The following is a 57,671-nucleotide window of genomic DNA, read 5'->3' as shown; positions in this document are numbered from 1 at the left end:
CAACCTACGTTTAACACCAATCAGCTTAGGGCTTACAGCTAAAGGCTTATCGCTTATTTTAATCATCAATTGAGCGTAGTAGGGCGTTGATGCCTACTTTTTCGCGTGTTTGTTGATCAACTTTTTTAACGATAATTGCAGCGTATAGGCTGTGAGTGCCATCTTTTGATGGTAATGCACCTGGCACAACTACAGCGCCTGCTGGTACGCGGCCGTAGTGAATTTCGCCGGTTTCACGGTCGTAAATACGAGTGCTTTGGCTAATGTAAACGCCCATTGAAATAACAGCGCCTTCCTCTACTACTACGCCTTCAACAATTTCAGAGCGTGCGCCAATAAAGCAGTTGTCTTCAATGATGGTAGGGTTAGCTTGTAGTGGCTCTAAAACGCCGCCTATGCCCACGCCGCCCGATAAGTGTACGTTCTTACCAATTTGTGCACACGAGCCAACAGTTGCCCATGTATCAACCATAGTGCCTTCATCAACGTAGGCGCCAATGTTCACATACGATGGCATAAGTACGACGTTTTTACCTACAAAGCTGCCTTTACGTGCTACAGCATTTGGTACTACGCGCATGCCACCTTGCTGAAACTGCTCCGGTGTGTAGTCGCTAAATTTAAGCGGTACTTTATCGTAAAACTGGTTTACGCCGTCGTTCATTGGTTGGTTATCGCGAATACGGAACGATAATAAAACGGCTTTTTTAAGCCATTGGTGTACGACCCATTCGCCTGATATTTTTTCAGCAACGCGTGCAGCGCCGCTATCAAGAAGCTCTAGTGCGTCAATAATCGCTTGTTTTACATCGCTAGATACACTGCTTGGGCTAATGCTATCGCGGTTATCCCAGGCGTTTTCTATCATGGTTTTTAAATCTGACATGGTGTGTCCTTATTCTGTTTCGGCGTTGAATTTTTTACGTAATGCCTGATGAATTTTGGCTTGCTCTTCATCAGTCAGCGCTTGGTATTCGTTATTTGATACGACAAAGAAATCCTCTGCACGTTCACCTACCGTTGTAATACGGGCTGCGTGAATGTGTAATAAATGCGCTTGGAAAACTTCGGCAATTTTAGTAAGTAAACCGGGTATATCAACAGCTTGAATTTCTATTAGGCTGCGATCTTTACGTGCATGAGGGCGCAGCACTATTTTAGGTTTAATATTAAAGTCTTTAAATCGTTGTGAACGATTCTTTTTAAAGCGTATTTTTTTACGTGGTTCGCTAAGTGCTTGCTCAAGCCCACGTTTAATTGACTGAGCACGGCTACTTGCAATAGGGTCGCCGCTCACTTCAAGTATTACAAAGTTAAATAGGGCGTAGCCATCTTTGGTAGTAAGCACTTGAGCGTGTTGTATTTGCGCCTTTTTAGAACCAATTACGCTAACTAAGCGAGCGAATAACGGCCCAGAATATGGGCTATAAGCAAACACTTGCGTGCCACCATGCATTGCTTTATCAGAAACAATAACACTTGGTAGGCTTAAGTCTGCGCATTTTAATAGGTGCTCGGTTTGCCATGATATTTGCTGCTCGCTAAAGGCAGTAAAGTAATTGGCTTTAAAGCGGCTCCAAATTAAATCAATTTGGTTTTCTAGGTAGCCCAAATTAAGTAAGCGCTGTTTAGCTTGGTGTTTTTTATCGCGTATTTGGTCGCGTTGATCCATTGGGTTTTCAAGCCCTAGGCGTAATGCGCGCTGAGTATGCAAGTATAACTCGCGTAGTAGAGTGTTTTTCCAATCATTCCATAAGTTGTCGTTGGTTGCGCGTATATCGGCAACGGTTAAACAATAGAGGTAATCGAGTTGGCGCTCTGTTTTTACGCGTGAGGCAAAGTCTTTAATAACACCTGGGTCATTTATGTCTTTACGCTGCGCAGTAACCGACATAAGTAAATGGTTACCAACTAGCCACGATATAAGCTTGCCATCAGATGATGGGAAGCCATGTAATTTAGAAAAAGCAATGGCATCCACTGAGCCTAGCTCTGAGTGATCGCCGCCACGCCCTTTAGCAATATCATGAAAAATACCCGCTAAATAAAGCAGCTCAGGCTTATCCATTCGGGTTACTATTTCACTACAAATAGGAAACTCACTCACTTTAGATTTATCAAAATATTGGTAAATATTATTGATTAATTTATGGGTGTGCTCATCTACTGTGTAGGCATGAAATAAGTCAAATTGCATTTGCCCAAATATATTACGCCATTGTGGTAAATACGCGGCCAACATGCCGTGTTTGTGCATGAGCGTGAATGCGCGGCCCATGCCGTTAGGGTGTTTTATTATACGCATAAATGCCTCGCGACACGCTGCGTAATCTTGTAAGTCACCTAATAGGCGCCTGCGTACTTGCCTAATGGTACGAATAGTACTTGGGTAAATATGGGTAATTTCGGGGTTGTCGGCAATATGCTCAAACAAAACAAAAAGTTGATCGCGTCTAAAAAATACCGATGGGTTTTTAACCCTAATTTGGTGCCCAACGCGTTCAAAGTCTTTGTCTAACTCAATCACTGGCGCTTCGCTGCTTTCTGGCATAATACTTTCTTCAAAGTACGATAGCAGCATTTGGTTAAGCTCGCGTACGCGGCTCATAATTCTAAATAAGCGTTTCATCATGCGCTCAACCGAGGCTTTACCATCGCTACCAAAGCCAAGTATTTCAGCTGTGTGTGGTTGATGGTCAAACAACAAACGGTTTTCTGAGCGCCCAGCGGCTAAATGCAGTGCAAAGCGAATATTCCAAAGGTTTTCTAGGCACTCCGAAAGCTCCTGAAACTCTTCATGCGTTAAGTAGCCGTGGCTAATTAGCTCTTGTAGGGTTTCGGCTCTAAAGTGCTTTTTAGCAACCCAAATAATGGTTTGTAAATCGCGAAGGCCACCGGGGTTTTCTTTTATGTTTGGCTCTAGGTTGTAAGCAGTACCGTGGCACTTTTTATGGCGTAGGTTTTGCTCTTGCACTTTGGCTACAAAAAATTCACCTGAGCGCCAAACCGGGGTTTCTATAATATGCGTTTTGAGTTTTTCAAACTCAATGTGATTACCAAAAATGAGCCTGCTTTCGAGCAAGCTGGTGGCAAAGGTAACGTCTTCACGTTTTTGCTCTATGGCTTGTTCAATGGTACGCACACTGTGGCCTATCTCTAAATTGAGATCCCATAGCATGGTAACAAACTGGCCTATTTTTTCGCATATTTGCTCGCTAGGCGGCTGCGTAACAAGCAATAAAAAGTCAATGTCGGAGTAGGGGTGTAGCTCGCCACGGCCATACCCGCCCACGGCAATAAGGGCAAGATCAGGCTCGTGAGCTAAATCGTAAACATAAAACAGTTTAATTAGCAGGCGGTCTATAAACTCAGCCCGGGCATTAATTAAATTACCAACTGGTTGCTTAGAAAATTCGTTATGTAACCACTTATAAAAATAGCTAGAACAATCGCGATAATCGCTCAGTTGCTCAGCATCGCTAAGTAACTTTTTTACTTTGTTGGGTAATGCCACGTGGGCTGGCTCCTTATTGAACCGTTAGCATTGATAAATAACCTGAACGTGAAGTAATAAGTCTATCCCAAGCGGCTATTTTTAGTGTTAACAGTGTTGAATCCACTTGCAAATAGGCTCGCTATTTGGCGCGTCAATTCGATTTGTTTTCACTGAAAATCCCCGGCTTGGGAAAAATAAATTAAATATTACATATAATTCAGTATGTTATTAAATGTATTAACCCGATTAGAGGTTAAATACTTTTATCAAGTGGCTCGGTTTTTATTAGTGTTCGATAATCCTGTCGATAGTATCATCTGATCGCAGCGTTAAAATTTCAACACCATTTTCAGTCACTAATAGGGTGTGTTCCCACTGTGCAGACAAACTACGGTCGCGTGTAACTACAGTCCACTCATCTTTTAAAAGTTTACACTGGCGCTTACCTGCGTTAACCATTGGCTCTATTGTTAAACACATACCGGCTTTAAGTGTTTCGCCAGTACCCGTTTTACCGTAGTGCATTACTTGAGGCTCTTCATGAAATTCGCTACCAATACCGTGGCCGCAGTATTCACGTACAATTGAGTAGTTAAAGCTCTCTGCGTATTTTTGAATTGCTTCACCAATATCGCCTAAACGCACACCTGGTTTTACCATTTTAATGGCAAGGTATAAGCTTTCTTGCGTTACTTGTGCAAGGCGTTTACCTTGAATGTTAGGCGTACCTACATGAAACATCTTTGAGGTGTCGCCGTGGTAACCATCTTTAATTACAGTTACATCAATGTTGACACTATCGCCATCTTTTAGCGGTTTGTCATTTGGAATACCGTGGCAAATTACATGATTTACAGAGGTACATACCGACTTAGGAAAACCGTGGTAATTTAGTGGCGCAGGGATAGCATCTTGCACATTTACAATATAATCATGACAAATTGTATTTAGCTCATCAGTAGTAACACCTGGCACTACATGTGGTTCAATCATTTCAAGTACGTCTGCCGCTAAACGCCCGGCTACACGCATTTTTTCAATTTCTTCAGGGGTCTTGATCACAGCGCTCATTGAGGCTCCAAAGTTGCGTTTTTTAACATTTATCGTCGCACAAATTTTGCACGCGACGTTGAGTATTTAATTTTAATATGGTATAAAGCGCGCCGTCTTTTTACAAATAAATTCTTAAATGATTTTTTGTATTTAAGGCAAACACAATTTTATTTTAACACACACACGTATCGTCACATACACTTGGGTGCATTTGAAGTTTAAATACTTCGGTGTTGGTGCTATGGGATATGTGGAGGCCTAACCCTAAACTACATAGAGGATTTACAAAATGGCAAACGTTTCAATGCGCGATATGCTTCAAGCTGGTGTTCACTTTGGTCACCAAGCACGTTACTGGAACCCTAAGATGAAGCCTTTCATCTTCGGCGCACGTAACCGTGTACATATCATCAACCTTGAGCAAACAGTACCAATGTTCAACGACGCACTTAAGTTTTTATCAAGTGCTGCTGCAAACAAAGGTAAAGTTCTTTTCGTTGGTACTAAGCGCGCAGCAAGCGAAGCAGTTAAAGAAGCTGCTTTACAAAGCGACCAGTTCTTCGTTAACCACCGCTGGTTAGGTGGTATGTTAACTAACTGGAAAACAGTTCGTCAGTCAATCAAGCGTCTTAAAGACCTTGAAGCTCAAAGCCAAGACGGTACTTTCGAGAAGTTAACTAAGAAAGAAGCGTTAATGCTTACTCGCGAAATGGAAAAGCTTGAAAAGAGCCTTGGCGGTATCAAAAACATGGGTGGCCTTCCAGACGCTATCTTCGTTATCGATGCTGATCACGAGCACATTGCTATCCGTGAAGCAAACAACCTAGGTATTCCAGTTGTTGCAATCGTTGATACTAACTCTAACCCAGACGGTGTTGATTACATCGTACCTGGTAACGATGATGCTATCCGTGCAATCAACCTTTACACTAGCTCTGTTGCAGCTGCTATCACTGAAGGTCGTGAGAACAACATCGTTGCTCAAGCTGAGAAAGACGACTTTGTAGAAGCTGAGTAATTAGCTGTCATCAAGTCTTCATCTTTTTAAGGTGAAGACTTGCTATTCTTGTAGAGCGGTTTACCCGCTTATCTAATACCTGATTTCAGATTTGAGGATTTACTAATGGCTGTAACTACTGCCCTAGTTAAAGAATTACGCGAGCGTACTGGCGCTGGCATGATGGATTGTAAAAAAGCGTTAACTGAGACTGATGGTGACATCGAGTTAGCGATTGAAAACATGCGTAAGAGCGGTGCTGCAAAGGCTGCTAAAAAAGCAGGTAATATTGCTGCTGAAGGTACTATCATCATCAAGCAAAACGCGGGTGTTGCAGTACTTGTAGAAGTTAACTGTCAAACTGACTTCGTAGCAAAAGATGCAAGCTTCCTAGCATTTGCTAACAAAGTTGCAGATGCTGCTATCGCTGACACTACATCTATCGAAGACTTACAAGCTAAGTTCGAAGAAGACCGTGTTGAGCTAGTAACTAAAATTGGTGAAAACATCAATGTACGTCGTCTTCAGTACATCACTGGTGAACAACTAGTTGAGTACCGTCACGGCGAGCGTATTGGTGTTGTTGTTGCAGGTGTTGCTGATGAAGAAACACTTAAGCACGTTGCAATGCACGTTGCTGCTTCAAACCCAGACTACCTAACTCCAGATGACGTACCTGCTGATGTTGTTGAAAAAGAAAAGCAAGTACAAATCGACATCGCGATGAACGAAGGCAAGCCTGCTGAAATCGCTGAGAAGATGGTTGTTGGTCGTATGAAGAAATTTACTGGTGAGGTTTCTCTTACTGGTCAAGCTTTCATCATGGAACCGAAAAAATCTGTTGGCGAAATTCTTAAAGAGAAAAACGCAACAGTTACTGGCTTTGTACGTATGGAAGTTGGTGCAGGTATCGAGAAGAAAGAAGAAGATTTTGCTGCTGAAGTTGCTGCTCAAATTGCAGCTGCAAAAGGCGAGTAAGATTAACTATTTGTGATGCATAAGGAAATTAGATGCCATTAAAGTACTATTTGCTTTTGCGTCACGCTTAGAAATTCTTTAAAATAACCGCGCTTTTATGTTTATCATAAGCGCGGTTATTTTTTACCCATAATTTAATAAAAAGTTGGCCCCAATACTATGACTATCAATCGTAAACCTATTTTTAGACGTGTTCTTCTCAAATTAAGTGGTGAAGCTTTAATGGGAGACGAAGGCTTCGGCATCGACCCAAAAGTGCTAGATCGTATGGCCCAAGAAATTAAAGAGCTGGTAGAACTCGACGTAGAAGTGGGTTTGGTTATCGGCGGTGGTAACTTTTTACGTGGCGGATCACTAGCAGAAGCTGGCATGAACCGCGTAGTTGGTGACCACATGGGTATGCTTGCAACCGTAATGAACGGCCTTGCAATGCGTGATGCACTACACCGTGCATTTGTTAATTGTCGTTTAATGTCGGCAATCCCTCTAAACGGTGTATGTGATGCATACAACTGGGCTGAGGCAATTAGCTTATTAAAATCTGGCCGCGTTGTTATTTTTGCAGCAGGTACGGGTAACCCGTTCTTCACTACCGATTCTGCTGCGTGTTTACGCGGTATTGAAATTGAAGCCGACACTGTAATTAAAGCGACTAAAGTTGATGGCGTATTTAGTGATGATCCGGTTAAAAACCCAGAAGCCACGCTTTACCGTCACTTAAGCTACAATGAAATTATTGATAAAGAACTAAAAGTAATGGATTTAGCGGCGTTTACACTCGCTCGCGATCATAATATGCCATTGAGCGTATTTAACATGAATAAATCAGGCGCCTTAAAACGCGTAATTATGGGTGAAGAAGAAGGCACACTTATCTCTTCACAAGCCTCAGATGAAGTAATCAAATAATTAGGATTAAACCGTGATTAACGATATTCAAAAAGATGCGCAAGAGCGCATGCAAAAAAGTGTAGCAGCACTAGGTAGTCAACTATCAAAAATTCGTACAGGTCGTGCTCACCCAGCAATTTTAGACGGCATTATGGTATCGTACTACGGTGCTGATACACCGCTTAACCAAGTGGCTAATGTAACGATTGAAGACTCTCGTACGCTTGCTATCGGCGTATTCGACAAGTCTTTAGCGCAAGCTGTAGAAAAAGCAATTATGGCGTCTGACTTAGGTTTAAACCCTATGTCTGCTGGTACAGTAATTCGCGTACCACTTCCTCCGCTTACAGAAGAGCGTCGTAAAGATTTAATTAAAATTGTACGTGGCGAAGTAGAAAGCGGCCGTGTGGCTGTGCGTAACATTCGTCGTGACGCTAATGGCGATGTAAAATCTTTATTAAAAGATAAAGAAATTTCTGAAGATGAAGCGCGTCAAGCAGAAGATACAATTCAAAAGCTTACAGATAAATTTATCAAAGAAATGGATGCACAACTAACAGCGAAAGAAGCTGAGTTGATGGAAATCTAAACAGCTAAATAACCTCAATGCAGGTTATGAAATATATTAGTTTTGAAACGCCGTCTAGGGTATACTAGGCGGCGTTTTTTTATGGAATACTCAATATTTATGGTTCTAGACGCTGATACAATTTCACAGCAATGTTTACCTAAACATGTTGCCATCATCATGGATGGTAACGGGCGTTGGGCGCAAGCTAGAAATAGACCTCGTGTGTTCGGGCATAAAAAAGGCGTGGACGCAGTTCGTCAATCTGTTCAGTTTTGTACTAAATTAGGGATACAATCGTTAACCTTATTTGCTTTTAGTAGTGAAAACTGGCGCCGCCCCGAGGACGAAGTAAATACGTTAATGGAGCTTTTTTTGTTTGTTTTAACAAAGGAAGTTAAAAAGCTTCATAAAAATAATGTAAAACTGACCATTATTGGAGATTTATCACGATTCTCTGAAAGTTTACGTAGCAAAGTATATGCTGCGCATGAGCTAACAGCAGATAACACTGGCTTGCATTTAAACGTGGCCGCTAATTATGGCGGTAGATGGGATATGGCAAATGCCGCTAAGCAACTTGCACTACAAGTTGCTAGCGGACGACTCAAGGCAGAGGATGTTACAGAAGAGCGCTTAGCACAGCATATGAGCATGGCAGACCAAGCGGAGCCGGATTTACTAATTCGCACGGGTGGTGATGTTCGTATTAGTAATTTTTTACTATGGCAAGCTGCTTATGCGGAACTTTACTTTACCGAAACTCTTTGGCCTGATTTTAACGAAGCAGCATTTGCTGAGGCCATTGCGTGTTACGTTGCCAGAGAGCGACGTTTTGGTTGTACGGGTGAACAAATAAAACAATTACTCGCGCATACCTAAAATAGAATAAGGGTCACTATTTTGTTAAAACAACGAATTTTAACCTCGGTTGTATTAGCGCCGTTAGCGCTAGCCTTGGTTTTTTATACTCCACTAACATTGTTTAGTTATTTTGCCGGTATTATTGTTTTACTTGGCGCGTGGGAGTGGTCTGCTTTTATGGGCCTATGCACAAAATTAAAACGTGGTGCGTTTGTGGTGTTAATTGGCGCGTTATTGGCGCTGCTAAATTTACATTGGCCGATTGAATCACTATGGCAAAACGGCCAGCTGGTCGGGGATGCAAATTACTTATTTACGCTCTCGTTTGCTTGGTGGATTGTGGCCAGTTATTTAATTTGGCGCTACCCAGCCATGGCCAAAGCATGGAACGAAGGCTTGGTAATGCGCGGCATTGCCGGGCTGCTTACTTTAATTCCACTTTGGCTTGCACTCAATACCTTACGTAGCGCGCAATATGCTGAATCTACGCACTTTGGCTCGGTACTGATTTTAGTGGTACTTGGTATTGTATGGAGTGCAGATGTAGGGGCTTATTTTACAGGCAAAAGTTTTGGTAAGCACAAGCTCATGCCAAAGGTGAGCCCAAATAAAACCATCGAAGGCCTAGCAGGCGGTGTGGTTGCATCAATTATATTTGTTTTAGCTTTTTGTCATTTTACCGGTGTGGATTTTGCTGTATGGCCTATTTATGCCGTAATGACCGCCTTTATAGCTTTGTTTTCGGCTGTCGGTGATTTACTCGAAAGCATGTTTAAACGTGAAGCCGGCCTAAAAGACAGTGGTCGCTGTTTACCCGGCCACGGCGGTATTTTAGATAGAATTGACAGCTTAACTGCAGCAGCCCCAATGTTTGTAATGTGCTATGCATGGACCTTGAGTTTATGAGCCAACAGCAGCAACTTGTTATTTTAGGCGCTACAGGTTCAATTGGGTTAAGTACATTAGATGTTATAGCGCGAAATAAAGCGCTATTTAACGTGTTTGCCCTCACTGCAGGCCACAATGCAAAAAAAATGGCTGAGCTATGTATTGAGCACGAACCGTTATATGCGGTTATGGCCACACAAAGCGCTGCAGAGCAATTATCATCGTATTTAAATAATACGCCATGCCAAACCTTAGTAATGCATTCACAGCAGGCTATGAGCGATTTATGTGCGCATCCCGATGTCGATACAGTCATGTCAGCTATTGTTGGCGCTGCCGGCTTACTGCCCACACTAAGCGCCGTTGAAGCAGGTAAAAAAGTACTGCTTGCCAATAAAGAATCGTTGGTTATGTCGGGGCAGTTGTTTATTGATAAAGTAAAACAGCATAAAGCCACGTTGTTACCTATTGATAGCGAGCATAACGCTATTTTTCAGTGCTTACCTCATTCACTTCAAAACGCAAATGCAGATCAAAATTTACAAGAGCATGGCGTAAGTAAAATATTGCTTACCGGCTCTGGTGGGCCATTTTTAACGCGCGATATAAATACCTTAAAAGAAGTAACAGTAAGTGAAGCCGTCGCTCACCCTAATTGGTCTATGGGGCAAAAAATATCGGTAGATTCAGCCACCATGATGAACAAAGGGCTTGAATTTATTGAAGCTAAATGGCTGTTTAATTGTGACACCAGCGACATTGATGTGGTGATCCACCCGCAAAGTATTATTCATTCTATGGTGCAATACCATGATGGCTCCATTTTAGCGCAAATGGGTAACCCCGATATGCGCACACCTATTGCACACGCACTCGCTTACCCAGATCGAATTAACGCCGGTGTAAAACCACTCAACTTTTCGGATATTTGTGATTTTTCGTTCACAAAACCTGATTTTGCGCGTTATCCAAATTTACAACTTGCTATTGATGCGTGCAGCGCAGGGCAAGGCGCAACCACAACGGTAAATGCAGCAAACGAAATAGCGGTTGCGGCATTTTTAAAAGGCCAAATTGGCTTTACTGACATTTATAAAATTAATGCACAAACGCTTGATGCGGCCACATTCACTAACGTACAAAGCCTAGATGAAATATTAGCGTGTGACCAACAAGCCCGCCAACGTGCAGCGGACCTAATAACAAAAGTGACTCATTAATATGTTAGATTTTTTTTGGAATCTTGGCTCGTTTATTTTAGCGCTGGGCATTTTAGTTGCTATTCATGAATATGGGCACTTTTGGGTGGCCCGTAAAATGGGTGTTAAAGTGCTGCGCTTTTCGATTGGTTTTGGTAAACCGCTTTTAAAGTGGCGCGATAAATACAATACAGAATACGTAATTGCTGCTATTCCGCTGGGTGGCTACGTTAAAATGCTTGATGAACGCGTGGATGAAGTGCCAGAAAATGAGCGCCATTTGTCATTTAACGCTAAATCGGTTCAGGCCCGTATAGCCATAGTGGCAGCCGGCCCGCTGGCTAATTTTTTATTTGCTATTGTGGCGTTGGCGGCTATGTACATGGTGGGCGTGCAATCGGTAAAACCTGTAGTGGGTAGTATTACTGAAGGTAGCAGAGCAGAGCAGGCGGGCATTATGCCCTCTGAACAAATTATTAAAATTGGTGATGACACGATTGCCACCTGGCAAGATGCAACTTTTGCACTTATGTCGAGCTTAGGTGAGCAAAGCGTGCCCGTAGTAGTGCGTAACCAAAACTACCAAGAGCAAACAAAAATGCTTAACGTAGAGGGTTGGAAGCTCGATCAACAAGACGTGCCGCCACTGAGTTCGTTGGGTATTGTACCGTTTAGACCCCAAGCCACATTAACCATTGCGGCTATTACTAAAAATTCAGCAGCCGAACTGGCTAATTTGCAGGTTAACGATACGATTATCGCTGTAAATGGTGAAACAATAAGCGATTGGCAGCAATTAGTTAATCTTATTACGCAATCGGCTAACAAATCTTTACAATTTAGTGTAAAAAGACAAGATAGTATAAATAGCGTAACAGTAACGCCTAAATCGCGCATTAATGAGCACGGTATTGAACAAGGTTTTTTAGGTGTTGCGCCGGTTGTTCAACCTTGGCCTGAGGGCTATGTTGAAACCCGAAGCTTTGGTCCGCTTGATAGTATTGCTCGTGGTACCCAAGAGACCTGGCGCCTTATAACGCTTAGCTTTGACATGATTGGTAATTTAATTACAGGTCAGGTTTCGGTTAAAAATTTAAGTGGCCCTGTGGGCATTGCAGTTGGTGCAGGAACTAGCGTAAGCTACGGGCTAGTCGCCTTTTTAAGCTTTTTAGCGCTAATAAGCGTTAACTTGGGTGTATTTAATTTATTACCTCTGCCAGTGCTTGATGGTGGACACTTAATGTATTACATAATTGAACTTTTCCGTAAAAAGCCGGTCTCTGAAAAGACACAAGAATTTGGTTTTAAAGTGGGCGCCTTGCTGCTCATATTTTTAACATGTTTCGCTTTGTTCAATGATGTATCGCGTTTGTAGTTACAGCGTGACAATTACTAATTAGAACACGATTGTAAGCATCACTAATTATTAGTTTTGATGTTAAGCGGTAATACAGTTGTAAAGGATAAAGATAATAAAATGGCTATAAAAAAACATTTGGCAGTTTCAAGTTTATTGGGTGCAAGTTTTGCAGCCCTGGGCCAAAACTCCTTTATTGTTGAAGATTTAAAAATTGAAGGTTTGCAACGTGTAGCACTTGGTGCAGCACTAACGCATGTTCCTATCAATGTGGGCGATAACGTTGATGACTATACGATTTCAAAAACAATAAAGTCACTTTATCGCTCAGGTCACTTTGACAACATCAAAGCGTTACGCGATGGTAATAACGTTATTTTTAAAGTGACTGAGCGTCCTACTATTAGCTTTATTGAGTTTGAAGGCAATAAAGATATAAAAGACGAGCAGCTTAACGAATCACTCGATCAGCAAGATATTCGCCAAGGTGAACCGCTTGATAAAACCGTTATCGATAATATCGAAAAAGGGTTGGTTGAGTTTTTCCACAGTATTGGTAAATACAATGCCACCGTTGATATTAGCGTAACTAAGCTGCCACGTAACCGTGTAAAGCTTAAGCTAGAATTTGACGAAGGCGAAGCCGCCTCTATTCGTCAAATCAACTTAGTGGGTAACGAATTATTCTCTAACGAAGAGCTTTTAAAGCTTGCTGAATCTCAACAAGATTTACCGTGGTGGCAGTTTATGGGTAGCGACCGTTACCAAAAACAAACCATTGAAGGCGATTTAGAAAAAATTCGCAGCTTTTACTTAGACCGCGGTTACTTACGTTTTAATATAGATTCTACGCAAGTATCAGTAAGTCCTGAGCGCGAATCTGTGTATGTAACTGCTAACTTAACAGAAGGTGTTAAGTACACAGTTAAAGGTTTTGACTTTATCGGTGATTTACTTGGCCGAGAAGAGCTAATCAAAAGCGTTATCCCGCTTCGCGCCGGCGAGCTTTACAATGGCTCAGTGGTGACCTCATCTGAAGAATTTATCAAAAGTTACTTAGCGCGCTTTGGTTATGCCAATGCCGAAGTACGCACAATTCCAGAAATTGATGATGAAAAACAAGAAGTGCAACTTACGCTGTCGGTAAATCCGGGCAAGCGTGTGTACGTACGTCGTATTATTGTAGGTGGTAACCAAAATACCGCTGATGAAGTACTTCGTCGCGAAATGACACAACTTGAAGGTGCCTGGTTATCTAATCAAAACCTTGAGCGCTCAAAGCTGCAAATTCAACGTTTACCGTACATGGAAACTGTTGACTTTAATGTAGTACCAGTACCGGGTGTAGATGACCAAGTAGACGTAGACTTTACAGTAAAAGAGCAATCGGCAGGTAGCTTTAACGCGGGCTTAGCGTATGGCTCATACGCAGGGCTTCAGTTTAATATTGGTGTGACCGAATCTAACTTTTTAGGTACGGGCAATCAAATAGGCTTAAACTTAAATACCTCTACTGGTTCTGAAAGCATTAGCTTGTCGTACACCGACCCTTACTTTACGCCAGATGGTGTATCGCAAGGCAGCAGTATTTTTTACAACAACTACGATGCCAGTAAGTTTAGCTTGGTAGATTATAAATCAACAAGTTACGGTATTGGTACTAATATTGGTTTCCCAATTGATGCGGTTAACCGTGTTAACTTTGGCGTACGTTGGATTCAAGAAGAACTTTCAGAAATTGCCGAGTACGAACAAACTCGCGTACTACGCGAAACCTTCTTAGATGAAGAAAACCCAGATGCTGGCTTTGACTTTACTAAATATGAGCTAAGTGTTGGTTGGTCGCGTATCACAGTTAACCGTGGTTTATTCCCAACAGCGGGTTCGCGCCAAACATTAAATTTAACAGCCACAACGCCTAACTCTGATCTTCAGTATTTTAAACTGAACTACGATTCGCGTTTTTACTGGCCAATATCGAATGACCACCGTTGGGTGTTCTCAACACGTGCAGCGCTAGGTTACGGTAATGGTTATGGCTCAACAAACGGTTATGAGCAAACACTGCCATTCCAAGAGTACTTCCGTATAACAGAAATGGAACTACGTGGCTTTGACCGTAATACAATATTACCGCGTGCGGTATCACGTGTTCCTTTATCAATCCCTGGTACGCCAGGTGCTGATGGTACTACAACAGGTAGCATTGGTGGCTCTGATGAGTTTGATATCTTAGTACCACAAGGGCGTATTGGTGGTAATGCAAAAGCGGTTGCAGGTATGGAGCTAATTGTACCTACGCCGTTCTTAGATGAAGAAAACACCAGCTCTGTACGTACCAGTTTCTTTGTAGATGCTGCCAACGTATGGGATACTGAATTTAACGTTGACCGTTTCCAAAACTTAGCGCCAGATGAGCGTGCTAAGTTAGATGATTACTCTGATCCAATGCGCTTTAGGGTATCAACCGGTTTATCTTTACAATGGATCTCTCCAATGGGTCCAATGCTGATTAGTTTTGCGTATCCATTGCAAAAAGAAGAAGATGACGATACAAAGACCATCAGCTTTAATATTAGTAACACTTTCTAAAGGAGTTTTTTGTGAAAAAATTATTTAAATCAACAGCAGTAGCCGTGTTAGCAACATTGATGATGGGCACCTCTGCAAGTGCATTTGCCCACAAAGTAGGCATTGTTGATATGCAAGAGATCTACAAGCAAATTCCTCAAATGGCTAAAATTGAGCAGTCTTTACAAACTGAGTTTGCTGAGCGTCGTCAAGAGCTTGAAAAACTACAAGGCGACATTCGCTTTGAAGCAGAAAAATTTAAGCGTGAAAGCACTACAATGAGCCAAGCTCAAAAAGATGCACTACGTGATAAAATTCAAGGCATGCAACAAAACCTTGCTGAAAAAGGTCGTCCTTTAGAGCAAGAAATCAAAGCACGTCAAAACCAAGAGCTTGCTAAAGTTCAGGGTTTAATTATTAAAACAATTGAAGAAATTGCTAAAGATGGCGACTTCGATGAAGTTAAAGTTAAAGACACTACTATTTACTTTAACCCTAAAGAAGTAACTGATCTTTCAAGCAAAGTTGTATCAGCAGTTAGTAAGAAATAATCACTCTATGCAAAATTATACGCTTTCGCACATTGCGGAACTTCTAGGCGCCGAACTTCAAGGTGATGGCGCTTTAGAAATTACAAAAATAGCTACACTTGCAAATGCCCGTTCTGGGCATATTGCATTTTTAGCGAACTCAAAATATCGTACGCAGCTTGAAACCACACAAGCCAGTGCTGTTATTCTTAGCGAAGCCGATGCACCGTATTTTAGTGGCGCAAAAATCATTGTTGGAAATCCGTATGTGAGCTACGCAAAGCTTGCACAATTTATGGATACAACCCCGCAAGCGGCGCAGCAAGGTATTCACGCTAGTGCGACTATTCACCCAAGTGCAACGGTAAGTGCAAGTGCTGCCATTGGCGCAAATGTAGTTATAGAAGCCGGTGCAGTGATTGGTGATAACGCACAAATTGGTCCGAACAGTTTCATCGGTGAACGTGTTAAAATAGGTTCTGGCACAAAGCTTTGGCCGAGTGTGACTATTTATCACGATGTTGAAATTGGCGCTGATTGTTTATTTCAAGCAAACAGTGTGGTTGGCAGTGACGGATTTGGCTATGCAAACGAGCGCGGGCAGTGGGTTAAAATTCCTCAGCTAGGCTCTGTGATTATCGGCGACAAGGTTGAAGTGGGCGCAAGCACAACAATTGACCGTGGCGCACTCGATAACACGATTATTCATAGTAATGTGATCATCGATAACCAATGTCAAATAGCACACAACGTTGAAGTTAACTCGGGTACTGCAATTGCAGGCTGTACTGTACTAGCAGGTAGTGTAACCATTGGTAAAAACTGCCAAATAGGTGGCATGACCGCAATTAATGGTCACATGTCAGTATGTGATGGTGTTATAATTACCGGCATGAGTATGGTGACTAAATCGATCACCGAGCCGGGTATTTACTCATCTGGTATGCCCCATACAACTAATAAAGAATGGCGTAAATCAATTGCCCACTTGCGTAATCTTTCAGACATGAAATCACGTCTCAAAGCGCTTGAAGCATTGGCTAAGTCATAACGTTGAACACTAATAAGGATGCTATTTTGGCAAACGAATTAAATAGCCTTGATATTCAAGAAATTTTAAGTTTATTACCACACCGCTACCCGATGCTTTTAATTGATCGTGTAATTGACTTTACGCCTGGCGAGTCACTGCATGCGATTAAAAATGTATCGGTTAACGAGCCTATTTTTACTGGCCACTTTCCAAATCAGCCAATTTTCCCTGGTGTGCTAATATTAGAAGCCATGGCGCAAGCCACCGGTTTATTAGGATTTAAAACAGTAGAAAACCGTAGCGATAACGAGCTTTACTTGTTTGCTGCAGTCGATAACGCACGTTTTAAACAGCCAGTTATACCGGGCGATACACTGCATTTGCATGTAGAGTTTTTAAAAGAGCGTCGCAATATATGGAAATTTGCCGCTGAAGCAAGAGTCGACGGCAAGGTTGTATGTAGTGCCGAAATTATGTGTGCGAGAAGAGAGTTTTAATAGTGATCCATTCTACAGCAATAATCGAACCTGGCGCTAAACTAGGCAACAATGTCTCAGTTGGTCCATATAGCTATATTGGCAATGATGTTGTGATCGGTGATGACTGTATTATTGAGTCTCACGTTGTTATTAAAGGGCCATCTACTATTGGCTCTGGCAATCATATTTTTCAATTTGCGTCAGTAGGCGAAGCCTGCCAAGACAAAAAATACAACAACGAACCAACCACTCTTATTATGGGCGATAACAACGTTATACGTGAGTGTGCAACCATTCACCGTGGTACTATTCAAGACCAAGGTGTTACTAAAATTGGTAGCAATAACTTATTTATGGCGTATACCCACGTTGCTCACGATGCCGTAATTGGTAATAACGTTATATTTGCTAATAACGCAAGCGTTGCAGGCCACGTGCATGTAGGCGATTGGGTTATTTTAGGTGGTAACTCAGGTGTGCATCAATTTTGTAAAATTGGTGATCACGCATTTATTGGCATGTACTCAGGTGTTAATAAAGACGTACCGCCATTTGTAACCACCATTGGTATGCCAGCAGGCCCTGCTGCGACCAATAAAGAAGGTATGAAGCGTCGTGGCTTTGAAAGCGACGAAATTATGGCCGTACGCCGTGCTTATAAAGCGTTTTATCGTAAGAGCTTAAGTGTGGACGAAGCAATTGCCTCACTAAGTGAAGATGCCGCTAAGTATCCTGCAGTACAAACCATGATTGATTTTGTGAAAAGCTCTGAGCGCGGTATCGTAAGATAAGCGCTTTATGCTTTTAAAAAAACCACCTAAGAGTAATCGCCGGTGGTTTTTTATTGCCTATAAAATATTTTAATTCAGTACACACTCAGCCACGTAAGGTTAACCTTTGCGCGAATTTTTATAATTAAAGCGCATCTATGTCTTTTACTAAGTTAATTTTTACCCTCAGTTTTTTATCAATTTTAGCTGCGTGTAGCAGCCAACCTCTAGTTACCTCTGCTAATGGCGAGCGTGCTCAGTTAGGTAAAGCCTCTTATTACGCTAATAAATACCATGGTCGCACAACAGCAAACGGCGAAACATTTAGCCAAAATGCATCCACTGCTGCGCATTTAGAATTACCCTTTGGTACAAAAGTGAAGGTTACAAACTTGGCAAATAACAAATCGGTGATCGTGAGAATAAACGATAGAGGCCCGTACGTTAAAGGGCGGGTTATTGATTTATCGTTAGGTATGTTTAAAAAAATTGCCGACCCTAAAGTCGGCGTTATAGATGTATCAATCAGCGTATTAAATGATTAACTTGGTTTCTGGATAATATATCTATCTCAAGCAGCTATTTTTAGCGCTAACTGCGTTTAATTTTCTTGCAATAGGCTAGCTATTGACGCGTAAATTCGCCTTGTTTCCACTTAAAATTTCTAGCTAGAGAAAAACAGAATTAAGTTTCATTAATATTCGGTTGGTTAGTAAATCTCTTAACCAGAGTTCAAGTTAAAACCGAGTAGTTAAGGCAACATAATCGGTATATGTTTCGCTAAGCTCTTTATGAGTGCCTTGCGCTACAAGGCTGCCATTTTCTAGCCAAATAATATTATCCATTTGCGCTAAAAGAGCTGGGTCGTGGGTAATGGTAAGTACGCTTGCGTTACTCATTACCTGCATAATAGCGTTCATTACCGTTTGCTTAGATTGGTTATCAAGCCCTTCTGTAGGCTCATCAAGGACTAAAATGGCAGGGTTTTGTAATAAAGCTTGCGCAATGGCTATGCGCCTTGATTGGCCTTGAGAAACACTTCTCCCACCTGTGCCTAAACGGGTTTTTAAACCATCTTGTAGCTCATTAAACCAAGGTTTTAGCTGTGCAAGGTTAATGGCTTCAAGCATTTCTTCTTTTGTGGCGCTTGGCTTTGCATAGCGTAAGTTTTCACTTAATGTGCCATCAAAAATATGATGCTGCTGCGCGAGTATATTAATAATGCTTGCGCGGGTGTTGCTGCTTAGTGCGTGGAGTTCTTCTGCGTTATTTTCATCGCTTAGCCTAATACTGCCTTGCTGCACAGGCCATAACCCGGTGAGTAAATTAACCAAGGTGCTTTTACCACTGCCGCTTCTGCCTACAATCGCTACTTTTTGCTGTGCTTTAAGGGTAAAGCTGATATTAGCTAAAGCACTGTGCTCCTGGTATTTATAGCCAATGTTATTAAGCGCCAAAGTTGTATTGTTTTTATCAAACTGCATCTCAACTAACTCAGCGCTATTAGCTTCTTGCGCTGTGACTTTATCTTCCAGTGTAAATAGTCGCTCAGCGGCTTTGAGTACAGTGGGCAGCTCTATAAATGCATTAGGCAACAGTAATACAGTTTCAAAGCTTGCTAATACAAATAGGCTTAACATAGCAAGCTCTACATTTACCATTGCGCCGCTGTAAACCAGAGGCACAATAGTAACTATGGCGCCAAGCATAGCTAGCTGCACAACCAGCAAACTTAAACCGTCGCTATTTGCGAGTGCTTTATGGCGACTATAAAGTTGTTGGTTATATTGCTCGTTTAGTTCATTACATTTTGAAATTTGCCCAGCACGTGCCTGATAAATACTCAGCTCTCTAAGGCCGGTTAGGGTGTCAGAAAGTTCTGCTCTAAGTTGTGCACTGAGCTGTGTTTCTTTATGGCTATTTTTATTTAATTTAGCACTTAACAGCGCAGGTAAAACAACACCAATTAATAAAATGCCAGTAAAACAAATAAGCGCAACATTGGCGTTATAAGCCGCCATAAACACCATAATTATGGGCACACTCAACAGCGCTACCAGCATAGGTAGTAATATGTTTAAGTAAAACTTATCAAGCGCATCCACATCATTTTGTAAGCGGTTAACTAAATCGGCGCTGCGGCTCATTGCTAAATCTACATTGTTTAGCTTACTTAGCGTGGCAAACATATTAACGCGTATTTCACTAAGTAATAAAAACGTCGCGTTATGTGTTACTAAGCGCTCACCATAGCGTGATGCAGTTCGTACAATCGCTAAAAATCGAATGGTTCCTGCAGGTGTAAAGTAATTCATTTGTACGCCTGCGATACCCGCTGCCGCCATTGAGGCTAAAAACCACCCCGATATAGCTAATAAGCCCACGTTTGCAAGTACCGTTAGCGTTGCTAAAAAAGTACCCAGTAGCATGGCTTTATAATGCGGGCGGCAAAGCTTTAATAGCCTAATAAAATTAGTCATTGTTTGCTCCTTGTGCTTGTAAATTAAGGAGTGATTTAAATGCGCCTTGTTGTTGCTCAAGTTGGCTGTAAGTACCTTGCTGTGCTATTTCGCCATTTTGCATAACAAGGATATTGCTTGCGTTTTTGACTGTATTTAGCCGGTGGGCAATGACCAACACTAAGTGGTTTTTAGCGTAATTATTTATAGCCTGCTGAATAAGCTGCTCGGTTTGGCTATCAAGGTGGGCTGTCGGTTCGTCAAGCACTAAAATAGGCGCTTGTTTTAAAAACGCCCGTGCAAGGGCTATACGCTGCTTTTGACCGCCAGAGAGCCCTTCACCTTGCTCACCTATCAGGGTGTCGAACCCATTCTCTAACGTGTTTATAAAATCTAAGGCGCCCGCTTGGTGTGCGGCTTGCTCAAGCTCTAGTTGCGTAGCGGCTGGCTTGGCTATTTTTATGTTATCGCTAATGCTTTGATAAAAAAGCGTTGGGGTTTGTGGGATCCACGCAATTGCGTTTTGTAATGTGCTAATGCTTGTAGCATCAAGTGATTTATTATTAATGCTTATTTGTTCAATCACCTGCGGATGAAACCCTAATAAACAATCAAATAAAGTACTTTTACCTGAGCCACTAGCACCTACTACTGCCACTAGCCCTTTAGCGGGTAGCGTAAGGTTTATATTTTTTATGCCTTCGTTACTGTTTGGGTAGGTAAAGTTTAAGTTGTTTATGTTTATTGAGCTTATATGCTCCTCAAACTTTGTTTCATGTTGCTGTGATTGCTCAGGAAGTGGGGCATTTAAAATAGTGACCATATCGGCCGCAGCGCTTATACCTTGCAAACGGGCATGGTAGTGGCTGCCTAATTGGCGCAGTGGTAAGTAAAATTCTGGGGCAAGTAGTAAAACAACAAAGCCGGTTGCAAAATCAAGCGTGCCAAAAAACAGTCTAAAACCAATGATTACCGCTACCAGTGCCACACTAATTGTGGCTAAAAATTCCAGCGCAAATGATGATAAAAAGGCAATTTTTAAAACACCGAGTGTAGCGTGCCTAAAGTCATCAGAAATTTTTGCTATTTGTTTAAGCTCTTTTTGCGTTGCGTTAAATAATTTAAGTTGTGTTAAACCTTGTACGCGGTCAAAAAAGTAATTACCTAGTACGGCCAGTTGCTGCCATCTTTTTTGATTTAACGCCTCGGCCTTTGAGCCCACCAAAATCATAAAAAACGGAATAAGCGGAGCGGTTAATAAAAATATTAAGCCTGCTTTATAGTCGGTTGGAAAAATAACCACCAATATTGCCAGCGGAATAAGCGCGCTATAAGCAACGCCTGGCAAGTATTTAGCGTAGTAGTCGTGCAGTGCTTCAACGCCATCGTGCACGGTGTTGAGCGTGGCTCCTTGGCCGTGTTGTTCAATATAACTTGGGCCAAGTTGCGTTAATTTGGTTAATAAGGTTTGGCGCATAGCCGACTTTATTTTAAGTGCCGCATAAGCACTGAGCCTTTCACTGATAGCTAAAAACAGGGCTCTGAGTAAAATAATACCCGCAAGTGGCCAAAGAAAGTGGGTTACTTGACTAAGGCTTGCGCCTTCAAACATTACGTTATGAATAGTTTGTGCCAGTAAATAGGCGCCTGCAATCATTAAAATAGCGTTAAATGTGCCCAGTGCAATACTTAACTTTAACCATGCACCCGCAGGCTTACTTTGCCGTTTTAAAAAAGCGCGCAGAGATTGCTGCTGCGCGCGATTTGGTCGGGGATTAGTCGTCATCTTTTGTGTTGTTAGCTTCGTTTAGTAAATCGTGCATCGGTTGTTCATCATCAGCTATGCTGTTTTTATTTTGATGAAACTCGTACCACATTACATTTATAACACCTAAGGTACAGGCTAAAAGTACACCTAAAATCCAAGCGAAATACCACATAATTTAGTCTCCTTAGTAGCTACCGTGCGTGTTGTTTTCAATTTCGTCTACCGTTACTCTGCGCCACATTTTTACGTAACACCAGGTGGTGTAGGCCAAAATTAACGGAATAAATATAACAACAGCAACAAACATAATATTAAGCGTTCTGTGGCTCGACACCGCATCCCAAATAGTTAAGCTAATATCTGGGTTATTAACAGATGGCATAATAAATGGGAACAGCGACACACCCGCCGTCATAATAACGCCAATTAACATAATGCTGGTTGAAATAAGCCCTAGCGCTGGCTTGTTTAGTTTAGAGAACAGTAAAGCACTGAGTGCCATAACAAAGCCTAAAATAGGGAAGGTCATTGTCCATGGGCGCTCGCTGTAATTATTAAGCCACGCACCTTGCGCTGTGCTTACAACTTTTGCCAACGGATCTGCGTGGCTTTGCGTATCAGGCATAGAAACAATTTGGTAGCCATTTATGTTTGCTACCCAAAAACCCGCAGCCGCAAACAGTACAATAAATACCACTAATGCGTAGCGGCCATATTGCGCTGAGCGTTCTGCAACGGCATCTGCTGTGCGCAGTTGTAGCCACATGCCTGCATGGGCAATTAACATAGTGATACTAATTAAACCTGCCAGTAGGCCAAATGGGTTGAGTAAGCCAAAAAACGAGCCTTGGTAACTTACACGCAGTAAGTTATCAATGTTAAATGGTACACCTAAAAATAAGTTACCAAATGCCACACCAAATACTAAAGCCGGAATGGCGCTGCCTGCAAATAAGCCCCAATCCCAGTTATTACGCCAGCGTTTAGAGTCTATTTTTGAGCGGTAATCAAAACCTAAAGGCCTAAAAAATAACGCAAACAATACCAGCATCATGGCAAAGTAAAAGCCCGAAAATGCAGCGGCATACACCATAGGCCACGCTGCAAATAAAGCGCCGCCTGCGGTAATAAACCATACTTGGTTACCGTCCCAGTGGGCGCCAATGGTGTTAATTACCGTGCGGCGCTCTGAATCTGTTTTACCAACTAGGCGAAGCAGCATCGCTACGCCCATATCCATGCCATCGGTAATTGCAAAGCCTATTAGCAGTACGCCAATGAGCAACCACCACAGCATTTTTAATGTTTCATAATCAAAAATCATAATTGCTCTCCTGCGTCTTTATCTGCTTTGTTTGGTAACTCAAAGTGATACTTACCTGTATGTAACGAGCTTGGGCCTTGTTTAATAAAGCGCACCATTAACCAACCTTCTACAATAGCAAGGCCAGTGTAAAAAATAATAAACCCAGTTAAGCTAATTAAAATATCGTTTACCGTCAGTGACGAGGTCGCTAAAAAGGTCGGTAATATTTCTGATATAGCCCAAGGCTGGCGACCATATTCAGCAACGATCCAACCAAATTCTATTGCAATCCATGGTAGCGGAATACTTAATACTGCAGCCCACAGTAGCCAACGTTTTTGCTCAATAATACGGTGTGCGTTGTAATAAAATGCCAATACAAACACGGCCAGCATAGCTACACCACAGGCCACCATTATCCTAAATGACCAAAACATAGGCCCCACTTTAGGGAACGAGTCTTTAACTGCCATTTGAATGTGCTCTTCTGTGGCATCTACCACATTGGGGGTATAGCGTTTTAGCAGCAAGCCATAACCTAAATCGGCTTTAAGAGAATCAAATTTAGCTATGTTTTCTTCGCTGTCATCGCCATTTCTTAGCTTTTGGAGGTATTCGTACGCTATCATGCCGTTACGAATGCGTACCTCGTGTTTTTTCTCTAAATCAGAAATACCAATAACTTGCTCATCTAAAGAGCGGGTAGCAATAATACCCAGTGCGTAAGGTATTTTTACTGCTGCATGCGTTACCTGCTCATCTGAGTCAGGAAAACCAAGCGCGGTAAACGCAGCGGGTGCTTCTTCGGTATGCCACTCAGCTTCTATGGTGGCAAGTTTTACTTTTTGAACTTCGCCTACTTCGTAGCCTGATTCGTCACCTAATAAAATGACACACAATATGGATGCTAAACCAAAGCCCGATGCCACCGAGAACGAGCGCTTAGCAAAGGCTAAATCACGGCCTTTTAATATGTACCAGCTACTAATGCCCAGTACAAACATAGAAGCGGCTACGTAACCTGCCGATACCGTATGAATAAACTTAACCTGCGCCACAGGGTTAAATACAAGCTCTGCAAAGCTGATCATTTCCATACGCATAGTTTGATAGTTAAATTCTGCCCCTACCGGATTTTGCATCCAACCATTAGCAATCAAAATCCACAGCGCCGACATATTAGTACCTAGCGCCATTAAAAATGTAGCGCCCAAATGTTGGCGCTTAGTTAACCTATCCCAGCCTAAAAAGAACATACCCACAAAGGTCGACTCTAAAAAGAACGCCATTAAGCCTTCAATAGCGAGCGGGGCGCCAAATACATCGCCTACGTAATGCGAGTAATAAGACCAGTTAGTACCAAACTCAAACTCCATGGTCAGGCCCGTTGCCACCCCAATGGCAAAGTTAATACCAAACAATTTTCCCCAAAATTTAGTCATATCACGATAAATTTCGCGACCGGTCATAACATAAACTGATTCCATAATAACTAAAATCCAGGTCATACCTATGGTTAAAGGTACGAATAAGAAATGGAAGAGTGCGGTAACAGCAAACTGCAATCGCGATAGATCCACAAAGGTTTCATCTATCATTTTTGGCTCCTTGAGGGTGACGGGTTAACAAGGCAATTAATAATTGGCAAAGTTGAAGTTAATGAGCTTTCAGTAATTACTGAAAGTTTGGAATATTATTTACGTTTGCACAATTTTTGTCAATAAACATATTAGAAAAAGTTAATATATATTCACCATGCTACATCAGTATGAAATACAAACAATCGTTTGGTACTAAATTAGTTACAAATAATCGTTAATTTAAAGCGTTTAACCAAACATTAAAACACGGTAAACTAACCGCTATGAACGCCTGATAAATAAAGTCGAATGAATAAAGAGAAAAAACAACTACGTATTGGTATTGTGGCAGGTGAGCTGTCGGGCGATATTTTAGGCGAAGGCTTAATTAAAGCACTCAAAACGCACTTTCCAGATGCCATTTTTGAAGGCATTGCAGGGCCAAAAATGCAGGCGCAAGGCTGTAAAACGCTTTACGACATGGACGAGCTCTCGGTAATGGGACTGGTTGAAGTATTAGGGCGTTTGCCGCGTTTACTTAAAATACGTAAGCAGCTGGTACAGCACTTTAAAGATAACCCACCCGATGTATTTATCGGTATTGATGCGCCCGATTTTAACCTACGCGTAGAAAAGCCTTTAAAAGATGCCGGTATTAAAACCATTCAATACGTAAGCCCCTCGGTTTGGGCATGGCGCGAAAAACGCATTCATACCATTAGTGCTGCCACAAATTTAGTGCTTGCTTTGCTGCCGTTTGAAAAAGAATTTTACGATAAGCACCAAGTACCGTGTACATTTGTAGGGCACACCTTAGCTGACGATATAGCGCTTGAGCACGACGATAGCCAAGCCCGCCAAGAACTTGGCCTAAATACCGACGACAAAGTACTGGCTTTACTGCCAGGTAGCCGTGGCTCAGAAGTAGGCTTGCTCAGCGAAACCTATATAAATACAGCTGCGCAGTTACAAGCGCAAAACCCAGACCTTAAAATAGTGGTGCCGTTGGTTAACGAAAAACGCAAAGCGCAATTTAGTGAAATTTTAAATGCCACTGCACCAAATTTAAATGTAAACCTACTCGATGGTCAGTCAAAACTAGCCATGCAAGCAGCCGATGCCATTTTAATGGCATCAGGCACAGCAACGCTTGAAGGCATGCTGTATAAAAAGCCTATGGTGGTGGGTTATAAAATTAAGCCAATGAGCTATTGGATTTTTAAAACCTTGTTTACCTTTAACATTAAATATTTTTCACTGCCAAACTTATTAGCCGATGAAGAGCTAGTGCCGGAGTTTTTACAAAGTGAATGTAACGTGGCTAATTTAACGGGCGCACTTACGCCTATGCTAAATACCGATAATAAAGAACTAAAAGCACGCTTTTTAGCCATCCACGAAAAAATTAGATTAAATGCCAGCAAACAAGCAGCCAAGGCTGTGGCGGAGTTAATAAATGCAAATTGAACGACCCAACGTAACCTTAATTGCCGGTGTAGATGAAGTAGGGCGTGGCCCGCTTGTCGGCGATGTTGTTACCGCTGCGGTAATACTTGACCCAGCGAATCCTATTGCAGGTTTAGCTGACTCTAAAAAGCTAACCGACAAAAAGCGCCAAGCACTGGCTATAGAAATAAAACAAAAAGCGCTGTGTTATGCCATTGGTCGTTGTAGCCCAACAGAAATTGACGAATTAAACATTTTGCATGCAACTATGCTTGCAATGACGCGTGCAGTTGAGGGGTTAAGTACGCAACCAGAGTTTGTATTTGTAGATGGTAACCGCTTACCTAAATTAGCTATGCCGGCTCAAGCAGTTGTTAAAGGCGACAGTTTAGTGGCTGAAATTTCAGCAGCCTCTATTTTAGCCAAAGTAGCGCGTGATGATGAAATGCTTGAGCTTGATACACGCTACCCGCAATACGGGTTTGCAGGGCACAAAGGGTATCCAACTAAAGCACATTTTGCAGCGCTTGAGCAATACGGCGCTATTGAAGAGCACCGTAAAAGTTTTAAGCCGGTACAACGTGTGCTAATGCAAGCAAAGGGCGAGGCATAAATAATGGCTGCTCCAGATTTTGTACATTTACGGGTTCACTCAGACTTTTCGATGGTCGATGGCTTAGCTAAAACCAAGCCTATTGTTGCTAAAGCGCAAGAGCTTGAAATGCCCGCGCTGGCAATTACCGATCAAATGAACTTTTGTGGTTTAGTGCGTTTTTATGGCGCAACTCACAGTGCCGGTATTAAACCCATAGTGGGAGCCGATTTTTGGTTGCGCAGCCCAGAGTTTCCAGATGAGCCAAGCCGTATTACGTTGCTAGCTAAAAACAACGACGGTTATAAAAATATTACCTTATTAATATCTGAAGCTTACCAACGCGGGCATATATTTCATCGCCCAGTGATTGACCGAGAATGGCTAGTTAAGCACAAAGAAGGGCTTATTATTCTCTCAGGCGCAAAAGATGGTGACTTAGGTAAAGCCTTATTAAAAAATAACCCAGGCGTTATTGAATCTGTAGTGAGCTTTTATAAGCAGCATTTTAGCGATCATTACTATTTAGAGCTTATTCGCACCGACCGTCCGCTTGAAGAAGACTACCTGCATATGGCGGTAGAGCTTGCAGCAAAAGAGCAGCTGCCCGTTGTTGCCACAAACGAAGTGGTTTTTTTAAAGCCCGAAAATTTTGAAGCGCACGAAATTCGTGTGGCTATTTTTGACGGTTACACCCTTGATGATAAACGCCGGCCTAAACGATTCTCACAAGAGCAATACCTAAAAACGCCTGAGCAAATGGCCGAGCTATTTAGCGATATTCCTGAAGCGCTGCAAAATACGGTAGAAATAGCCAAACGCTGTAACGTAACGGTGCAACTAGGCACTTACTTTTTGCCTGATTACCCAACAGGCTCGTTAAAAATTGAAGACTTTTTAGTTAAAGTTTCAGAAGACGGCCTTGAAGAGCGACTACAGTTTTTATTCCCCGATGAACAAGAGCGACAAGAAAAACGAGGCGAATACGACGAGCGCTTAAAAGTAGAGCTTGGCGTAATTAACCAAATGGGTTTTCCAGGCTACTTCTTAATCGTAATGGAGTTTATTCAGTGGAGTAAAGATAACAATATTCCAGTGGGGCCAGGGCGTGGTTCGGGTGCGGGTTCATTAGTGGCATATGCCCTAAAAATTACCGACCTTGATCCGCTTGAATTTGACCTACTCTTTGAGCGATTCTTAAACCCTGAACGTGTATCAATGCCCGATTTCGATGTCGATTTTTGTATGGACAGGCGTGATGAGGTAATTGACCATGTATCGGCATTGTATGGGCGGGACGCGGTATCACAAATTATTACCTTTGGTACCATGGCTGCAAAAGCGGTAATACGCGATGTAGGCCGTGTACTTGGCCACCCTTATGGGTTTGTCGATCGAATTTCTAAGCTGATCCCAGGGGATCCCGGGATGACGCTTGCCAAAGCCTTTGAGGTAGAGCCGCGTTTACAAGAAGCCTACGATGGCGACTCAGAGGTAAAAGATTTAATCGATATGTGTCGCATCCTCGAAGGGTGTACACGTAATGCCGGTAAACACGCCGGTGGTGTTGTAATATCGCCGACGACCATTACCGACTTTGCTGCACTTTATTGCGATGACGAAGGTAAGTTTCCGGTAACACAGTTTGATAAAAACGATGTAGAAACCGCAGGCCTAGTTAAGTTCGATTTCTTGGGCTTACGTACCTTGACGATTTTGCAGTGGGCTGTGGATATGACCAACGAGCGCATGAAGCGCGAAGGCAAAGCGCCCGTTGATATAAATACCATTCCACTGGATGATAAAAAAAGTATAGAGCTATTACTTCGCGCCGAAACAACCGCGGTATTCCAGCTAGAATCGCGCGGCATGAAAGACCTCGTACGTCGATTAAAGCCCGATTGCTTTGAAGATATGATTGCATTGGTAGCCTTGTTCCGCCCAGGCCCACTGCAATCAGGCATGGTAGATAACTTCATCGACCGTAAGCTTGGGCGAGAAGAAATTTCATACCCAGATGCCCAATACCAACACGAAAGCTTAAAGCCCATACTTGAGCCTACTTACGGCATTATTTTGTACCAAGAACAAGTAATGCAAATTGCCCAAGTACTAGCAGGCTATACGCTTGGTGGCGCCGACATGCTACGTCGTGCAATGGGTAAGAAAAAACCCGAAGAAATGGCCAAACAGCGTTCAACCTTTGAAGAAGGCGCACGCAATAATGGTATAGACGGCGAACTGGCGATTAAAATTTTCGACCTGGTAGAAAAATTCGCAGGTTATGGTTTTAATAAATCTCACTCGGCAGCGTATGCACTGGTTTCGTACCAAACGCTGTGGATGAAAACGCACCATCCGGCAGAGTTTATGGCTGCGGTAATGTCGGCCGATATGGATAACACCGACAAAATAGTAATCTTGGTGGATGAATGTGAAAACATGAAGCTCACCTTATTACCGCCTGATGTAAATGCCGGAGAATTTAAATTTACGGTAAACCTGCAAGGTGAAATTGTTTACGGTATTGGTGCTATTAAAGGTGTAGGTGAAGCGCCGGTAGAGGCTATTTTAGAAGCGCGCGCAAAAGGCGGCCCATTTAAAGATTTATTTGATTTTTGTGCCCGTGTAGATTTAAAACGCTTAAATAAACGTGTGACCGAAAAATTAATTTACGCCGGTGCACTTGATCAACTCGGGCCAGAGAAAACCCAAGCAGGGCGTGCAACATTACTGGCAAGTTTAAAAGATGCCATGCGCGCTGCCGATCAGCACAACAAAGCTGAGCAACTTGGGCAAAGCGATTTATTTGGCTTACTGGCCACTGAGCCTGATGAAGTTGAGCAAGCCTTTATTAAAGCCACACCGCTTACCGATAACCAATGGCTTGATGGCGAAAAAGACACGCTAGGCCTTTATTTAACAGGGCATCCGATAAATCAGTATCGTCGTGAACTTAGACATTACACCAGCGGCAAGCTGGTGGATTTACAGCCAACAAATCGTGATGTACTCTCTACGGCGGCGGGTTTAGTTATTTCAGCGCGGACCTTAATTAATAAAAAAGGAAATCGTTGGGGCTTAATAACTTTAGATGACAAGAGCGCCCGTATTGATGTACGCTTGTTTCCTGAACAGTTCGAAATGTACCAAGAAATGCTTCAAGTAAACAATATCTTGGTAATATCTGGACAGGTCAGCTTTGATAACTTCTCCGGTGGCATTACAATGACCGCCAGAGAAATAAACACCATTGCTCAAGCGCGTGAAAAACGCATTAAAGCGATTAAAATGACGCTGAACATGGTGCAAATCGAGGCAGGTTTCTTCGATAAATTACAAAAAGTACTCGAACCTTATAAAATGGGAACGTGTCCGATCAAGGTTTATTACCAGCGCCCCGATGCGTTGGCTCAATTAACCCTAGGGATCGAATGGTGTGTTACGCCGAGCGACGACTTAATTCATAAGTTATCACTCATGGCGGCACAAGATGTAGAACTAGAATTTAACTGATTAGGTAGTTTAGAGCATGAGCCTCAATTATCTTGATTTTGAGCTTCCGATTGCAGAATTAGAAGCAAAAATTGAAGAATTACAAAGCATAAGCCGCGCTGGCGAATTAGACCTTGAGTTAGAAGAGGAAGTCAGCAAATTAAAAGAAAAAAGCGCTAAGCAAAAAGAGGAAATATTCTCAAATTTAGGCGCTTGGCAAGTATCGCAGTTAGCGCGTCATCCGTTGCGTCCTTACACTCGAGATTATATCGAGCGCATTTTCACGGAATTTGACGAGTTTGCAGGCGATCGTACTTTTGCTAACGATCCGGCTATTTTAGGCGGTGTTGCACGTTTAGATGGCGAACCAGTAATGGTGATTGGTCAGCAAAAAGGGCGCGATACAGCTGAAAAAATTAAACGTAACTTTGGTATGCCAAAACCAGAAGGCTACCGCAAAGCGCTACGTTTAATGGAAATGGCCGAGCGTTTTAAAATGCCAATCATGACCTTTATCGACACCCCAGGGGCATACCCAGGTGTGGGCGCTGAAGAGCGCGGTCAGTCTGAGGCAATTGCACGTAACCTAAAAGTAATGGCGGCACTTAAAGTACCCACAATTTGTACGGTTATTGGCGAAGGCGGCTCTGGTGGTGCATTAGCCATTGGTGTTGGCGACAGAGTTAACATGTTGCAATACAGCACGTACTCAGTAATTTCGCCAGAAGGCTGTGCTTCAATTTTATGGAAAAGCGCCGATAAAGCACCACTTGCCGCAGAGGCAATGGGTGTAACTGCAGAGCGTGTTAAAGAGCTCGATTTAATTAATAACTTAGTTGAAGAGCCTTTAGGCGGCGCACACCGCAATTACGATGCAATGGCACGTAACTTAAAAACACGTTTAAAACGTGACCTTGCTGACTTACAAGCGCTATCGCTTGAAGACATGCTAGATCAACGCTACAAACGTTTAATGTCGTTTGGTTACTGCTAATTAGCTAACCAACACATTTATTGTTAAAAAAGGCCGCTTATGCGGCTTTTTTGTTTTAAAATACTGCAAACATTAAATTTATAGCGTATCCATGCAAGCATCACCTATTTATCAGCACGTTAAACACGCCCTTGAGCACTTTTTTAAGCACCAGCAGTATAACTTTACGGTGGCGCTTTCGGGTGGCGTGGATTCGGTGGTATTGCTTCATGTAATGCACTTATTAAAACAAGCGCAACCAAAGCTAAACGTAAACGCGATTTATGTTAATCATGGTTTAAGCCAATACGCGAATGACTGGCAGCGCTTTTGCCAAAACTTGTGCGCTGAGCTAAATGTACCGTTTAATGCCGCGCAGGTAACAATAAACCCGCAAACACGAACAAGCCTTGAAGCGCAGGCACGTGAGGCGCGTTACAAAGCACTTGATGAACTAAGCCCCGCGGGCAGTGTTATTTTGCTGGGTCAGCATTTAAACGATCAAATAGAAACGTTTTTACTGCGGTTAAAGCGCGGATCTGGCTTAAAAGGGTTAGGCGCAATGCAAAAAATGCGTGAACTACAAAGCGGGCGAATATGCTACAGACCGCTTTTAAACATAACGCGCAGTGATATAGAGCACTTTGCCACAGAGTTTAATATTACGCACATAACTGATGACTCAAATACCGATGAGCGTTTCGATCGTAACTTTTTACGTGCGCGTGTAGTGCCTTTACTTGCAAAGCGTTTTAAAGGTTTTGAACACTGTGCTGGGCGCAGCATTGAGTTACTACAGCAACAACAAGCGCTACTTGATGAGTACACTGAGCTTGATTTAAAACAAAGCGTAAACGTCCATCAAGCACTGAGCGTTAGCCAACTAACCACCTACAGCGACGTGCGCATAACCAATGTGGTTCGTGCATGGCTTAGCTTATTTACCCAAGTAATGCCCTCTCAAAAGCAGCTTTTGCAAATAATTAACCAAGCCATAAATGCGCAGGCTGATGCGCAAATGCAGGTTGATTTAAGCGAGGGGCAAATACGACGCCATCAAGGGCGTTTGTATTTTGTTACACCACACACGCTGTTAACCGATGAAGCGCTAACGAGCAATGAGCTTGCGCTTAATGATGGGCGTGTATTAATAAAGCAACAAGGTAAAGGCCTACGTGCCCCTTTACCAAGCGAGCAAGTCACCGTGCGCTTTAATTGTAATAGTGCGCGTATAAAGCCGTTAAAAAAGCCAGGCAGCAATACGCTTAAACACTGGTTTAAAGATGCAAAAGTAGCCCCGTGGTTAAGGGAGCGCGTGCCTTTAATATTTTATAACGACGAGCTTGTGCAAGTTGTTGGTTATTTTGTAAGTGAAAAACACCAAGACGAAAACGGCATTTTTTGGGAGTGTAAATAAATGAAAGATCAGCCACATGTAGGCTTATCGCTAGTTAGCAAAGCGCCAATGGGTATGTTAATAACAGCGTTAGTAGCTGTTATAGCCAATGTATTACTAGAGCTTAATATTATTACATTAGGTTATGCCGTTGTGGGCGGGGTGATATCGGCGGTATTACTGCTTGCCTACTGGTTAGGTAAAGGCGGGTTATTTTTTATTTTAGGGGTAAGTTTACCATTGGTTTTAGTGTTATTTACCCCGCTTGCAATCATAACAGCATTGCTTAATTTAGTGAGCGGCTTCTTTTTTGGCTTTTGTGCAGCCTTGTTTGTTTATAAATTACTGGCTAATAAATAATTAATTTATAATAAAAAAGCTTAGCGGGGGAGGCTAAGCTTTTATAAATAATAGAGTTATACAAATACTAATATGCTTTTGCACAGTTGCGCCCAGAGGCTTTTGCCTTATATAAGCCTTTATCGGCTCTAGCAAATATTTCTGTTTCGCAATCTTGGCTATTGGCTAGGGTAAAGCCAATGCTGGTGGTTACTTTATATTTAGACATTAAACTTGAGTTTCTGACTAAGTGCATAATGCGCTCAGCAACCACTTTGTTTGTTGTAAACTCGGGGTCTTCAATAATCAGCGAAAACTCATCGCCACCAAATCTAAATACAGAGTCGGTGCCGCGTATACTGCTACAAAGTACCTGCGAAAACTCTTTTAAAACATCGTCACCTACTTTATGACCATAGTTGTCGTTTACTTGCTTAAAGTTATCTAAATCAAGCAGCATTAAACTAAAAGGACGCTGGTAACGGCGGCAATTTTCGAGCTTTTGCGATAACATGTCATTAAATTGGCTACGGTTATTTAACCCGGTAAGCGCATCTTTTGTGGCAAGTTTTAACACTCGGCTGTACATCATTGCGTTACGCAGTGGGTACACAAGGGCGCTGTGCAGGGCACGTAATTTGTTTTCAATCGCTTTACTAATAGGGTATTGGCTAAAGTAAATTAGCTGTCCTAAGTGCTCGCGACCAATAGCTAAATCGTAAGAGTACGGGCTAGTGTTCGTGTTGCTATCTGAGGTTTGTGCAGTGCCGAGCGTTGATTGAAACTGCAGCCCTGAAAAGTTAAGTAGCTGTTTGGCAAATTTTGCATAAATAGCCAATATATCTTCTATTACTAGGCTTGTTTGTAGCTCGGTAACTAAATCGTGCGTTGCCGCTGTTTCGTTTGTGTGTGTTTGCTCTGCCGAAAACGGCAAAAAATCGCCGCGCCCAGACACGCGTTGTGTCAAAATATGGACATTTTCCATTAAAATCTTCCCCCAGGGTGTTACTTTGCAATAACTAAGCTATTTTTATGCCATATTTTAAAATTGCTTGATAAACATATGGTTGCTATATTTAAAGTTCATTCCGTAGTTTAATTGACGCTGGAGGCCGAATTTGCAAAGTATAAACGCTCAAATTTTTGGCTTGTTAGTGGCGGCGGTGCTTTTTGTATGGTTTTTTAAGCGCATTGGCTTGCCGCCTATTTTGGCGTATTTAGCAACAGGCGTTTTAGCTGGCAGCCATGGCATTGGTTGGCTTGCGCAATCTCACGAAATTGAGTTTATTGCTGAGCTGGGCATCGTATTTTTACTGTTTAGTTTAGGGCTCGAGTTTTCTATATCGCGGCTAATGGCCATGCGCAATATTGTGTTTGGACTGGGCTCGTTACAAGTTGGTGTTACCAGCTTGCTCTTCATTATTATTTTATATTGCTTAAATTTTAGCTTACTCACTAGCTTTACCATTGGCACAATTATGGCGCTTTCTTCAACCGCGGTGGTGGTTAAGCTATTAAAAGAAACTGGCGAACTAAACCAGCGCCGTGGGCAACTGGCGGTGGGCGTATTACTGTTTCAAGATATTGCCGTTGTGCCCCTACTTATTATTTTGCCACTGTTTGCCTCAAGCGATTCGCAAAGTATTAGTTGGGCGCTGGCATTTGCGCTTACAAAAGGCGCGTTTGTGTGCTTATTACTGTGGGCGATTGGTAAATGGGTGCTGCCTAAAGTATTTAAAGAAATAGCGCAGGTACGAACCGATGAGCTGTTTGTACTTACCACAATTTTGGTGGCGTTATTTGCCGGCTTTTTAACTTACATGTTTGGTTTATCAATGGCGCTTGGGGCATTTTTAGCTGGCATGATGCTAGGAGAGAGCCATTACCGCCATCAACTCGAGGCTGATATTAGGCCATTTCGCGATATTTTAATGGGGCTGTTTTTTGTAACTGTGGGGATGCAGCTCGATATTTTATTTGTGCTTTCGCATGGTTTTGTAATTATTGGCGCGTTATTTGGCTTGTTAATATTAAAAATTACCGTGCTGGCATTAAGTGCCCGATTAATGCATGAGCGCAATCAAGACTCGCTAGCCTGCGGCGTTATGCTGTGGCAAATGGGAGAATTTGGGTTTGTGCTTATTGCTCTGGCAGGTCAGCATGAGTTGCTCAATTCAGAGCAAGCGTCGTTTTTAATTGCCTTAGGGGTGCTTTCGATGGCGCTAACCCCGTTTTTAATTGATAAAACCCCACTAATTTTAAAGCAATTAGGTATTTTAGATCACCCCAGTATGGCGAGGGAGAGCGAGCCTAAAAGTAGCACCTTATATAACGATCACGTGGTTATTTGTGGCTTTTCACGCGTAGGACAAACTATAGCGCGATTTTTAAAACCCGAAGCCATAGATTACGTTGCTATAGAAAGTAACCCTATTTTAGTACAAGAGGGCAAAGCCGCAGGTGAGCCAGTAATATTTGGCTATGTAAAACAAAAAGATATTTTAAAGTGCGCAGGGGTAGAGCGAGCACGCCTAGTGATTATTACCTTTACAGAGCTTGAGCATGCCCACGTGGTAATAGACGCGATAAAGCAGCTTGCACCCAACGTTAAAATACTAATAAGAACCCGCGACGACAGCCAATTAAACAACTTAAAAGAGTTGGGGGTTACTGAGGTGGTGCCTGAGTCGTTAGAGGCAAGCTTAATGTTGGTTTCGCATGTGTTGTCGATGTCGGGTGTACCGATGACACGTATTGTGCGCCGTGTTAGTAAAGAGCGCCGTAATCGCTACCCGCTTATGCAAAGTTTTTACGCCGGTTACTTTAAAGATAACGAAGAAACCTCCTCTGAGCGCTTAGAATATCTACACGTAGTCGCGTTGCCAGATCAAGCCTATGCGGTGGATAAAACAATAGACGAGCTTAACTTATCTAAACGCCGCGTGACTGTAAAAGCTTTGCGCCGAGAGGGGCAAGAAATAGACGACCCATCAACCAGCACCACATTGTGCGCAAACGATGTATTGGTATTGCAAGGTAAGCCTAGGCGGGTAGAGCGAGTAGAGCATTACCTACTCGATGGGCTTGAATAAAAAGCATTTTTTTACTGACATAGATGCAAGTTATTAAAATAACACAGGTAGTTGTCCAGCTCAGTTGGTTTTAAAGCTTGCTCTGCGATTAAATAGCCCATAGAACAAGTTTTAATTAGCAAAGGCCAACATTAGTTAATCGAGCTCTAAAAATTGGCGTATTTCGGGTAGTTTTTTCATGCCATCTTCATAGCCAATTTGAATTAGGTGCTGAGTGTAGCGTTTTTCAAACAATAAATAGCTGGTTAAACTCGATTGCGAGTGCTTTTTTACCCCAATTGTGCGTAGCAGCAACTTAATTGCCCACGGCATATCGCTGTAGTATTGCGCGGCAATATCGTTAAAGTTTTTTGATGGATTAATAATACACGTCTCTATTTGTTTCAGCTCTTGGTGTTTGTCGCGCGCCGGAAGCAGCCCTAAAGTGCGATTTACACGCTCAAGGCGCTCAAGGTCGGCTTGCATGGTGTCGCTAAATACACTATCGAGTAAATGCCCTGCAACCGCAGAAAGCCCAGGGTAGTGGGGCGAGTAGCCCGCCGGATGCGACTCTTTTGGTTGGTCTACCCCTATAATAAATATTTTTTCAGCCCCTAAATGAATAGACGGGCTAAGCGGTGAAAGCTGGTGAATAGAGCCATCGCCAAAATAGTGGTTAAATACATTAACACTTGGAAACACCATAGGAATGGCGCTTGAGGCCATTAAATGCTCAACGTTAATGCGCATAGGGCGACCTTCGCGCTTGGCACGCTGCCAAGGTGTTTGTGTATTTGACTGAAAAAACGCAACAGAGTCACCGGTTGTATAGCTTGAAGCGGTAATAGAAATCGCTTCTAAATAATTGCGATGTAAATTACGTTCAATGCGGTGCAGGTCTAAAATTTCGTTTAATAAACCGCGCAAAGGGCGGTTATTCAGCAAACTGCCGGGTGGGTGGTTTATGTGCTCAGACTGAAAACTGGTTAAAATATTGCGCGCAATATGGCCAAATACACTTAAAAAGTCGCTTTTGTAGACCATAGATGTTGAAAAGTTTTTCCAAACAGACTCAAGCTTACGCACGGCCAAATGTGCACACGAGGCATAACAGGCCAAAGCTGCAGAATTAATCGCGCCTGCAGAAGTGCCGTTAATAATTCTAAATGGCAAAGGCGCGGTGCGAGGCATACTATGAGCAAGCGCTTTAAGCACGCCCACTTGATAAGCAGCGCGAGCGCCACCACCTGTAAGTAATAGGGCTATTTTAGGTTTATGTGGGTCAACTTGCTGGATTTTCATAGTGGTTTTTGAACTGCTTAACGTCTTTTCTTTATTTATCAACTTTAAGTCTTTAAGCTAGAAGAATCAAAGAATAACTGAGTTACTATGGCTCGTTGTTCTAATTAGTAAGTGTAGGTTTATGTTGTAAAGCCTATATTTAAGTAATAGTGATTACCGATAGTGAATTTTTTCCACTCAGCGTACTCTGAGTAATATGCATTTAAATTTATGGAGTTTGTATGTCAGATAAACCAGAAGCGTCAGATGTTCAAAAACGTCCGCCTAAAAACAATTTTTTATTCGCCGTTATTATTTTAATTATTTTAGTGTGTGCCGCTGCGTTCGTCCTGCTATCGCCCACTGACGAGCCAGAAACTCGCACAGAGGTAGAGCAAACACCAAAAGAACAGCCAGTGATGGAGTTAAAGCCAGAAAACGACCCTGTGGTAGATGCGCCATCAGTTAAGCCTGAAAAGCCAGCTGAGCTAAGCGTGCCTGCTCAGCGCCCAGCTGAGCCAGAGCCGGTTGTAGAGCCATTACCAACGCTTGATGAAAGCGATACCGTAGTGGTTGCCAAAATGGATGAATACTTAAGCGATTCGGTAATGAGCCTAATGGTAACCGACGATGTAATTCGCCGTGGCGTCGTATTTATAGACAACATAGCCAAAGGCAAAATTGCTAAAAAGCACACGCCAGTGGTTAAACCTGAAGAAGAATTTAGCGTAAACGAAGGGGATATTTTAACAATTGACCCTAACAGCTACGAGCGCTATACACCGTATGTAAAAGTATTTACGAGCTTGAGCGCCGCCCAAGCTGTGCGTATGTACGAGCAATACAAGCCATTAATCAACAACGCGTACAGTGAAATTGGTTACGGCGATGATGAATTTAATCAAACGCTAGAAGATGCTATTGAGTTATTACTTGATACACCGGAGCCAGAAGGCGAGTTACCGCTACTGCGTGACTCGGTTACTTATCAGTATGCGTTTTCTGAATGGGAGCAATTACCGGCTGCACAAAAACAGCTGTTACGTATGGGCCCAGAAAACATGAAAAAAGTAAAAGCAGCACTGCGTAAAATTAAAGCCGAGTTAGAGCGTAATTAATAGGCATTAAAGGCTGTTTTTAACCGCGATTGTATATGAAGCATGCAATCGCACTTTCTTTTTTGATTATCCCTTGAATAACACACCAAAAGTAGAGATAATCCTTCCCGCGCCAACCAAGGCCCTCAATGGTAGTCTTATTGGTCCTCTCGCAACTCTAGCAGGCGAACCTGGTCAGGCCCGGAAGGGAGCAGCCACAGTTTGTGACGTGTGTGCCGAGATGTGGCTGGTAAGACTGCCACCCAAATTCCTCATTTGGGTGAAAATACATTCCTTTTAAATTATTCCTTAGTGACACCGTTAAATATTTAATATTACGAGTATCGATTTTCCACTATTACCGCTCTACCTCATTTTTACATTCACACTGTTTTTATTATTGCCGTTTACTGCACTAGCAGATGAAACATTCACTATTTATGTAAAAAATCAAATTACTTATTTAGCAACGCCAAAGCAAAACTCACATTTGCTGAGCTTGGCAATAAATTGCAGTCACTAAATGTTTCAACAGTAATACTTATTGTTGATTATTGCGCAGCTCCAGAAGTGTTAGCTAATGCCTATTTAGCAATCGCAAATGCTAAGCCTATGCTTAAGGATGTTAAGTAAAATTTAAGCGGCAGTCATAAAAAGAGTAAGTGTAAAAACACATAACACGCTTTTTGACAGGGGGTAATGTTTACCTGTTCCTGTTTTATTGCTGCTAGACAACCCTTGTCTTGTACGTAATAATGTAAAAATTACATTAATTTTAACATGTAAAGTGTTAACAAAGTGCCCCAAGGTTGATTAATGCCGCAAAGAAGTAAGTGGACACTCGCTGTTTTATTAGGGTTATTAGGCGGGTTAGTAAATCTCTCGCCATTGTATTTTTTCGACAGCTCCGAATTTTTGTTTGGGCAATTGTTTGTTTTATGCAGCTTAGTATTTACTGGGCTGCGTTACGCGTGCCTAAGCCTTGCCATTGTTTCTGGTTTTTTACTTTATAGGTGGGGCCATTGTTGGCCGAGTATTGTGTATTTACTCGAGCTTTGTTGGCTTTATGCTTTTTGCTTACGCCGCTCTAAACCTATTCTTCCTCTGGGTAGCGTATTTTGGCTATGTATTGGTTTACCCTTTGTATGGGTTATAGGCCAATTTGTTATTGGCTTGGCCTGGTTAACGCTAATAGTAGCGATATCAAAGTACTTAATTAACGCGCTAATAAGCTTGGCGGTGGTTGATTTAGTTAGTGTATTTGTACCTTACGCTAGCCGTGCGTATCAGGGGAGGCCCCTGGCAAAAATTTTAAGCTATGTGGTTAGTGTCATTATTATTTTAGTGGTACTGCTAACCAGTGTAATTTTAGTAAACGATCATCATGCGCGTTTAGAGTATGAAGTAAACGCTCAACTAAAAGAAAAAGCCGAGTCTATTAGCACGCAATTAAATGATTATTTAGCATTTCATAAAAACGCCATTGTTATGAGTAGCGACGCAATAAGTGCGGGCACTGCAAGCGATGTGCAGCTCAAACGATTAATGTCGTTATTTCCAGGCTTTACCACCAGCTTGTATGCAAACCCAGATGGCTTTGTAGAGCTTAGCTCGCCCAGCGATTTAATAGAGGGGCTTAGCCTTGCGCAGCGTAGTGTTAAAGACAGAGCATACTTTACCCAAGCTCAGCAGTTCCCTCTGGGCTATACCAGTGGCGTGTTTCAAGGTCGCGGCCTAGGTAACGAAGCCATAGTGGCGCTGTCGGCACCTATATACCGTAACAATACGTTTTATGGTGTGGTAGAGGGCTCGTTAAAGTTAGACCGCTTAGAGCGGTTTATACCTAACTTATTTGAGTACACGGGCGATTTAGTGGTGCTAGATGCGCAGCAAAAAGTGGTATTTAGCTCCCTTGATGAATTTAAAATACTGAGCCATTTTAACGGGGAGGGCTTTAATACCAGTAATTTAGGTGATAAAAACCTATTTCGTTCAACCAAAAACGAGGTGTACCACAGCTCTAGGTACATTGACCCACAAAACCACTGGCAAGTTATTACCTTTTATAATCGTAAGCATTTAAGTATGTCGGTGGCAAAAGCTTGGCTACCCACTATTTTGTTAAGTGCGATATTGATGCTTATGGTGGTTATTTTTATACACCAACTTGCTAATTTATTAGTGCAGCCAATTACTAGCCTAACTACGCTAATGCAAAGCTTTGGTAAAACCAAAACACATAAGTTTAATACAGACTCAAGCTGGCATGAGGTATTGCAGCTACAACAGCAATTTGAATTACTAGCTAATGCGCTTCAGCGTTCAATAGAAAACCTACAAGCCTCTAATATCAGAAACCAAGGGTTAAATACCCAGCTGAGCGAATTTAATCAGCAGCTAGAGGGCAAAGTGGCAGAGCAAACCACCGAGCTTAAAAAAGCGGTAAATAGGGCTAATTTAGCCAATGTTGCTAAGTCGCAATTTTTAGCCAATATGAGCCACGAGCTACGCACCCCTATGAACGGTATTTTAGGCATGGGTGAGGTTTTATTACGCGATAATTCATTAACCGATGAGCAGCGGGAGCTATTAAATACGCAGCAAAAAAGCGCACAAAATTTACTGAAAATTTTAAACGATATTTTAGATTTTTCTAAAATAGAAGCTAACGCCATGGAAATTAGCCCTAGGGCGACTAACCTTGCGCCGTTTATTGCCAATATAAAGTCGTTGTTTTCTCCCATTGTAAGTTCTGATCATGTCGAGTTTATTGTTAGTCAAAGCGACAGGCTGCCAGATTGCGTAAAAGTAGACGACCTACGTTTAAACCAAGTCATTATTAACTTGCTATCTAATGCGTATAAGTTTACCGAGCGTGGTTTTGTGCGTTTATCGTTTGATTACGAAAACGAGCAACTTTTAATAAGCGTAGCCGATAGCGGCATTGGTATTGAAAAAGATCAGCAGTCGTTATTATTTAGTGAGTTTACACAAGCAGATGTAGGTGTGGCACGTAAGTATGGTGGCACAGGCTTAGGTTTAGCAATTAGCCAAGGGTTAATTAAAAAAATGCAGGGTGAAATTACCCTCAACAGCGAACCAGGCAAAGGCAGCGTACTTAAATTTTACGTAAGTGCACCTAAAGCACAGTCCAACAAACCAGAGCCCGTTAAACAGGCGAAGTCGTTGCCTAATTTAAGCGATAAAACACTTTTACTGGTTGAAGATAACCCCATTAACCGCCAAGTAATTGCAAAAATGCTAGAGCCTACAAAGGTAAACTTAGTGATGGCAACCGATGGCATAGAAGCGCTAAAAGTACTTGAAGGTAATCGCTTTGATTTAATTTTAATGGATTGCCAAATGCCTAATATGGATGGCTACGAGTGCACCCAAACAATACGGGCTAACGAGGTAAACACAAAGGCACATGTGCCCATTGTTGCTATTACCGCAAACGCCTACGAAGATGATAAGCAGCGCTGTTTAAGTGTAGGCATGGATGACTTTGTATCTAAACCGGTAAATACACAAGGGTTGTACGAAGTAATCGCGAGGGTGATAAACGCCCATTAGTGCAGCGTTTATCACCATAACAAACTTTAAATAAAATCGAGGGTGAGCAACAAGCGTTGCTCGTTTGTAGCCACCGGTGGAGAGCGGTGTACAAGCCCTGCGCCTTCGTTTTCATCCCAGTACTCACCTTTAAGCAGGGCAACATCCCCTTGATTTAGCTGATTAATATTATTTAGGCTTTTAAATAAGCCAGACTCTTCATCGGGCTTACCTAAATTACCAGTTCCAAGCTTTGAGCGCTCTACATCGCTGTGATTTAACCACTGCGTTGCAACGCCTTGGTAGGTAGTCACTAATCGGCACGGAATTTTGTCTACATGAAAACGCGGGCACATAGGTTTATCTAATATTTTTAGCCTTAAACCGGCGCGTTTTAAATCAAATAGGCAGCAAAACATTTCAACTAATAATGCTATGTCTTTACATAGCGCATCAGTTTCATCGCGGTTATTATCATTTGGTTTAAGTGCAGTGACTAACTTATCAAACGCATCATCGGGTGATACCGCAAGCTCAAGTGGTTTTATGGCATTAGTGCTAATGAGTGTATTAACGGCATTTGTTAATGCTTGTTCAAGGTCTCTTTGCCAAATAACGATGTTAGTGTTTTGGTCATAAATGTGTGGCAATATATTGGCGTTATTGTCTTTAGCTGCTCTTCGGTGGAGTTGCTCAGTGGGTTTTATTTGCGCCGTTATTGGAGCTAGGGCATTCATTACACTTCCTCCCAAATAGGAAACGGGTCGTTATAGGTTTTCCAAAAATCCTTACCTTTAAGCACGGCTTCTTCTGGCAGTAGGCAATCATCAAGCGCCTCAATCATGGCTTGTTTATTTAACGACTGACCAATAAATACAAGTTCTTGACGCATATCACCAAAGGGCTCTATCCATTTACTGTTTATATCAGCAAGTAGCTCGGGATCTGTGGGCCAGTCTTTTTTAGGAATTGCTTTATAAAACATGCCAGCAAACCCGTAATGAGCTATACCGCCGGCTTGGCTCCACTGCGCGCAAAACAAAGGGCGCGTTGCGAGCCAAAAATACCCTTTAGAGCGAATGAGCTTGCCAAATTGCTCGGTGTTGTGCAAAAAGTGATAAAACTTCTCAGGGTTAAATGGGCGGCGCGCCGTATAATTAAAGCTGCTAATACCATACTCTTCGGTCTCGGGAATGTGTTCACCACGTATTTCTTTAAGCCAACCTGGTGCTTGTTGGGCGCGTTCAAAGTCAAATAAGCCGGTGTTAAGTACTTTATTAATATCAACACACCCCGCCGTGATAGGAATAATTTCAGCTTGGGTGTTGAGGGTATTTAAAACTGCAATGAGCTTATTTAATTGCGCTTTGCTGACTAAGTCGGTTTTACTAATTAAAATTACATCGGCAAATTCAACTTGATCAACAAGTAGGTCGGCCACGCTTCGCTCGTCGTCTTCTCCTAACGATTCGCCAGTATCTTGTAAATCGTTTGCTTGTTCGTAGTCGGTTAAAAAGTTAACCGCATCAACCACGGTTACCATGGTATCGAGGGTGGCAACATCACCAAGAGAAACACCGTTTTCGTCGGCAAAGGTAAATGTTTCGGCAACCGGTAGAGGTTCTGAAATGCCTGTTGATTCAATGACGAGATAATCAAAACGGCGATCTTTGGCAAGTTTGCCCACTTCAACAAGTAAATCTTCTCGTAGTGTGCAGCAAATACAGCCGTTGCTCATTTCGACGAGTTTTTCGTTGCTGTGATTGAGTGATACATCGTTTTTAATTGTGGCTGCATCTATGTTTATGTCGCTCATATCGTTGACAATAACAGCCACTTTTTTTCCTTGTCGGTTATTAAGAATATGGCTAAGTACGGTTGTTTTACCAGCGCCTAAAAAGCCTGATAACACTGTGACGGGCAGTTTATTGATCATTTAATTTTACTTACTAATAGGTATTTATTGGTATGTTATATTGTATCAATTGAATTTTCTAGCACTAGCATGACTTTTTAAATGGTTTGTATGTAATGCTCAGCAGAAGAATAAGTAGACACTTTTGCAAATACAACAAAGCTATTTTGTGTTTTTTGCTATTTTTGAATTTATATAGCTGCGCTATTATGAGCGCCATCAAACTTAGGAGGCATTATGACGTTACTTTTCTCACCCATAGAACTTGCAGGTAAAACTTTAAAAAACCGTATTGTTATGCCACCAATGACTCGCTCGCGCTCAACGCAGCCTGGCGACATTGCCAATGATTTAATGGCCACTTATTATGCGCAGCGAGCAAGTGCTGGGTTAATAGTAAGCGAAGGCACACAAATAAGTGAGCTGGGTAAAGGCTATGCCTGGACACCAGGTATTTACACAAACGAGCAAGTAGCAGGTTGGCGCACGGTAACCAACAAAGTGCACGATGCTGGTGGCGTTATGTTTGCGCAGCTTTGGCATGTAGGGCGCGTAACTCACAGCGACAACACGGGCGGTGTTCAGCCTATATCGGCATCGGCCATTGCTGCAAAAGACGTAAAAGTATTTGTAGATACTAACGGCGAGCCTGGCTTTGTTGAGACTCAGTTACCGCGTGAAATGAGCAAGCAAGATATTGAAAATGTACTAGGCGAATTTCGCCAAGCGGCTAAAAATGCAGTAGACGCAGGCTTTGATGGCATAGAGCTACACGCTGCTAACGGGTATTTAATTAACCAATTTTTAGACTCGCAATCAAATGCCCGTACTGATGAATATGGCGGCAGTGTGCAAAATCGTTTGCGTTTTTTAACAGAGGTTGTAAATGCAGTAAGCGATGAAATTGGTAGTCAAAAAGTAGGTGTAAGGCTTGCGCCACTTACCACGCTTAACGGCACGGTTGATGATAACCCAGAGCAAACATATTTAGCCGTTGCTCAAGCACTAAACGACGCTGGCGTGGGCTACATGCACATTGCTGAAGCCGACTGGGATGATGCCCCTTTAATGAGTGTTGAATTTAAACAGGCTATTCGTAAAGCATACAGCGGCGTATTAATTTATGCAGGTAAGTACACTAAAGAACGTGCCGGTGAAGCCCTAACACAAGGCTGGGCCGACATGATTGGCTTTGGTCGCCCGTTTGTGTCTAACCCAGATTTACCTGCACGTTTAGAGCAAGGTAAACCGCTAAATAGCCACAACCCCGACACCTTATTTGGTGGCGCAGAGCAAGGCTATACCGATTACCCAGCCGCTTAATTATTTATAAATAAAGTATTTTAAGGGCTGCATGTATGCAGCCCTTTTTTTATGCTGGTAAATCAATAGCTTTAACTTGAGCTAATACCAATCAGCAAAATAGATCACTTAATTAAGCGGATTGATATAACAATAAAAAGCGCGTAAGTTAAATAGCTTACCCATTTTAAAAACATAAAAATAAAAATGAAAACCAAAGAGATAGAGCAACTCGCGTTATCAGACTCTGAAACCAAAGACGTGATCACCCCGTATGCCTTTAAAATTGACCAAGCGTTATTAGGTATTCCATTAGCGAGCCCAATTAAACGTGCATTGGCGATGACTATTGATGTCACTTTAATATTTATGGCCGCTAAGTTAAGCGCCACTTTAATTGCCTTTGTGGCTGCCATGGCTTTTTATAAAGGCACTGCGCAGCAATATCTTCCAAAAATGTCGTCGTTTTGGCGCAGAGCCTTAAAACTTTTTGCCGCGAGCTTTTTATTTGTAAGTTCATTAACCGTACTCTCGTTAGCGATTGATTTTTTTGAAGGCGATACCGTTATACAAACACCTCAAATAGAAAAAACACAGCAAAACGATGAGCTAAGCGAGCATGATAAAGCAATAATACGCACCTATTTAACGCAAACAGACGACGATAAAAACTGCGATGACGCTTGCCAAAGCGTTGCTCGAGCTAATTTAGTTGGCCAATTACCAGCGCTTGCTGAAATGCAAAACGTAGGAGGAATTGAAGTTACGCGCACATTATTGCACTTAATGGCCATACCTGATGATGAACCCGTTGCGGCAGATGATTTTAAAAATAATGAGACAGAGCGAGAAAGTATTTCGGACGAAGTAACTCATAAAAGCAATATCACTGAAAAAGCTGAAACTAAAAGCGAGCAAACCAAACCTGTCACCAGCATTTTGCAGTGGGGTAAAGGCATTATTCAAGACCTAGGCCTTGGTTTTGGTTGGGCTGCCGTATACTTTACGTTGTTCTCGTTATTATGGCGCGGACAAACCCCAGGTAAAAAAGTATGTAATATTCGGGTGGTCTCACTAAATGGCGAGCCACTAGGTATGCTTGATTGTTTTGGCAGATACGGCGGGTACGGCGCAGGTTTTGCAACAGGTTTATTAGGCTTTTTACAAGTGTACTGGGACCCAAACAGGCAAGCCATTCAAGATAAAATATCAGCCACGGTGGTTATTCAAGGCAGTGTGAATCAAGTTGTAAATGCTCAAACGGTAGAAGAGACTGTAAAAAGTTAATTTCAGCAGCGCCGTATTATATTGATTCAATCAGCAACTTTTTTAATATATTTTTTTTGTTTGTATCTTTTTTTACTGTTGCATCCATTATTTGGGCGATTAGTTCAAAATTTTTAAGGGATTCTGGTGAATCAAAATAACCGAGGGCTTCAATACCTCTGTCTAACTTACATATAGTGCGTGTATTTTCACCTTTTTTTGTACGTGGAAAATAAAATCTTTCTCCGAATTTTCTAATGTGTTCAGAGTAAATATCAAAATGAGGATGTACGATTAAAAACTGTGATGTAGTCGGATATCTAGTTCTTTTCTTATTAGAAGGTAAAGGCTTTATTACATCGAAACTTTGCTTTGCACTATTACAGTCAGCGCATACGACACAAAGGTTTTTAGCAGTAAAAATAAAATCTTTATATCGAGATTTTGGGGCTATATGCTCAACTTGGCAATTAGCAGCACTTGTTAAACTAACAGGGTTTTTACAATAGCAGCATAAAAAATTTTGGGCATTGCGATAGTGGTTTCTTATGCTTGATCTTAAGCTCTCTAAGCAATCATTAGACCAATCAACATGATTAAATTCTGGAGACTCCATAACTCCTTTAATTAGGGCTTTTTGCTCTTTAGTAAATTCTATTGCTTTTAACTCACTGTCCATAAACTTTAAATACCTCATTCAAAGAGTCAATGAGTTCCAATATAGGGTCATCGCGACTCATTTTTTGTTTCATACGATTAAGCATTTGCAGATGCTTAATATCTAGTTCGTCAAAGAACTTGTATGTTTTGACTTTTGAGTAAATATGCATAGAAATTTTAAGCAGATATTCATTACTGTGACCTGGTGATTCAAAAACATTTACAAGCTGATAGTCTGAGGAGCGTAAATAATGCTCCGATGCATCGGATAAACTATTTTTTTGAATATTTAAAATTTCACAGTTTGTTGTCGATATATTTGAAACTATCAGTGGCGAGTGAGTCGCAATAATAAAATGACAACCAGAGTAAGTGTTCAGAGATTGATTTAAAATATCTACAAACCGCTCTTGCCAAGAAGGGTGCAAACTTATTTCTGGTTCATCAATTAATACTAATGAGTTATCTTCAATTGAAGCCACGATTCCTAGAAATAGTAAAAAAAGACATTGCTCACCAGAACTTCGAGCTGATAGAGATTTGACTTTGGCATCTGGCGATAAGTAATTTGTTTTTGAAGATTGATCTTTGACTGTTTCAATATCTGTTACAATGACTAAACCTGAACGTATTAAATCAGACAACTCTCTTTTATCAAATTCAATATCATAACCTAAACTTGTCGGTATTAATTTTAAAGATTGATTACTAAGGTTTAATAAAATTTCAGGTGAGGTATAAACAGTTTCGAGTTTTGAAAGCAAATTTAAAAGTTCAATTTTCTCAAAGTGGTAGGCTGCAGCTTGAAGTTTCAGTTGTGCCTCTAAAGAAATATTTTTAATATCTCCAGAAGATATAGTGACAAGTTCATCTTCTGTGATTGTTGGGGTTAATTTAATCTTTAGTACGCTACTAAAGCCAAATTCATCTAGAAATGCTTTTAGCGCATTGGCTTTGCGTAGTTCAAATGTTTGCTGTATGAGTAGTTGTTTTATTGCATTTGATGCTATACGCACTGAAGGGCTTAAATCTTGTATGTATGGCTTAGAGCCGATATATGAATATACTTCAGATAACCATTCATATTCATCGGCCTTAAAGTCACTTTGGAAGCGCTCAAATTGGCTCGTTGAGGCGCATATTACTTTTTGTGGGAATTCAGCCCCAAATATAAGCCTAAGAGTTTCGTAATCACTTTTATCATTTAATCGGCGAAGCTTATCTTTACCAGTCTGTGTTTGAGGTTTGTATAGCTCTGCATATTTCGAATAATACTTTCTGTAGATATCCAGCAAAAGCTCTGTTTTACCACTGCCATTATCACCCACAACAACAGTAAAAGCGTGCTTTTCATTATCGATACCATTAAAAAGCTGAATACTACCTATATTTCGTGCTCGAAATCCCATTTCCACACCTTTTTACATTTGAAGACTATTTAGCCTTTGCTTGAATTTACTGTAAACCTAACCCCAATTCCACCGATCATCATCAACACCACAAATCCCCATACAAACATGTTTCCGTATTGGCTGTACACGCTGTCGCCTTGTATAAGCTTTATATCGGCTTTCATGGTCGCGGCTTCAAACTGTGGCATGGTTTGCTGAGTGTGGCTTATTGGGTCGTATACGGCGCTTACGCCATTGTTGGTAACACGTACCAGCGGGCGTTGTAATTCTAATGCGCGCATGCGGGCTATTTGCATGTGTTGTAATGGCCCAATTGAATCGCCAAACCAGGCATCGTTACTTACGGTAAACAGCAAGTCAGAGTTGCTTTGGTAATTACCGCGCACTAAATCGGCAAATACTATTTCGTAGCAAATCGCAGGTAGCAGATTAAATCCATTGGCGCGTAAGTTGTTTTGCACTCTATCGCCACGGGTAAACGATGACATAGGTAAATCAAACAATGGCGCTATAGGGCGCAGTATATCCTGAAATGGTACAAATTCGCCGATAGGTAACAACTGGTGCTTACGGTAGCGGTTTTTGTCTAGGTAGCGGTAATGGCCGTGCTCGTCGTTGTGCTCTTTATTACCTACCACAATAAGGGTGTTGTAAATGGTTTTGGTGTCGAGCTGGTAGTCAACAATACCGGTAACTAATGCGGTTTTATTAAACGAGGCCGCGCTGTCTAAATTGGCTAAGTACGTGTCGGCAAGGGCTTCTATTTCGGGCACGGCGGCTTCGGGCCATACCACTAGGTCGGCATCCCAATGTGGGCGTGTTAGGTCTTGGTACTTGCTCATGGTGGTCCAAAACTCACTGGGTTCAAATCGCAGGTGTTGTTTAATATTACCTTGCACCAATAAGGTCGACATTTCTTTGCCAGAGTAGTGATTATTACCGGTATTTAATGCACCAATAATAAGTAACGCTAAAGCGGCTGCGCTTATTAATGGGGTTTTAAAATCTTTTTGGGTGAGCCTGTAAAGGGCAAAACCAATGGCAACACAGGTAAGCGTTAAGCCAAATTCGCCAATATAAGGGGCAAGCAGCCTAAGCGGGCCATCTGTTTGTGTATAGCCAAAACTTAGCCACGGAAAGCCAGTCAGTAAGTGCCCACGTAAATATTCACTAATGGCTATAGTGGCAATTAGAAGTGCCCCCATGCATTTAGGGCCACTTGCAAAGCGAGTTGCAGCCCAAAACGCGAGTGCTGGAAACAGGGCTAAATATGAGCACAGTAAAGCCATTAACGAGAGCGACGCTATAAGCGGCATGCCGCCAAAGGTGGCAATAGATACGTGCACCCAGCTAATACCCGCGCCAAACCAGCCTAAGCCAAATATAAAGCCATATTTAGCGGCGCTTTTCGCGTGCGTTTTACCTGTGTTGTTTGGGTTAATACAAAAAATAATGGCGGCAATGCTAAAAAATGCGATGGGCCAAATTTGGTAAGGGGCGTAGCCAAAAGTTAAAATAAGGCCCGCAACCAGTGCGAGCCATGCTTTTTTATCTTTTACTAACAGGATGAGTTTAGTTAGTAGTTTCTTCACTGTCGTTTTCATCAACCTTAGGAACGGTGACTTGCAGTTGTAAAATACGACGGTTATCAGAATTAGTTACTTTAAACTGATAGTCGTCTATTTCAATTGTTTCGCCGCGACTTGGCATATGGCCAAATGCGTGTAGTACCGTGCCGCCAATGGTATCGGCTTCATCGGTGCTGTAACCTGTTTTAAAGTACTCGTTAAAGTCATCTACAGGGGTGAGCGCTTGCACTACGTATACATGCTTAGCAAGTTGGCGAATATCTTGTTGATCTTCTTCTTCGTCGTGTTCATCTTCGATTTCGCCGACAATTATTTCAAGAATATCTTCAATGGTGACAAGGCCCGATACACCGCCGTATTCGTCAATGACAATAGCCATGTGGTAGCGTTGTTGACGAAATTCATTTAGTAGGGTGTCTACGCGCTTGCTTTCTGGCACTACCATGGCTGGGCGTAAATATTCGCGCAGTGAGGGTAGGTGCTCATCTTTATTTAAAATAAGCGGCAGCAAGTCTTTTGCGAGCAAAATACCTTCAACGTGGTCTTTGTCTTCACACACCACCGGAAAACGCGAGTGGGTGGAGTCGACCATCATGGGGATCAAATCTTCAAGGGGGCTGTCGACCTCAAGTGTGACCATTTGTGAGCGCGGGATCATTATATCGCGCACTTTAAGCTTGGATACACCAAGCACACCTTCAATCATTTCTTTGGTTTCTGGGTCGATTACGTCACGCTCTTGCGCGTCGGCAATTACTTCAACCAGCTCTTCTCTATTCTGGGGTTCCCCTTGCAACATTTGGGCTATGCGGCCCATCCACGTTTTGCCAGAAGAACCCTGGCTAGATTGCGAGTTATCGTCGCTCATTGCGTCTAAATGCTCCGTTAAATTAAATTTCGTCCCGGTATGGGTCAGCTATGTTTAGCTCTGCAAGTAATTGCTTTTCTATGCTTTCCATCTCAAAAGCGTCTTCACTCTTTATATGGTCAAATCCAAGTAAATGCAAGCATCCATGAATAACCATATGGGCAAAGTGGTCATGAAATGACTTTTCTTGCTCGATTGCCTCGGCCAATACAATGGCTGGGCAAATTATTAAATCACCTACTAATGGCAAATCAATGCCTGGCGGTGCTTCAAATTCGAACGACAACACGTTGGTTGGTTTATTTTTACCACGGTAGTCGTTGTTTAATTGTTGTGATTGGGCTTCATCGCTTATAACGATACTCAGCTCAGACTCATCACGAAACTTGCTCAGGGCTTTATCGGCCCACAGTGCAAATTGTTCTTCGCTTGGGAGGTTGTCAAACTCACACGCTATTTGTAAATCTAATTCAGTGCTCACGGTATTACTCTTTAGTAGAAGGCGGCTGTTGAGCGGCAAGTTGCTCTTTGGCTTTTTGTTTTTCTATACGCTTTAGTCGCTCGCTTTCGTCATTGCGCTCGTAGGCTTCGACAATACGGCCAACAACAGGGTGGCGAACAATGTCGTGCGATAGGAAAAAGTTAAAGCTAATTTCTTCAACATCGCTAAGTACTTCTATTGCATGACGAAGGCCTGAGCGCGCACCGCGTGGTAAATCAACTTGTGTTATATCGCCCGTTATTACTGCTTTAGAGTTAAAGCCTATACGGGTTAAAAACATTTTCATTTGCTCGGCGGTGGTATTTTGGCTTTCATCTAAAATAATAAACGCATCATTTAGTGTACGGCCACGCATGTAAGCAAGTGGGGCAATTTCAATAATGTGTTTTTCAATAAGTTTTTCTACTTTTTCAAAGCCAAGCATTTCAAATAGCGCATCGTAAAGAGGGCGCAGGTATGGGTCTACCTTTTGGCTTAAATCGCCTGGTAAAAAACCCAGTTTTTCGCCGGCTTCTACCGCTGGGCGGGTAAGTAATATACGACGTATTTCTTGGCGCTCTAGAGCATCTACTGCGGCTGCAACTGCTAGGTATGTTTTACCTGTACCGGCAGGGCCAATCCCAAAGGTAATGTCGTGATGCAAAATATTAGCAACATACAAACCTTGGTTGTCGTTACGCGGTTTAATTACGCCACGGCGGGTTTTAATAAACATTTCTTTGCCGTACGCACTTTGCGGCACTTCTTGTTCTAGGGCTTTTGATTCGGTAATGGCTAAATGTACGTTGTCGGGCTCTATTTCACCAATTTCGCCACGAACAGGTTGAGTATCAACATAAAGGTTTTTTAAAATGTCTACGGCCGCGGCACCTGAGTGCAGTTTACCTGTTACTTTAAAAAAGTTGTCGCGGTGGATTATTTCAACACCTAGGCGGCGTTCAATTTGTTTGATGTTTTCGTCAAACGGGCCACATAAAGAAGAAAGGCGTTTGTTGTCGGCAGGTTCTAAATAAATCTCTAATGTTTTTAACTGATTACTCAAAATTACTTCCTATTCGGGTGCGCCAGTAAGGGTTACTGGCGCAATGAATTTATACAACTACGGTACGAAAGTAGCTACGCCAATTTCGTTGGTTGTATCGATTTTTGGCTCAACGCTTGCAGCTTTTGTTAAAATAGCTGAAGGAGCAATATCACGACGTAAGTTCATTTCTGATTCTGTACGAATTAAATCGCCACGTAAAGAGTTTGGTAACGCTTCGGTAATACGTACATCAACAAACTGGCCGATCACTGTGTGTGGGCCAACAAAGTTAACTACACGGTTGTTTTCGGTGCGGCCACGTAATTCCATTGGGTTCTTTTTAGAAGGCCCCTCAACTAAAATACGTTGCTCTGTATCAAACATTTGGCGGCTAATTTGTTGTGCCATTTGTGTAATACGGTTTTGTAGTAAGTATAAGCGCTCTTTTTTCTCTTGCTCTGATACGTCATCAGGTAAGTCGGCGGCAGGCGTACCTGGACGCGCACTGTAAATAAAGCTAAAACTCATATCAAAGCCAATGTCGTTAATTAGGTTCATTGTGGCTTCAAAGTCTGTTTTGCTTTCACCTGGGAAACCAATAATGAAGTCTGACGACATGCTTAAGTTAGGGCGAATTTTACGCAGCTTACGTATTGTTGATTTGTACTCAAGCGCTGTATGGCCGCGTTTCATTAAATTAAGAATACGGTCTGAACCACTTTGCACAGGTAGGTGTAAGTGATCAACAAGTTCTGGTACATCAGCGTACGCATCAATAATATCTGGCGTAAACTCTACCGGGTGCGAGGTGGTGTAACGAATACGGTCAATGCCATCAATCGCTGCTACATAACGGATTAAATCTGAGAAGTAACAAATTTCGCTATCGTGTGTTTCACCGCGGTATGCGTTTACGTTTTGACCCAGCAGGTTTACTTCACGTACGCCTTGCTCAGCAAGTTGCGCAACTTCTAATAATACGTCATCTAATGGGCGGCTAACTTCTTCACCACGGGTGTAAGGTACAACACAAAAAGTACAGTACTTAGAACAACCTTCCATTATTGATACAAATGCAGACGGGCCTTCTGCTTTTGGCTCTGGTAATCGGTCAAACTTTTCAATTTCTGGGAACGAAATATCAACCACCGATGAGCCTTTGTCGCCTTGCACTTGTTTAATCATTTCTGGTAAACGGTGCAATGTTTGTGGGCCAAAAATAACATCAACAAACGGTGCACGCTGGCGAATAGAGTCACCTTCTTGTGAGGCAACACAACCACCTACACCAATAATTAAATCTGGCTTGTCGTCTTTTAATAACTTCCAGCGACCTAATTGGTGAAATACTTTTTCTTGCGCTTTTTCACGAATTGAACAGGTGTTAAGTAAAATAACGTCGGCGTCTGCTGCTTCTTCCGTTAGCTGGTAGCCGTTGGTTGCATCTAAAAGATCAGCCATCTTCTGAGAGTCGTACTCGTTCATCTGACAACCCCAAGTTTTGATATGCAGCTTTTTGCTCATTGAAATATAGCCTCGTGTTCAATTCGGTAGTGGCACAAAAATGTGCTTAAAACGGGATTAAGGAGCAAGGTTGCTCACTTAAAGGACGCGTATTTTAGCTGGATACCCGCCCAGATCCAAGTATAGTTTTCATGTTTGTGATCTCAAATCAATACACAGGCAGTTTAATAGCGTGATAGTTATATACTCTCGCACTAATGCGGCGAGTTACGGTACAATCAAAACAGTTTCACGTATTAACCAAATGATGAAAAACATGACTCAAAACAAAGTGATTGTTGTAGGCGCTGGGATGGTCGGTGCGGCCATGGCCATAAAGCTTGCACAGCAAGGAAAATCAGTACAAATAATAGAAAAAAAACTGATTAACGCCGACGCCATTTTAGCAAGTGATCAGGTAGATATACGGGTATCGGCTATTAACCGTTTTTCAGAAAACCTGCTGGACGAGCTAGGGGCTATGCCTATTTTAAGGCAAAATCGATTAGCACCTTACACGCAGTTAGAAGCATTTGAGCGCGGTGGCGACAACCTATTATTTGATTGCGCCGATATTAATACTTCGCACTTAGGTCATTTAATCGAAAACAATTTAATACAAGCAAGCCTTTGGCAGCAGTTTGCACATTATAATATTGAGGTTATTGAACAATCAGCACCTTTAAGTGCTATTGAGCAAGATACAACGTCAATCACCCTTATTTATGGCGATACCCGTTACACTGCTGATTTAGTTATTGCAGCCGATGGCGGGCAATCGCAGCTACGTGCAAAGGCAAATATTGGTGTAACAGGGTGGCAGTATCAGCAGCACTGCATGGGCGTACTAATAAAGCTAGATGCGCCGCAGCAAGTAAAAACGTGGCAACAATTTACCCCTACAGGCCCGTTAGCCTTTTTACCTATGCAGGCGCCATACGCTAATTTAATTTGGTACGACAGTGCCAATACCTTACAAAACTTTAAAGGGTTAACGGCTGAGCAAATTAAAGCGCATGTTTTAAATAAGTTTCCGCTTATTGCAGGGGATTTTGAGGTGCAAAGCCATGCGGTATTTCCGCTTACTCGTCAGCATGCAAATAATTATTCTAATGGGCGTTTGGTGTTAGTGGGCGATGCGGCTCATACAATTAACCCACTGGCTGGGCAGGGTGTTAATTTAGGCTTTCAAGATGTGGTAGCACTCGCACAGGCACTTGAAGACGCTGATGATATTGGTTGTCCGCTAAAACTAAAAGAATACGAGCGAAGCCGCCGTAAAGCCAACCTATTAATGATGAGCATGATGGATGCGTGTTACTTTGGTTTTTCTAACCAAATTACGCCACTAAAATGGGCACGCAGCCAGTTTTTAAAAATGGCTAACAATACCGGTCCTTTAAAAAACTGGGTATTAAAATACGCCATTAGTGGGGAGCTTAATTAAATCTATTTAAGTGATTGGCTAAATTAATAAATGCACAGCCAGTCACTCCCTTTCTTATGCCACTTGGGCAACTGCATAGTTGTCACTATTAATTTATTCCGTTATTGCGTTTTTTTGCCATACTCAAACTACTAACCAATTAAAAGTTGTGTGTTTGTGGATAATTTTTTTATTTTTATACTCATTGTTGGCGCTTTGCTACTAACGCTGAGCATTGTGCCAACAATAAAAATTTGTAAAAAAACTAACCGTGTTTCGTGGATTTTGCTACTGGCGCTTATTTTTAGCTTTATAGTGGGTTATTGGTATGTACTTTATTATTTTGTAAATAACGATATTGCCGGATTTATTGCTATGAGCGTATCGCTAATTTTATTTGGCGGGGGCGCTTTTGTTTATTTAGTTATTCAGCTTAGTTATAAAAGTATTTTAAAAATAGACCGCTTTGCAAAACGTCAACGAACCCTTGCCGAAAACGACAGCTTAACCGGCCTCCCTAATCGAAAAAAGTTTTTTCAGGTGCTTAACAAACAAGTTAAGTACGAGCCTTCGTTTTATTTAATGCTTATAGATTTAAACCGCTTTAAATCGATTAATGACTCATACGGCAATAAAGTAGGGGATATGCTGTTAAGCATTTTTTCAAAAACACTCAGCCATAATATTGTGGGAATAGCCAAGCTGTACCGTTTAGGCGGCGATGAATTTGCACTTATTGTTGATAACTCAGCCAATGAGGCAATTAATTTATGTATTGAAGCCATAAAAAAATCAACTAAACACCCATTTCATATTTACGAGCATAGCTTACGTGTACACGTGACTGTGGGAATAACAACCTTTGCGAATCACTCGTCGCACGCTAATGAGCTATTAAAGCAAGCAGACTTAGCACTGCATGAGGCTAAAGACACACAGCAACTGTATGTACATTACTTTGAGGCGCTGAGCACTCGAGCAAATGAGCTTTCAAATATGACCTCACGTATTAAGCACGCTATTAAAAACCACGAATTTGAGCTTTATTTACAGCCTATTTTTGATGCCAGAGCCGATGAAGTCCATGGTGCAGAGGCATTAATACGCTGGCCGCAAAGTGATGGCTCATTTATTAGTCCAGAGGTATTTATTGGCATTGCTGAGCAAAGTGGGTTGATATTAAATATTTCTAAATGGGTGCTACTAGAAACAATAAAGCACTTAAAGGAGTTAAAAGCAGCTGGGTTTATAGGTTCGTTGCATGTAAACCTTTCTACTAAAGATTTAGAAAGCCCGGAGTTTTATGAGTTTGTTGAAGAACTAGTAAAGCATGACCCAACGCTAAGCGACGCAATTATTTTTGAAATAACCGAATGTGCCATGATGACAAACCTAGAAGCCGCCCGCACAATGATGCAAAAACTAAATAGCAGAGGGTTTGAATTTAGTGTAGATGATTTTGGTACTGGTTTTTCTTCTTTGGTATTACTGCGAGAATTACCAATAAGCCAAATAAAAATAGATCAATCATTTATAAAAGACATGCTGACTCAAATAGCAGATTACGCGATTGTTGAATCGACATTGTTTTTAGCGACGCGACTTAATTGTAAAGTGGTGGCAGAGGGAATAGAAGATAACGATCTTAAACAAACATTAACGCTAATGGATTGTGATTATTTGCAAGGGTATTATTTTAGCAAGCCAGTAAACATTAATGAGTTTATACACAAATATGCAAATGAGGAAGAGTACAGGATAATATAGAAATTGGCTGGGATACCAGGATTTGAACCTGGGAATGCCAGGATCAAAACCTGGTGCCTTACCGCTTGGCGATATCCCAACGCTAAATTTGCTGAATATTTTAGTTCTTATCGAGAACATGGTGCGGAAGGAGAGACTTGAACTCTCACAACCTAAGTTACTGGAACCTAAATCCAGCGCGTCTACCAATTCCGCCACTCCCGCATTTAACATACACAGGTGTTAATGTATTGGAACCTAAATCCAGCGTCTAATTCAAGACTACTGCCAATTCCGCTACTCCCGTATATTGTCATTCTTTATAGCAATTTCTTTGGTAGAAGAAATTGGCTGGGATACCAGGATTTGAACCTGGGAATGCCAGGATCAAAACCTGGTGCCTTACCGCTTGGCGATATCCCAACA

Annotated in this window: 46 protein-coding genes, 3 tRNA genes and 1 other RNA gene; 28 read left to right on the top strand and 22 right to left on the bottom strand. The window is 42.0% G+C overall.

What is annotated here, in order from left to right; all coding sequences use genetic code 11:
- Positions 1–58: 58 nt before the first annotated feature.
- The 3 genes from dapD to map form a co-directional block, all read right to left on the bottom strand.
- A complete protein-coding gene (gene dapD / locus OIZ54_RS09575; protein ID WP_024033809.1) occupies positions 59–886 on the bottom strand; it encodes a 2,3,4,5-tetrahydropyridine-2,6-dicarboxylate N-succinyltransferase in 828 nt (275 codons plus the stop codon).
- A 9-nt stretch (positions 887–895) separates the two neighbouring features.
- Entirely contained in the window at positions 896–3,514 is a 2,619-nt protein-coding gene (gene glnD / locus OIZ54_RS09570) for a [protein-PII] uridylyltransferase (protein ID WP_264390266.1), read from the bottom strand.
- A gap of 267 nt (positions 3,515–3,781) precedes the next feature.
- Positions 3,782–4,600: a type I methionyl aminopeptidase gene (map, locus tag OIZ54_RS09565; RefSeq protein WP_264390363.1), complete on the bottom strand. Its 819-nt coding sequence runs from the start codon at positions 4,598–4,600 to the stop codon at positions 3,782–3,784.
- A gap of 238 nt (positions 4,601–4,838) precedes the next feature.
- On the opposite strand from map, the gene rpsB reads away from it, so the two are divergent.
- The 14 genes from rpsB to OIZ54_RS09495 all read left to right on the top strand — a co-directional run bounded on the left by rpsB (position 4,839) and on the right by OIZ54_RS09495 (position 18,219).
- Positions 4,839–5,567 carry a 30S ribosomal protein S2 gene (rpsB, locus tag OIZ54_RS09560; RefSeq protein WP_004586918.1) on the top strand — a complete coding sequence of 243 codons (729 nt, stop codon included), beginning with the start codon at positions 4,839–4,841 and terminating at the stop codon, positions 5,565–5,567.
- Between the two features lie 105 nt (positions 5,568–5,672).
- On the top strand, positions 5,673–6,524 hold the full coding sequence (gene tsf / locus OIZ54_RS09555; protein ID WP_264390265.1) for a translation elongation factor Ts: 852 nt from the start codon (positions 5,673–5,675) through the stop codon (positions 6,522–6,524).
- Positions 6,525–6,683: 159 nt separating this feature from the next.
- Positions 6,684–7,433, top strand: coding sequence for a UMP kinase (gene pyrH, locus OIZ54_RS09550; RefSeq protein WP_039972186.1), 750 nt, complete (start codon positions 6,684–6,686; stop codon positions 7,431–7,433).
- A gap of 13 nt (positions 7,434–7,446) precedes the next feature.
- The gene (gene frr, locus OIZ54_RS09545) at positions 7,447–8,004 is read left to right on the top strand and encodes a ribosome recycling factor (protein WP_004586921.1); all 558 of its coding nucleotides are present in this window, start codon (positions 7,447–7,449) and stop codon (positions 8,002–8,004) included.
- A gap of 81 nt (positions 8,005–8,085) precedes the next feature.
- Positions 8,086–8,865: an isoprenyl transferase gene (locus OIZ54_RS09540; RefSeq protein ID WP_096041411.1), complete on the top strand. Its 780-nt coding sequence runs from the start codon at positions 8,086–8,088 to the stop codon at positions 8,863–8,865.
- 21 nt (positions 8,866–8,886) lie between these two features.
- Positions 8,887–9,753: a phosphatidate cytidylyltransferase gene (locus OIZ54_RS09535; protein ID WP_004586923.1), complete on the top strand. Its 867-nt coding sequence runs from the start codon at positions 8,887–8,889 to the stop codon at positions 9,751–9,753.
- Entirely contained in the window at positions 9,750–10,955 is a 1,206-nt protein-coding gene (ispC, locus tag OIZ54_RS09530) for a 1-deoxy-D-xylulose-5-phosphate reductoisomerase (protein WP_029773686.1), read from the top strand. Before OIZ54_RS09535 ends, ispC begins: the two co-directional genes overlap by 4 nt.
- 1 nt (position 10,956) lies before the next feature.
- Positions 10,957–12,309, top strand: coding sequence for a sigma E protease regulator RseP (gene rseP, locus OIZ54_RS09525; RefSeq protein ID WP_264390264.1), 1,353 nt, complete (start codon positions 10,957–10,959; stop codon positions 12,307–12,309).
- A gap of 102 nt (positions 12,310–12,411) precedes the next feature.
- Positions 12,412–14,883 (top strand): outer membrane protein assembly factor BamA, encoded by a 2,472-nt coding sequence (gene bamA, locus OIZ54_RS09520; protein ID WP_054983479.1) that lies wholly within the window; start codon positions 12,412–12,414, stop codon positions 14,881–14,883.
- 11 nt (positions 14,884–14,894) lie between these two features.
- The gene (locus OIZ54_RS09515; protein ID WP_004586927.1) at positions 14,895–15,413 is read left to right on the top strand and encodes an OmpH family outer membrane protein; all 519 of its coding nucleotides are present in this window, start codon (positions 14,895–14,897) and stop codon (positions 15,411–15,413) included.
- Positions 15,414–15,420: 7 nt separating this feature from the next.
- Positions 15,421–16,443 (top strand): UDP-3-O-(3-hydroxymyristoyl)glucosamine N-acyltransferase, encoded by a 1,023-nt coding sequence (gene lpxD, locus OIZ54_RS09510; protein ID WP_064386080.1) that lies wholly within the window; start codon positions 15,421–15,423, stop codon positions 16,441–16,443.
- Between the two features lie 26 nt (positions 16,444–16,469).
- Complete coding sequence (gene fabZ / locus OIZ54_RS09505; protein WP_055253107.1) at positions 16,470–16,922, top strand: 3-hydroxyacyl-ACP dehydratase FabZ; 453 nt, start codon at positions 16,470–16,472, stop codon at positions 16,920–16,922.
- A 2-nt stretch (positions 16,923–16,924) separates the two neighbouring features.
- Positions 16,925–17,695 carry an acyl-ACP--UDP-N-acetylglucosamine O-acyltransferase gene (gene lpxA / locus OIZ54_RS09500; RefSeq protein ID WP_029773689.1) on the top strand — a complete coding sequence of 257 codons (771 nt, stop codon included), beginning with the start codon at positions 16,925–16,927 and terminating at the stop codon, positions 17,693–17,695.
- Between the two features lie 137 nt (positions 17,696–17,832).
- Positions 17,833–18,219 (top strand): septal ring lytic transglycosylase RlpA family protein, encoded by a 387-nt coding sequence (locus OIZ54_RS09495; RefSeq protein ID WP_096041412.1) that lies wholly within the window; start codon positions 17,833–17,835, stop codon positions 18,217–18,219.
- A gap of 192 nt (positions 18,220–18,411) precedes the next feature.
- On the opposite strand, the gene cydC is transcribed toward OIZ54_RS09495, so the two are convergent.
- Genes cydC through OIZ54_RS09470 form a run of 5 tightly spaced genes read right to left on the bottom strand, consistent with a single transcriptional unit; the run spans position 18,412 to position 24,805 of the window.
- Positions 18,412–20,154, bottom strand: coding sequence for a thiol reductant ABC exporter subunit CydC (gene cydC / locus OIZ54_RS09490; protein WP_096041413.1), 1,743 nt, complete (start codon positions 20,152–20,154; stop codon positions 18,412–18,414).
- The gene (gene cydD / locus OIZ54_RS09485; protein WP_096041414.1) at positions 20,147–21,919 is read right to left on the bottom strand and encodes a thiol reductant ABC exporter subunit CydD; all 1,773 of its coding nucleotides are present in this window, start codon (positions 21,917–21,919) and stop codon (positions 20,147–20,149) included. The genes cydC and cydD overlap by 8 nt, the downstream gene beginning before the upstream one ends.
- Positions 21,909–22,073, bottom strand: a complete 165-nt coding sequence (gene cydX / locus OIZ54_RS09480; RefSeq protein WP_004586934.1) for a cytochrome bd-I oxidase subunit CydX — start codon at positions 22,071–22,073, stop codon at positions 21,909–21,911. The genes cydD and cydX overlap by 11 nt, the downstream gene beginning before the upstream one ends.
- Positions 22,074–22,085: 12 nt before the next feature.
- Complete coding sequence (gene cydB / locus OIZ54_RS09475; protein WP_024033821.1) at positions 22,086–23,225, bottom strand: cytochrome d ubiquinol oxidase subunit II; 1,140 nt, start codon at positions 23,223–23,225, stop codon at positions 22,086–22,088.
- Positions 23,222–24,805 carry a cytochrome ubiquinol oxidase subunit I gene (locus tag OIZ54_RS09470; protein WP_096041415.1) on the bottom strand — a complete coding sequence of 528 codons (1,584 nt, stop codon included), beginning with the start codon at positions 24,803–24,805 and terminating at the stop codon, positions 23,222–23,224. Before OIZ54_RS09470 ends, cydB begins: the two co-directional genes overlap by 4 nt.
- A gap of 291 nt (positions 24,806–25,096) precedes the next feature.
- Between OIZ54_RS09470 and lpxB the strand changes: the two genes are divergently transcribed.
- The 6 genes from lpxB (at position 25,097) to OIZ54_RS09440 (ending at position 33,049) form a co-directional block, all read left to right on the top strand.
- On the top strand, positions 25,097–26,254 hold the full coding sequence (gene lpxB, locus OIZ54_RS09465; RefSeq protein WP_096041416.1) for a lipid-A-disaccharide synthase: 1,158 nt from the start codon (positions 25,097–25,099) through the stop codon (positions 26,252–26,254).
- On the top strand, positions 26,244–26,846 hold the full coding sequence (gene rnhB, locus OIZ54_RS09460; RefSeq protein WP_096041417.1) for a ribonuclease HII: 603 nt from the start codon (positions 26,244–26,246) through the stop codon (positions 26,844–26,846). Before lpxB ends, rnhB begins: the two co-directional genes overlap by 11 nt.
- 3 nt (positions 26,847–26,849) lie before the next feature.
- Positions 26,850–30,341 (top strand): DNA polymerase III subunit alpha, encoded by a 3,492-nt coding sequence (gene dnaE, locus OIZ54_RS09455; RefSeq protein ID WP_054983466.1) that lies wholly within the window; start codon positions 26,850–26,852, stop codon positions 30,339–30,341.
- A gap of 16 nt (positions 30,342–30,357) precedes the next feature.
- Positions 30,358–31,314: an acetyl-CoA carboxylase carboxyl transferase subunit alpha gene (gene accA, locus OIZ54_RS09450; protein WP_004586940.1), complete on the top strand. Its 957-nt coding sequence runs from the start codon at positions 30,358–30,360 to the stop codon at positions 31,312–31,314.
- A gap of 91 nt (positions 31,315–31,405) precedes the next feature.
- On the top strand, positions 31,406–32,710 hold the full coding sequence (tilS, locus tag OIZ54_RS09445; RefSeq protein WP_264390258.1) for a tRNA lysidine(34) synthetase TilS: 1,305 nt from the start codon (positions 31,406–31,408) through the stop codon (positions 32,708–32,710).
- A complete protein-coding gene (locus OIZ54_RS09440) occupies positions 32,711–33,049 on the top strand; it encodes a hypothetical protein (protein ID WP_264390257.1) in 339 nt (112 codons plus the stop codon).
- A 67-nt stretch (positions 33,050–33,116) separates the two neighbouring features.
- On the opposite strand, the gene OIZ54_RS09435 is transcribed toward OIZ54_RS09440, so the two are convergent.
- Positions 33,117–34,013, bottom strand: coding sequence for a GGDEF domain-containing protein (locus tag OIZ54_RS09435; protein ID WP_264390256.1), 897 nt, complete (start codon positions 34,011–34,013; stop codon positions 33,117–33,119).
- Between the two features lie 133 nt (positions 34,014–34,146).
- On the opposite strand from OIZ54_RS09435, the gene OIZ54_RS09430 reads away from it, so the two are divergent.
- Positions 34,147–36,120: a monovalent cation:proton antiporter-2 (CPA2) family protein gene (locus OIZ54_RS09430; RefSeq protein ID WP_138611353.1), complete on the top strand. Its 1,974-nt coding sequence runs from the start codon at positions 34,147–34,149 to the stop codon at positions 36,118–36,120.
- A gap of 135 nt (positions 36,121–36,255) precedes the next feature.
- Here OIZ54_RS09430 and OIZ54_RS09425 read toward each other — a convergent pair whose 3' ends face one another.
- Positions 36,256–37,401, bottom strand: coding sequence for a patatin-like phospholipase family protein (locus OIZ54_RS09425; RefSeq protein WP_004586945.1), 1,146 nt, complete (start codon positions 37,399–37,401; stop codon positions 36,256–36,258).
- Positions 37,402–37,622: 221 nt separating this feature from the next.
- Between OIZ54_RS09425 and OIZ54_RS09420 the strand changes: the two genes are divergently transcribed.
- The 3 genes from OIZ54_RS09420 to OIZ54_RS09410 all read left to right on the top strand — a co-directional run bounded on the left by OIZ54_RS09420 (position 37,623) and on the right by OIZ54_RS09410 (position 42,053).
- Positions 37,623–38,498, top strand: coding sequence for a DUF3014 domain-containing protein (locus OIZ54_RS09420; protein WP_029774228.1), 876 nt, complete (start codon positions 37,623–37,625; stop codon positions 38,496–38,498).
- Positions 38,499–38,636: 138 nt separating this feature from the next.
- Positions 38,637–38,733, top strand: an RNA gene (gene ffs / locus OIZ54_RS09415) — signal recognition particle sRNA small type.
- A gap of 560 nt (positions 38,734–39,293) precedes the next feature.
- Positions 39,294–42,053, top strand: coding sequence for a response regulator (locus OIZ54_RS09410; protein WP_264390252.1), 2,760 nt, complete (start codon positions 39,294–39,296; stop codon positions 42,051–42,053).
- Positions 42,054–42,079: 26 nt separating this feature from the next.
- On the opposite strand, the gene OIZ54_RS09405 is transcribed toward OIZ54_RS09410, so the two are convergent.
- Together OIZ54_RS09405 and zigA are read right to left on the bottom strand one after the other, a co-directional pair.
- On the bottom strand, positions 42,080–42,769 hold the full coding sequence (locus OIZ54_RS09405) for a DUF1826 domain-containing protein (protein ID WP_264390250.1): 690 nt from the start codon (positions 42,767–42,769) through the stop codon (positions 42,080–42,082).
- A complete protein-coding gene (zigA, locus tag OIZ54_RS09400) occupies positions 42,769–43,968 on the bottom strand; it encodes a zinc metallochaperone GTPase ZigA (RefSeq protein ID WP_264390249.1) in 1,200 nt (399 codons plus the stop codon). Before zigA ends, OIZ54_RS09405 begins: the two co-directional genes overlap by 1 nt.
- A gap of 216 nt (positions 43,969–44,184) precedes the next feature.
- Between zigA and OIZ54_RS09395 the strand changes: the two genes are divergently transcribed.
- Together OIZ54_RS09395 and OIZ54_RS09390 are read left to right on the top strand one after the other, a co-directional pair.
- Positions 44,185–45,270: an alkene reductase gene (locus tag OIZ54_RS09395; RefSeq protein ID WP_264390248.1), complete on the top strand. Its 1,086-nt coding sequence runs from the start codon at positions 44,185–44,187 to the stop codon at positions 45,268–45,270.
- Positions 45,271–45,456: 186 nt separating this feature from the next.
- The gene (locus OIZ54_RS09390) at positions 45,457–46,536 is read left to right on the top strand and encodes an RDD family protein (RefSeq protein WP_264390246.1); all 1,080 of its coding nucleotides are present in this window, start codon (positions 45,457–45,459) and stop codon (positions 46,534–46,536) included.
- A 16-nt stretch (positions 46,537–46,552) separates the two neighbouring features.
- Here OIZ54_RS09390 and OIZ54_RS09385 read toward each other — a convergent pair whose 3' ends face one another.
- Genes OIZ54_RS09385 through miaB form a run of 7 tightly spaced genes read right to left on the bottom strand, consistent with a single transcriptional unit; the run spans position 46,553 to position 54,094 of the window.
- Positions 46,553–47,194, bottom strand: a complete 642-nt coding sequence (locus tag OIZ54_RS09385) for an HNH endonuclease (protein ID WP_264390245.1) — start codon at positions 47,192–47,194, stop codon at positions 46,553–46,555.
- Positions 47,184–48,584 carry an ATP-binding protein gene (locus tag OIZ54_RS09380; RefSeq protein WP_264390243.1) on the bottom strand — a complete coding sequence of 467 codons (1,401 nt, stop codon included), beginning with the start codon at positions 48,582–48,584 and terminating at the stop codon, positions 47,184–47,186. The genes OIZ54_RS09385 and OIZ54_RS09380 overlap by 11 nt, the downstream gene beginning before the upstream one ends.
- Before the next feature lie 29 nt (positions 48,585–48,613).
- Positions 48,614–50,179, bottom strand: coding sequence for an apolipoprotein N-acyltransferase (gene lnt, locus OIZ54_RS09375; protein ID WP_264390242.1), 1,566 nt, complete (start codon positions 50,177–50,179; stop codon positions 48,614–48,616).
- Positions 50,160–51,044, bottom strand: coding sequence for a CNNM family magnesium/cobalt transport protein CorC (gene corC, locus OIZ54_RS09370; protein ID WP_004589463.1), 885 nt, complete (start codon positions 51,042–51,044; stop codon positions 50,160–50,162). The genes lnt and corC overlap by 20 nt, the downstream gene beginning before the upstream one ends.
- A gap of 22 nt (positions 51,045–51,066) precedes the next feature.
- Positions 51,067–51,525, bottom strand: coding sequence for an rRNA maturation RNase YbeY (gene ybeY / locus OIZ54_RS09365; protein ID WP_024033864.1), 459 nt, complete (start codon positions 51,523–51,525; stop codon positions 51,067–51,069).
- A gap of 4 nt (positions 51,526–51,529) precedes the next feature.
- Positions 51,530–52,588, bottom strand: a complete 1,059-nt coding sequence (locus tag OIZ54_RS09360; RefSeq protein ID WP_264390241.1) for a PhoH family protein — start codon at positions 52,586–52,588, stop codon at positions 51,530–51,532.
- Between the two features lie 57 nt (positions 52,589–52,645).
- Entirely contained in the window at positions 52,646–54,094 is a 1,449-nt protein-coding gene (miaB, locus tag OIZ54_RS09355; protein WP_264390240.1) for a tRNA (N6-isopentenyl adenosine(37)-C2)-methylthiotransferase MiaB, read from the bottom strand.
- Positions 54,095–54,338: 244 nt separating this feature from the next.
- Between miaB and OIZ54_RS09350 the strand changes: the two genes are divergently transcribed.
- A complete protein-coding gene (locus tag OIZ54_RS09350) occupies positions 54,339–55,520 on the top strand; it encodes an FAD-dependent monooxygenase (RefSeq protein ID WP_264390362.1) in 1,182 nt (393 codons plus the stop codon).
- A 156-nt stretch (positions 55,521–55,676) separates the two neighbouring features.
- Positions 55,677–57,266 carry a putative bifunctional diguanylate cyclase/phosphodiesterase gene (locus OIZ54_RS09345; RefSeq protein WP_054983450.1) on the top strand — a complete coding sequence of 530 codons (1,590 nt, stop codon included), beginning with the start codon at positions 55,677–55,679 and terminating at the stop codon, positions 57,264–57,266.
- A 4-nt stretch (positions 57,267–57,270) separates the two neighbouring features.
- On the opposite strand, the gene OIZ54_RS09340 is transcribed toward OIZ54_RS09345, so the two are convergent.
- From OIZ54_RS09340 to OIZ54_RS09330, 3 genes are all read right to left on the bottom strand, one after another.
- Positions 57,271–57,345 (bottom strand) — tRNA-Gln (locus OIZ54_RS09340).
- A gap of 40 nt (positions 57,346–57,385) precedes the next feature.
- Positions 57,386–57,470: transfer RNA gene (locus OIZ54_RS09335), tRNA-Leu, on the bottom strand.
- Between the two features lie 123 nt (positions 57,471–57,593).
- Positions 57,594–57,668 (bottom strand) — tRNA-Gln (locus OIZ54_RS09330).
- Positions 57,669–57,671 lie beyond the last annotated feature (3 nt).

The organism is Pseudoalteromonas sp. A3, assembly GCF_025942345.1.
GTDB lineage: Bacteria > Pseudomonadota > Gammaproteobacteria > Enterobacterales > Alteromonadaceae > Pseudoalteromonas > Pseudoalteromonas atlantica.
The sequence above is the reverse complement of the archived record's forward strand: the minus strand, read 5'-3'. Positions and strand labels throughout refer to the sequence as shown.

Bases quoted from the DNA above. Each gene is read 5' to 3' on its own strand.
- OIZ54_RS09495 (WP_096041412.1), top strand. From the start codon at position 17,833: ATGTCTTTTACTAAGTTAATTTTTACCCTCAGTTTTTTATCAATTTTA.
- cydC (WP_096041413.1), bottom strand. From the start codon at position 20,154: ATGACTAATTTTATTAGGCTATTAAAGCTTTGCCGCCCGCATTATAAA.
- OIZ54_RS09470 (WP_096041415.1), bottom strand. From the start codon at position 24,805: ATGATAGATGAAACCTTTGTGGATCTATCGCGATTGCAGTTTGCTGTT.
- tsf (WP_264390265.1), top strand. From the start codon at position 5,673: ATGGCTGTAACTACTGCCCTAGTTAAAGAATTACGCGAGCGTACTGGC.
- OIZ54_RS09420 (WP_029774228.1), top strand. From the start codon at position 37,623: ATGTCAGATAAACCAGAAGCGTCAGATGTTCAAAAACGTCCGCCTAAA.
- ispC (WP_029773686.1), top strand. From the start codon at position 9,750: ATGAGCCAACAGCAGCAACTTGTTATTTTAGGCGCTACAGGTTCAATT.
- cydD (WP_096041414.1), bottom strand. From the start codon at position 21,919: ATGACGACTAATCCCCGACCAAATCGCGCGCAGCAGCAATCTCTGCGC.
- tilS (WP_264390258.1), top strand. From the start codon at position 31,406: ATGCAAGCATCACCTATTTATCAGCACGTTAAACACGCCCTTGAGCAC.
- zigA (WP_264390249.1), bottom strand. From the start codon at position 43,968: ATGATCAATAAACTGCCCGTCACAGTGTTATCAGGCTTTTTAGGCGCT.
- OIZ54_RS09385 (WP_264390245.1), bottom strand. From the start codon at position 47,194: ATGGACAGTGAGTTAAAAGCAATAGAATTTACTAAAGAGCAAAAAGCC.
- OIZ54_RS09350 (WP_264390362.1), top strand. From the start codon at position 54,339: ATGATGAAAAACATGACTCAAAACAAAGTGATTGTTGTAGGCGCTGGG.
- rseP (WP_264390264.1), top strand. From the start codon at position 10,957: ATGTTAGATTTTTTTTGGAATCTTGGCTCGTTTATTTTAGCGCTGGGC.
- OIZ54_RS09540 (WP_096041411.1), top strand. From the start codon at position 8,086: ATGGAATACTCAATATTTATGGTTCTAGACGCTGATACAATTTCACAG.
- rnhB (WP_096041417.1), top strand. From the start codon at position 26,244: ATGCAAATTGAACGACCCAACGTAACCTTAATTGCCGGTGTAGATGAA.
- lpxD (WP_064386080.1), top strand. From the start codon at position 15,421: ATGCAAAATTATACGCTTTCGCACATTGCGGAACTTCTAGGCGCCGAA.
- OIZ54_RS09410 (WP_264390252.1), top strand. From the start codon at position 39,294: ATGCCGCAAAGAAGTAAGTGGACACTCGCTGTTTTATTAGGGTTATTA.
- corC (WP_004589463.1), bottom strand. From the start codon at position 51,044: ATGAGCGACGATAACTCGCAATCTAGCCAGGGTTCTTCTGGCAAAACG.
- OIZ54_RS09390 (WP_264390246.1), top strand. From the start codon at position 45,457: ATGAAAACCAAAGAGATAGAGCAACTCGCGTTATCAGACTCTGAAACC.
- bamA (WP_054983479.1), top strand. From the start codon at position 12,412: ATGGCTATAAAAAAACATTTGGCAGTTTCAAGTTTATTGGGTGCAAGT.
- OIZ54_RS09435 (WP_264390256.1), bottom strand. From the start codon at position 34,013: ATGGAAAATGTCCATATTTTGACACAACGCGTGTCTGGGCGCGGCGAT.
- accA (WP_004586940.1), top strand. From the start codon at position 30,358: ATGAGCCTCAATTATCTTGATTTTGAGCTTCCGATTGCAGAATTAGAA.
- cydX (WP_004586934.1), bottom strand. From the start codon at position 22,073: ATGTGGTATTTCGCTTGGATTTTAGGTGTACTTTTAGCCTGTACCTTA.
- miaB (WP_264390240.1), bottom strand. From the start codon at position 54,094: ATGAGCAAAAAGCTGCATATCAAAACTTGGGGTTGTCAGATGAACGAG.
- OIZ54_RS09395 (WP_264390248.1), top strand. From the start codon at position 44,185: ATGACGTTACTTTTCTCACCCATAGAACTTGCAGGTAAAACTTTAAAA.
- OIZ54_RS09425 (WP_004586945.1), bottom strand. From the start codon at position 37,401: ATGAAAATCCAGCAAGTTGACCCACATAAACCTAAAATAGCCCTATTA.
- OIZ54_RS09380 (WP_264390243.1), bottom strand. From the start codon at position 48,584: ATGGGATTTCGAGCACGAAATATAGGTAGTATTCAGCTTTTTAATGGT.
- rpsB (WP_004586918.1), top strand. From the start codon at position 4,839: ATGGCAAACGTTTCAATGCGCGATATGCTTCAAGCTGGTGTTCACTTT.
- OIZ54_RS09405 (WP_264390250.1), bottom strand. From the start codon at position 42,769: ATGAATGCCCTAGCTCCAATAACGGCGCAAATAAAACCCACTGAGCAA.
- lpxB (WP_096041416.1), top strand. From the start codon at position 25,097: ATGAATAAAGAGAAAAAACAACTACGTATTGGTATTGTGGCAGGTGAG.
- cydB (WP_024033821.1), bottom strand. From the start codon at position 23,225: ATGATTTTTGATTATGAAACATTAAAAATGCTGTGGTGGTTGCTCATT.
- dapD (WP_024033809.1), bottom strand. From the start codon at position 886: ATGTCAGATTTAAAAACCATGATAGAAAACGCCTGGGATAACCGCGAT.
- pyrH (WP_039972186.1), top strand. From the start codon at position 6,684: ATGACTATCAATCGTAAACCTATTTTTAGACGTGTTCTTCTCAAATTA.
- dnaE (WP_054983466.1), top strand. From the start codon at position 26,850: ATGGCTGCTCCAGATTTTGTACATTTACGGGTTCACTCAGACTTTTCG.
- OIZ54_RS09440 (WP_264390257.1), top strand. From the start codon at position 32,711: ATGAAAGATCAGCCACATGTAGGCTTATCGCTAGTTAGCAAAGCGCCA.